We start from the raw sequence: 57,671 nt of genomic DNA on the forward strand, positions 1-57,671 counted from the left end.
CAGATTCCGCTTCCCATCCGTTCATCTCAGCGAATTCACCTTCAAGTTCAGCTGCACGCATACCGTCTTCGTCGGAGAAGTCTTCTTTCATATAAATCGCGTCTTTTTCTTTCATGACTTCATATAACTCTTTATGACCCATGATGACTAAATCCATCACGACGAAGTCTTCGTACTCGAAGTGGTTCTGCTTCAGGACAGCCAAACGCTCATCTTTTCCAAGAATCACATTCCCTGTTTGGGGTTCAAGTTCACCTGACACAATTTTGACAAACGTTGATTTACCAGCGCCATTCGCTCCAATTAATCCATAGCAATTGCCTGGATTGAATTGTATATTGACGTCTTCGAATAGCTTACGGTCGCCAAAGCGAAGACTTAAATTACTAACTGCTAACATAAATAATATCCTCCTAATTTCACAATGTTCCTAGTATACATTAAAATTACGTGAAATGGAATGTTTGAACTAGTACTGTATATAATTTCGTTTTACAATATAATGACGATAGATATTAGATAAGTATTACATACAAAAGGAGTCTTTGTATTGCGCTCTAAAACTACCCAAGGTCTATTACTATTTGCGATTTTCATAGTCGCGCTCAACTTACGTCCGGCGATTACATCAATCGGACCGATGCTAGACATCATTCGTGATGATTTGCTGTTGTCGAACACTCAAGTAAGTCTCCTGACTGTTATTCCGGTTATTTGTATGGGCGTCTTCGCCATGCTGGCACCCATACTAAATAAGACAATCGGCTTGAATAAGACGATGTACTTGATGTTGTTGTTACTTGCTGTGGCAACCGGCATGCGTTTTTCTGTCACTTCGTTCAGTGTTTTATTACTAACTGCTTTCATTGCGGGTGTCGCGATTGCTGTTATTGGACCGTTATTATCGGCATTGATCAAACAATACTTCCCAAGGCACGTTGCTGTCGTCGTCGGCATTTATTCATTTGGTATGGGAATGGGGGCGACGCTGAGTACAGGATTGACAGGGGTCTTTTATGAAAAAGCTCATTCCTACTCATTCGCACTTGCTGTTTGGGCGGCCGTTGCGATTGTCGGTATCATGGCGTGGGCTATCACCGCCGCACACCCGATCCAAGTGAAGCAAGTGTCTAAGCCCCCCATGCATAAAGGGGAAAATCCTTGGCGCAGTAAACAGGCATGGAGCTTCCTGATTTTCTTTGGTTTACAGACCGCGTTATTCTTTTCTATTTTGACTTATCTTGTTCCCATTGCAGTATCGAACGGCATGACACTTCTCCAAGCGGGGACATTACTAAGTGCTATGACGATTGTGCAAATTTTTATGAATATCGGTTTTCCTATTGTTTTACAGAAGTTTACTAGCAGAACGCCAGCACTTGTCAGCATTCTTGCGCTCGGTATGATCTCCATCGGATTCATGTGGACAGCAGATCCGCTGTGGTTTGCCATTGGCGTTCTCCTCATGGGAATTCCGCTTGGTGGGTTATTCCCGATCTGTTTACTGATGCCGATGGACGCGACGAATTCTGCCGAAGAAACGAATTCATGGACCGCCATGATGCAGACAGGTGGCTTAATCATCGGTGGGATCTTACCATTACTAATCGCTTCGTTATATGACTACACCGAAAATCATTACGTTACATTGTTCGTATTTCTTGTTTTATTTGTGGCAATGCTAATGCTAGCGTTGCAAATAGGTCGATCCGCCAAGCAAAGCTCGTGACTGGACGCAACCCGTTGTGAACAGAAACGTCCTCATAACAGGATACACACGGATAATGGAGGAATGAATGCCACATGGACGAACACTTCGACGAACAACAGCCACAACGTAGAAAAAAGAAGCGTAAATTACGCGTGGGCAGAGTTTTTATGACTCTACTATTGCTTTTCACGATCACCATATCAGCGTATAGTTACTTTCAATATAAACAAGGCAAGGCCATGACGGCTGGGAGTAAGATTGACCCTGGAGAATTTCAGGGCGACTTACTGAGTCCACAAGATCCGACGACGGAAAATTATTTATTGCTCGGCGTCGACAATGACGGTTCCGGAAAATATCGTACCGATACGATGATGGTGCTGTCTTGGGACCAAACCGCTGGAACTGCGCACTTAATTTCATTCATGCGTGATATTTACGCACAAATTCCAGGGTATCAGTCGTACAAGCTCAATACCGCGTACTATTTAGGGGGAGTGCAAACAGCGAAAGAAACGATTTCAGGGATGTTCAATATTCCGATTCATCACTACGCAGTCGTCGATTTCGATAATTTCGAATCGATTATGGATATTACGTTTCCAAAAGGCCTCGAAATGAATGTACAGAATGAAATGTCCGAGAAAATCGGTGTCACGCTAAAACCAGGCGTACAGCGGTTGAACGGTAAGGAGTTACTCGGTTATGCCCGATTCCGCGCAGATGATGAAGGCGACTTTGGACGAGTCAATCGCCAACAGGAAGTCATTCAAGCGATGAAAGACGAGCTGTTTAGTGTGTCGACTGTTTTGCAAGCACCTAAATTAGCCGGCGCACTCGATAACTTCATTGAAACGGATCTAACGACGAAAGACGAGCTAACAAAAGTGCTAACCGTCATCGCAAAACGGAAACTAGATCTGCAGACATTACGTATTCCAGTGGAGGACAGTTATTCCTTCACTTCATATAGCCATGCAGGATCTGTAATTGATATTGATTTAGATAAAAACAGAGAAGCGATCCGTTCGTTTTTGAGTACACCTTAACGGATCGAATAAAAGGGGAGTGAATCGGTGAGGCAACCACCAAAAAAGTCTTCTTTACGAGACTTCTGGTCTATTCGTTCGACATCACCAATCGTCGGATTTCTCGGTGGTCAATCTACATTGTTTGTATTGCTTTGTTTATTGTTCATTGGATTGATCATCTTGGTCTTCACTCAAGTTTCATTTATTTTCTATCCGATTCAAGTATTTTTCTCTACTGTCGTCTTGCCGGTAGTGCTCGCGACGATTTTATACTACTTAATGCGTCCCATTCTTCGCTTTTTGGAAGAACGTTTGCGCATACCACGCGTCTATGGCATTTTAATCATCTTACTAGCCGCTGCTGGTTTACTGACATTAGTGATTTTCTTAGTGTTACCGTTCCTGCGTTTGCAGACGATCAATTTATTCGATGAATTTCCAACGTATTTCAAACAGTTGATCTTAGATATGGATAATTTTTTACGGAATTCTATTTTCGGTTCTGTCTATCAAGGGTTCAACTTTAACGTCAATACGTTCCTCGATTCTGGCTTTGCGAGCATCGGAAAGTTCTTCACGGAGACGATAGGTGGTATCGCATCAGGCGTGACGTCATTCGTTTCCGCGCTTACTGGAATTATCTTGAGCATCGTCACCGTGCCGCTCATTCTATTTTATCTATTGAAGGATGGCGAGAAGTTACCTCAGATGATTTTGCGCATGTTGCCACCACGTTTGCGTGATGATGCATCGATCATTTTCCGCGATGCGGACAGACAAATTAGCGCGTATATTCAAGGGCAGATTTTGGTGGCGATTGCGATCGGGATCATGGTATCGATCGGCTTCTTAATTATTAAAATGAAATATGCATTATTGCTTGGGGTACTTGCGATGTTCACGAGTATCGTGCCGTATCTCGGGCCAGTGATTGCGATCACGCCTGCCGCTATTATTGCGATGGTCACGTCGCCATTCATGCTCGTGAAGCTCGCGATTGTTTGGACGATTGTGCAAGTGGTCGAAGGGAAATTTATTTCGCCTCAGATCATGGGGAAGTCGCTACATATTCATCCGATCACCATTATCTTCGTTTTACTGACGGCCGGCTCGCTGTTCGGCGTCGCTGGAGTGATTCTCGGGATTCCAGCATATGCATTGCTGAAAGTAGTCGCCACGCATGTGTTTTATTTGTTCACGTTGCGATACAATCGCTTTGAGACGCAAGAAGAAATGTATTATGAGACAGATTCGATTGAAGAGTATTATGAAGACGACAGAGAGTAACCCGCCTAAGGTGGGTTACTTTTTTTATGGAATTGTTTAGAAGAGTGGACAGGTGAATAGTATGGGATTTCATTGAAATGAATACCGGATGTAGTGATACGTGAGATGTTTAAGTTCACACTGTCGAAACTTGGAGGCTCTTGAGCGGATATAGGGCTTAATAGAGCGCTTGCTGGAAAGTATGAGCGGTTACGGACCGTGATAGAGCGTTTGGCGATGACCATAGAGCGGATACGCATGAACTATGAGCGCTTATACGAATTAATGAGCGAAACGCGCACTGTCCCACTGTCTCTATACGGTTTCATACAAAATAGTTCCTGTTCTCGTTAAGTCGTAGCCACCCATCACAGCTAGTTTTTCTTTGAATGAGGTTGAGTTCAGTGTCTTGACTATGAGCTCGCGCAGTTTTTCGTTTTCAGCCGTTTTAATCAGTACTAAATCATACTGCTCCTGTATCAATGGAATAAAGTCTACATCTAGTAATCGAGCCGTTTTTTCGATTCCGACGCCTACATCTGCATGACCCGAAGCGATTCGTGTCGCTACAGCCATGTGATTCAGCTCCTCGTCGTCATAGCCGTTAATAAAAGGGCCCGTAATTCCTGCGAGAAGTAGTTGCTCATCCAGCAAAACTCGAGCTCCTGAGCCTTTCTCACGGTTCACAAGGCAGATTCCCGGTTGCGCGAGATCCGACCAGTTCTGTAGTTGCTTCGGATTATCCTTTTGCACATATAAGCCTGCTTTTCTGCCAAGCAAATGGATGACCATATAAGAGTGTCCAGTAAGCAGCCGTTTAATATACGGTAGATTGTATTCACCAGTTTCTCCATCAAATAAATGCGTACTGACGATGTCGGCTTGGCCTTGATACATCTTGATCAAGCTGTTTAAACTACCAGAGAATGATCGCAATGGCTGATAAAGTCCGGATTCTTCTATGTGACTGGCCATAATGTCCAGGCTTAAATCCTGTCCGCTGATGATGATTTGTTTGTCCGTTGTAGATGCTGACGCAGTGACTTGTTGGATCGGCGAATTCGAAGGCACTGGAGCAGATTCACCACCGCTTTTCAGTCGTTCTTTATACGCTGTTAAATCCACAGCATCGACACGCATTTGACGTCCCACGCGATAGGCACGGATTTCTCCCTTTTTAATGATGTCGTACACCGTTAATTTCGATACTTTCAATAATTGAGCGATTTCATCGGTCGTATAGGAAATATCATGTTCTAGATTTGTCATGTCTCAACCCTCCAAGAATAGTACATCTATCTTCCGACAAATCATCAATAATTGCAAAATTGACAAGTGTCATAAAGCATAATATGATGATTCCATATATAACTAGATATATTTAGTTATATCTAGTTATAAGTAATTGAGAAGTAGGGGATACATAATGAAACGATTGTCACTTTCTGCTTTTTTCGTTCTGTTAGCTGTTTTTCTAGTCGGATGTTCAGATATGAATGAAACTGGAAACACAGAAGCATTAGATCAGGAAACACCGAAAGTGGAACTGATCATTTCTGCGGCTGCAAGTTTGACGGATGCATTGGAAGAGTTAAAACGATCTTTTGAAGAAGCCCATGAAGGGATCTCTGTAATATACAACTTCGGAAGCTCAGGAAAATTGGCAACGTCTATTGAAAATGGCGCCCCGTCTGACGTATTCTTGTCTGCCAGTTCAAAAGATATGAACGACATGGAAGATAAAGAGTTACTTGTCAATGAATCAAGAAAAAATTTCGCGGAAAACGCACTTGTTTTGATTGCACATAATGATTCCGATAGTGCGATTTCTTCATTCGAAGACTTGGATCCAGCAATTATCGATCATTTGGCAGTAGGTGAGCCTGAATCAGTTCCGGTTGGTCGTTATACGAAAGAAACATTCGAAAGCTTGGATCTCTGGGAACCTTTGCAAGATAAGTTAGTTCTAGGGTCAGACGTACGGCAAGTACTGACACACGTAGAAATGGGTAACGTAGAGTATGGCATCGTATATTCCAGTGATGCATTCATTTCGGATGATGTAAAAACATTGGCAGAAGCTGAAGCCGACTGGCACGAGCCGATTGTATACCCGGGCGCTGTCGTGGCTGAATCCAAACATCAAGAAGCCGCACAGCAATTTCTTGATTATTTGACTGGTGATGAAGGAAAAAAAACGTTGCAGAAGTTCGGATTTAAGTAAAGGAAAGAGGGAGAAGGCGTGCTGGATATGGATTATTCCCCTTTAGTATTATCTTTGAAAGTAGCTGCTATCTCCACTATCTTTGTGTTTGCAGTAGGTGTGTTCATTGCGTATTTGCTTGCGAAACGTGATTTTTTCGGAAAAAGCCTATTGGAAGCATTATTTTTATTGCCTCTCGTGTTACCACCGACAGTCGTTGGCTTCGGTTTACTCATTTTATTTGGCAAACAGGGCTGGATCGGCAGTTGGTTGCTTGAATGGTTCGATTTTCAAATTGTCTTTACGTGGATTGGTGCTGTGATCGCGTCTATTGTCGTATCATTTCCACTGATGTATCAAAGTGCAGCAGCCGCTTTTGAAAGTCTCGATGAACGATTATCGAATGCAGCGCGTACGATGGGCGCTTCGGAATGGCGTGTATTCTGGTCCGTTGTATTCCCACTCGCTTGGCCAGGGTTACTCGCCGGATTGGTGTTGTCTTTCGCAAGAGGCCTTGGTGAATTCGGTGCTACGTTAATGCTTGCGGGATACATACCGGGTAGAACTGACACGATTCCGATGGCGATTTATTTCGCGGTAGAATCAGGACAAATGGAAAAAGCTACGTTTTGGGTCATCATGATCAGTACATTCGGCTTCAGTTTGATTTTATGGGTGAATTGGTGGAGCAAGCGCAATATTAGACGGTTTACGAAATCTTGAATCGAAAGGGGATTGGACATGCTACATGTAGACATTCATCAACAACTCGCACATTTTGAGATGAACATTCATTTTGAAATGTGCAACGAAATCATGGTGTTAGTCGGTCCATCCGGCTCAGGTAAAACAACGATTTTAAACTATATTGCAGGGCTCACACACCCGGATCACGGATTGATTGTTTCGAATGAACGCATTTTTTTCAAAACTGGTGAAAAGCCGTTGCCCGCTCGCGATCGGCAAATCGGTTATTTATTCCAAGACTATGCGTTGTTTCCACATATGACGGTGGAGAAAAATATTTGGTTCGGCGTGAAAAAGAATGAGCGAAAAAATCGGAATGAAATGATTCTCCAGTTGCTACAAGTACTGGGGATTAAGCATTTATTGCAGAAGTATCCCCATCAGATTTCAGGCGGGGAAAAACAACGTGTAGCGTTGGCTCGTGCACTTGCCACACAACCTTCTGTGTTATTACTGGATGAACCGTTGTCAGCTCTCGATAAAGAAACGCGGAAACAGTGTCAAACTGAGCTTTTACGTTTACATGACATGTGGAAAATCCCGTTCATTATTGTGACGCATGATCTCGATGAAGCAGAACATCTCGGCGATCGCATTATGTACCTTGAACGAGGACAAATAATGGATGAGAAATGGAAAAGATATGTAGTGTCAACATATTAAAGAACACAAAGCTCCGATTTCCTATCAGAGCTTTTATTTTTTGTGTAATCGAAATAGAACCGCTATAATTCATAGTAGCCGGCAAAGACAGAAATGGATGTATAAGTAGATAGGAGCTAAAATCATGGGCAAGCAATTGAATGACCGGAAAGCACAGCATATTCAAATCGTGTTGGATGAACATGTCACTGGAAATGCGATCACGACAGGTTTGGAGCAGTATGAATTTCTACATAATGCCTTACCTGAATTATCATTTGACGATATCAATACAGAGCAACACTTTCTAAATAAATCATGTAAAACACCTTTTTTAGTAAGTTCGATGACTGGTGGTGCGGACTTTGCAGAAACGATTAACCGAAATCTCGCACTTGCTGCAGAACAAAGAGGCTGGGCACTGGCGTTAGGTTCGACGCGTGCTTTAATAGAGAGTAAGGCATTCCGTCCTTCATTTGCTTTACGAAAATACGCTCCAACAGCCCCCATTATCGCGAATTTAGGTGCAGTGCAGTTAAATTATGGATTTTCCGCTGATGAATGTCGGCAAATTATCGAGTATACCGATGCAGATGCGTTAGTTCTGCACATAAATGTTTTACAGGAAGTTATTCAGCCAGAAGGTAATACGAATTTCAGTAATTTATTATGTAAAATTGAGAAATTATGCAGTGAATTATCGGTTCCCGTCGGCATTAAAGAAGTCGGATGGGGAATAGATGGTCAAACGGCTAAAAAACTTCTAGATATCGGTGTGTCATTCATTGACGTAGCCGGGGCAGGTGGGACATCTTGGAGTCAAGTAGAGAAATACCGTACAACTGCAATCAAACAGCAAGCGGCCGCAGCGTTTAGCGAATGGGGAATTCGAACGACAGATTCACTACGACTAGTCGAACCTTATATGAATGATAAATTACTGATCGCAAGCGGTGGACTTCATACAGGTGTCGATGCTGCAAAATGTATTGCGTTAGGTGCAGATTTTGTCGGTTTTGGTCGCGCAATTTTAGAAGAAGCTACTCAATCAGCTGAGAGTGTTTTCCAGACAATGGAAGTCCGCGAACTAGAATTACGTATGGCCATGTTTGCAACAGGTTCTGCAAATATCCAGGCGTTACGACAAACAGATCGATTACAAAAGATAAACTCGTGAATATACTATTTGCGAGTTTTTGTTAAATTTAGGAGGAATAGATAATGTGGAAATTAGTGGGTGGAAGAATGATTCAAACTACAGATGAAACACGGATTAAATTCCGTACGAATATCAGTCAGGAAATTTTAGAGCAATTAAAAGGTTTATCTGAAGAACTTGATACATATAGCAATTATTTATTAGAAAATGGTTTACGGAACGTATTAGCTGCAGGAGTTATTGAGTACGATAAGAATTTACGACCAATAGATCGAATCCAATATAAAACCACATATGATCAAGAGTTATTAGAATCCGTTAAAAAGTTCGCAAAAGATCACAAGCTATTTATTAATGATGTCATTGAGTACAGTGTAGGATATATCGATTTTGATGACATTAAGACGAAAGATTATAAGCATCGCGTAGAAAGCTAGGGCGAGAAGGATACTTAGGAGAATAGAATATGTATAGATCGTAGAACGCCCCGAACATAATATAAATTATAGGAAGTTACGTATCACTAATAAGTATACTTGTGATAGTGAGATATTAGCGCTTTTTTCGCTGAATTATGCGCTCGGCTAATTATAATTGCTCAACAAGTTAACTTCAAGCTTTACGACATTTATGCACTGTTTATGTGTTTGTCGTTTATTTTCTTCGGCAAACAATATTTATTGTTTTTTCATTCTACATTTTAGATGCTGTTTTACTGTCGTGATGATCCATCTTACTAGCTTAACCCGACCAGACAATTTTAACGTACTGCTTAATCCGTCAACCTATCACTTTTATAAGCTTTTGATATGAAAAATCATTGACAAATACTTTTCATTTTGGTTATCCTATCATCAAACATCTGATGGCCCTCTTCTCTTCCGAATAATCTGCTTAATCTTTTTTTATGTATTCGAAGATGGTGTACTTGATTACTTTACGTGTTGTAGTCAATGTTTGTTAGATGATATGGTGCGAGGAATATTGTATAGACAAGGATTATTTGGAACCGTGTTCAACAAGATCATATATCCATATAAACTTACCGATATTCATAAACCTTGCCTAGTATACCATTTTTTTGACGCTCGTATGTTCGTGCTTCTTTTTTGTTGATATAATTACTGAAGTTTTATCTTTACATAACGTTTTTTGCATTTCTCGCCTTTTCTCCTTGTGCATTGCTTACTTTAGATGCCGACATTTAAGTACAATCTTTTACCTATCAACTAAGCTCCATGCATGATATTACCATTGCACTCCCCGATCTCCCTTCCTTGATTGCTGCACGTGCGATATGTTTGGTGTGTTAGTTTACATGATGCGAATAATAGTATATGAAGAAGGATTATTTGGAACCAGGTTTCATAAGAATTTACTGTTCTCTACTTATTGCTTTTGTCGATAAAAGAAAGCAAAGCTCGACAAAAAATGAGCTTTGCTTAGTATACCACTATTATAGCGTCGGTATGTTCGGTTTTTGAAAATTATTTTAAATTCGATCATTGTTTCCAGACGGTACACCGTACATTTTATTGGTTTAATTTAACCAATCTTTCATCTTTTTATAGACCGTTTGTGAAGGTAACGCTCCACCTCGTTCGATATTGCTTATATAGGACGTCGAAATATTCAATTCTTCGGCTACTTGTTTTAGTGTCAAACCACGGTTGATGCGACATTCTTTAAAATCGCTACCAATATTCTTACAGACTTCTTCTTTTGTTTGTACTAAGGAAAAAGTGGTTGGTGCTTTGATTGATTTTTTTCTCTCGATCGGTTGATAATAGCTAACAATCTCGTCAGGCGGCGCGATGATGATCGTCGCATCCAACCAGAGTCGTAACCAGCCTTTCTTTGACATGCAATCTTCATTCCATTGATTGTATTGCCAAAATGTTATCACGCCTTCTTCCTCTAATAGGTCGAGGGCTTTCTCCAGTCGGTCCCGAATACGTGAAGGTGCTTGTGAGTCTATTTGCATACCGATTTTTTCAAGCAATGTACTGATTTTATGCGGCTGCAAATAGCTTGCTTTTCGTGCTTGAGTACGCCAGCGCCAGCTTATATAACGGATAAGTTTTTTCTCCCATTTCCGTTGATACGGATTGAATTCAATCGCTTGATTCGGTAATAACTTTACTTGTCTGACAGTGCCTTGCAAGAAAGGATCAAATACTTCCCCCATCGTTACATATAGACGTTCGGGTAATGACTCTTCGTTTAATTCGCACAAACTGCCGTCTTCATTCGTAAAAATGAACGCACGCCCTTGCAGCTTCTTATTGACGGGTTTCCCTTGCTCATATACTAAGACTGTTTCGAATTCCATCCATAGTGATTGTATTGTCGAAAGCGCTTTCATCACGTGGATGCGTTGTTCTTTTTCATAGCCGCCGCGTCTACCTGTTCCTCCGAGTTTTGTTTTTAGTCCACGAATTGTCAGTAGATCATCGAAGCGAATTTCTACGCGGTCACCTACTTGCGCCACATACATATGGCATAGAGAATCTAATACGTCCACATCGATTTCTGATAATGATTGGGCATCCTTTTGCAGTTGAATCATACGACTTGCTGTGCGTTCTTCTTTATGCGGAAGTAACTGCAAAGTACCTGCCAATGTGGCAGTATCAATCGTCGCTTTTGGCCATTGATCTGACTGGAAAGTGAATTTTTGATTGGAAATAGCTTCAGTGATGAATTGATAGATGGCATTGCTCATGACAACCAGATTATTCGTTTTTGCTGTTGATTCGATTGGCTGATGTACGGAAATCTGCTCGCTGACTCCCAGCAATTCATTAATCTGCTCCATTGAATTTTTTTCAGATTCAAATACCGCAAGTATTTCGGAAACCATTTTTTCGATGTAAACGTTGACGTCAGCAGTGAATGTATTCAGAAAGCTATCGTTGGAAACGAAACTTATCCTCATTTCTTCTAGAAATAATTCATTCAACACTTCTCGATCAAGAGCGTTTAGAGTATGATAGCCATGCTTTTTGAGCATTTCATTGACAGTATGATTCATTAAATACGTCCTGTACCATGTGCTGAATATATTCCAAGAATCCTCGTCATTTAAATGGGTGTGATCGCGTACTAATTTATCATACTTATCATATAATTTATTTATAATTTCCCATTTGAGTGTTGGCTTATTCACAAGCAACGGTGCAAGATGGCTTTCATAGGTACTGAAAAATTTAGCGATCATGAACTCTGTTGCTTTCGCGTGTACTTCGCGTCTCGCGTCAACACGAATCTTGAAAAACAACTCAATATTGTCTTCGTAGTCTTGCTGACGGACAATAAATGTTTCGTTTTTCACCCTCGGAAAAATACGGTTGGTATCCACTTTTTTCCGCACGTTTTCAGACGGGAAATTAAGTAAGTAATTATAGTCAAAAAAGTTGGGCTGACGATCATGTATAATAATCACTTGAAATGGGTCGATTTTATTTGCGATGGTTTGATGATGTGTCAGTTCACAGTTCGTGTTATTTAACAGTAAATCGTAATTAATCACATATAGTCCCTCCGATAAACCGTAAGTTCAGAATAGTATAACATGGATTTCCAAGTTTCACTATGTACTTTTACTTTAGTCGAAGGGACATGCAGTAAAGACTAGAACGCAAAAACAGCTTGGAAAGTCCGGTAATCGAACTTTCCAAGCTGTTTTATGAATGCTCAAGAGTTAGGATACTAACGCGCCTTGCAATTTGAGTTCTTCAATGAATAACGGAAGAACTTCGAACAGGTCACCGACGATGCCGTAATCTGCCATCTTGAAAATATTTGCTTCTTCGTCACTGTTGATCGCGACAATCACTTTGGAGTTCGACATGCCTGCCATATGCTGAATCGCTCCGGAAATACCTACTGCGATATAGAGATCGGGCGTAACCACTTTTCCGGTTTGACCGATTTGTAGCGAGTAATCGCAGTAATTCGCGTCACAGGCGCCTCGAGAAGCCCCTACAGCGCCGCCTAGCAAGTTCGCTAGCTCATACAATGCATTAAACCCTTCGGCGCTCTTGACGCCGCGTCCGCCGGCAATAACGATTTTCGCTTCCGATAAATCTACGCCTTCTGTTTTCTTGCGGATCACTTCTTGAACGATCGTACGCAAGTCCTTGACATCCACTTCTTTTGCTATGATTTCGCCTGTACGGCTCGCGTCGTGCTCCAAAGCAGAAATATTATTCGGGCGGATCGTCGCAAATAGCAATCCATCATCTTTCATCACTTTCTTTTCAAACGCTTTACCGGAGTAGATAGGTCTAGTGAAAATGACTTGATCATCTTCTTTTTCAATTGCCACCGCATCCGAGATCAGTCCAAGTTCTAGACGGCTTGCGATTTTTGGTGTTACATCTTTACCGACTGACGTGTGGCCCATGATAATGCCGGATGGATTTTCCTCCTGCATCACTTCCATGATGACTTGTCCATAGCCTTCTGATGTATAGTTGCTCAAGTTGGCATGTGAGACGGTAATAACACGGTTTGCACCATAGTGGATCATTTCTTCAGCCGGTTGCTGCAAGTCTCCATCACCTAGTACCAATGCCAGAATTTCTGCGTCGGCATTTACTTGTTTTGCCGCTGCGATTGTCTCATAACTTACTTTACGAAGAACCCCTTGCTGCAATTCCCCGATTACTAGTATCTTTTCACTCATAGTAAAACTCCTTTCATTTCGTAGATTGTTTAGATTACTTTCGCTTCATTGGACAATAAGCTGACCAGTTCTTTAACTTGCTCTCCTGTTTCTCCTGCTAAAATACGTCCAGCTTGCTTTTTAGGGGGTAAGAAAATAGAAATCGTTGCCGTCTTCGCTTCCACGTCGTCTTCATCGAGATCCAAATCATCGAGTTCAAGTTGTTCAAGCGGCTTTTTCTTCGCCTTCATGATACCTGGAAGTGACGTGTATCTCGGCTCATTCAGTCCTTGCTGGCACGTTACGAGCACAGGCAAAGATACTTCTATTTTCTCAAGATCTCCTTCTACGTCTTTTTCAATTTTCGCCACTTCGCCTTCAATATCTAGCTTGACGATCGTCGTAATGAACGGCATATTTAGACGCTCTGCTAGACGAGGGCCTACTTGTCCGCTTGCCTCATCGATTGCCACATTGCCTGCGAGGATCAAATCCACTTCTTTATCTTCAAAGAATTTTTCCAAGATTTTCGCCGTTGTGAATTGATCACCTTCATCCAGATCGTCACTCGTATCGATGAGTACCGCGTCATCCGCACCCATCGCAAGTGCCGTACGCAATTGCTTCTCTGAGTCTTCATCACCAATCGTCACAACCGTTACCGTTCCGCCGTGCTTGTCGCGTTGCTGAATCGCTTCTTCGACCGCATATTCGTCGTACGGATTAATAATGAACTCCGCACCACTTTCGTCAATACGACCGCCTGACACGGAAATCGATTCCTCCGTGTCGAATGTTTTTTTCAGTAAGACATAAATATTCATATAAAAGACTCCTCTCTATACTTTGTCGCACAATTTATTTGATTTCTTCAGTTTGTAACACTTTCGGCACTACATTGGTATCGACCAAGTCGGCTTCACTCGTGTGAATTCCAGGAATCGTTCGAGGAATCAACGGTAGGAATAACAATGCAATGACGATGAAGCCCATAATCACCCAAGATGTATTCACGACTGCCCCAACATTATTACCGCTTGCAGAGAAGATAGAGAAAGCAACAAGTGCTAATGATGCGCCCATTCTCTGTGCCAAGTTTTCAATTACCGTATTCGTAAATGTCACGACATTCATTCGTTCAGTTGAAGCTTTAGACACGACAAGCCCTTTGACTACAGGTGTTTGGAAACCAACACCGAGACCGACCAGACTCATAGCAATGAACAAATACACAAACGATGTTGTAAGTGTAACGAAATTCAACATGATGATTCCGGAAGCAAAGATGAGAATTCCCGATCCCATAATCAATCGCGCTGACAGTTTCTTCATAATTCTTCCGCTTAAATAAGCTGCGACCGATGTTCCTAGGAATACAGCCATCTGCAGGAAGCCTACTGTTGTAGCGGCTTTTCCTTGTACGTTCTGTACAAAGAATGTTAATAAGTACATCACACCCGAGTAACCAAGGAAGATGAATACCGCAATCGTCGTAGGTACCCAGAAGTTCCGATTCGCCACGTACTCCAAATCGAGCAACGGAGCTTTTTGTTTTTTCTCTACAAAGATCAAGATGATCAACGCCGTAATGAATACTAGCAATGATGGAATCCACATGCCGGATTCGATTCCGAAGCTGTTGATGAATGTTGGTATCGTCAACAAACCGAGCAATAGAGCGATGACGAAAATCAAACCAAGAACATCCAACTTCTTACGTGCTTGTACTTTGACGTGTGGAACAAAAGCAAAGAGTGCAATGCCTAAACCACCAAGAATAGCAGTGAAGATAAAGCTTGCTTGCCAGTTCGCCGTATCGACGATCATACCGCTGATGACCGGACCGAATACCGCACCGATTGTGATGAACGCAGCAAACGTTCCAATCGCTTTCGCACGTTGCGTACCGACCATGAATTTACCGGCGTAGGCAATTCCTGACGGTGCAATCGCCGCACCCGAGATTCCTTTAAAGAATAAACCGAGAACGAGCACCCAGAAAGAAAACGAGAAAGCTACAAGCAATGATCCGACGACCATAAAAATACCGCCAATTAAGATGACGATCTTCAATCCGAACGAATCACCAATCCATCCAAGTAGTGGCTGGAATCCCGTCAACCCAACAGCCAGACCCAGTTGCATCCAAACCGCATATCCCGGCGTCAGATTAAATTCCGCAAGCATATGCGGGTATGCAGGAAGATGGGTTGCTAAACTTAACATAATAAAGAATGCTCCAAAACTGATGAATAAAAAACCTCTATTAATCGATTTATCTTTTAGTGCCGCTTCATTCATTTAGTGGCCTCCCTTTATCGATAGTGTAATAGCTTCTACAAACTTTATTCATTATGTCAAATCTAGAAGTGGTCTAAAGTGAAGATCTGCAGAAGGAGGTTCCGGTATGCTTGAACCGAAGCCCTCCCGCCACAGATCAGACGTTACTGGCTGTTTACCGGATATTGATGACACAAGCTTTTTCCAATGTATAATCCAGAACCGAATCCGTACCGTAACCGCTCTCTTTGATGCCGCTAAACGGAAGATCTGCACCTACTCTAGCGTACGTATTGACCCAGACATTACCTGCTTGAAGCTTATCAATCATACGGTGTGCAACACTGAGATTTTGCGTCCATACGCCTGCTGCCAGACCGAAGTTGGTATCATTCGCAATTTGAATGGCTTCTTCTTCGGTATCGAATGGAATAGCGACCGCCACAGGACCGAAAATTTCTTCACGAGCCAGTTTTGAACTGTTATCAGCTACTTTAACGAGCGTAGGTTGCACCCAATATCCGTTCGCAAATTCTGGTCGCCCCGGTAGAACCGCGTCTCCGCCATATTTTCCTCCGAATACCACTTCGTACTCCTCTTTTGATGCCTCATCGATAAACCCGCATACCGACTGATATTGCGCTTCGTTTGCGATAGGCCCCATAGTGTTGTTCGTATCCAGCGTATCACCGTGTTTGACGAATTCATCATTCGTCATCAACTCTTTTAAACGTCCAATCACTTCGTCGTAAATGGAGCGCTGGATCAGCATGCGTGAACCTGCCACACAAATCTGACCGGAGTTCGGTGTGAAAATGCCGTTGATCAATCCGTGTACCGCTTGATCGATGTCCGCATCTTCAAAGACGATATTCGGAGATTTTCCGCCAAGTTCAAAGATCAATGACTTTGGTGAATGCGCAGTCGCTTTTGTAATACGCTCCGCTGTTGCTTTGGATCCTGTCAAACTCACTTTATTCACTTCTTTGTGAGAGACGAGGTAATCCCCGATTTCACGACCCGCACCCGAAATGACATTCAATACGCCAGGTGGTAAGATTTGTGAAATCAACTCGCCATATCGCAATGATCCGACCGCTGCACTCTCAGATGGTTTAATGATGACAGTATTCCCTGCCGCTAGCGCATAGGCAGCCTTAATCGTAAAGGTGAATAAAGGAGCGTTCCAAGGTAAGATTCCGACTACTACTCCGTATGGCTTACGTGAAGTGAAACCAAAATCTCCTGTGCCCATCTGTACCGTACGACCTTGTGCACCTACAAGAGATGCCGCTCCCGCTGCGTCGTACCAGACCTGCTTTAACACTTCCGCCAAATACTGATACTCATCTAGTACCCAGCCGTTATTACGCGTTTCAAGCTCAAGCAACTCCGCAGCATACTCGGGAATCATGTCCCCGATCTTACGCATATAGTCGCCGCGTGTACGGGCAGGCAGATTCGCCCAGTCATCGAATGCTGCACGTGCTGCCTGGATGATCAGTTCTGCGTCTTCTTTTTTACTGGAAGGAATAGTTGCCCATACTTCCGCTGTAGATGGATCGATACTGTTTGATACAGCCCCGTCTTGTGCCTGTACCGACTTGCCGTTCATAATATTGCCGTAAGTCGTCAATTTGGATTTCTCGGATACGTTCGTCATATGTTTTCCTCCTTCAAATTACCAGCCTAGAGAAGCGACTACTTTTTCTTGATAGAAAGGGGTGGAACCTAAATACTGATCATAATAGCGAGCGCGCTTTACAAATAAATGGCAATCGATTTCTTCGGTAAATCCGATTCCACCGTGGATTTGAATATTATGTGCCGAAACTTCGATGAATTTCTCCGTCGCATATGTACGGGCGCTGTAAATGGCCGCTTCTCGATCGAATTCGTCCGTATCCACTACCCAGTTGGCATAATGGCTCAGTGAGCGCGCAATTTCCAAATTCACTTTCATGTTGACGATACTATGTTTAATCGCCTGGAAACGTCCGATCGCTTGGCCGAACTGCTCCCGAATCTTCGCATATTCCGTCGCCATGTTGACGACACTTTCCATTGCGCCGACGATGTATGAACTCAGTGCGGCATTGAAGTACAACAGACCTTCTTGAAGTTGCGTCCATCCCTTGTCTACTTCACCTATAATTTGATCTTCTTTGATGACAAGCTGATTGAATTCGATTTTCGCTACATGTGTTGATTCGTCAAAAGAAGATTGTTTCTCGATGTTCAATCCTTCTGTTTTGTCGATCAGCACAAGCGATAGTCCGTCTTCTTGATCTTCTTGGTTTGTGCGTACCAATACGAGGAATGCATCCGCAAGTTCTGCTTCCGGTACAAGCGTCTTCGTACCGTTTAGTACGTACTGTCCATCCTGCTGCACCAATGTACATTGGATACCTGCTGGGGAGAAGTCATTGAACGGCTCAAGTGCAGCAAATGAAATCCATGTTTCTCCCGAAGCGATGGCGGACAGATACTGTTGTTTCTGTTGCTCTGTTCCATATTTCTTCAGGATCGGTACTACCAACGCGGATGTTTCCATGAACAAGCCAGGTACTAATGAACGTCCCATTTCTTCGAACGTCGGAACGAGATCGAGTGCATCCAGATCCATACCATCGTATTCTTCAGGAATGTTGATGCCGCTGCATCCAAGTTCAGCTAATGTCGTGTACACTTTCTTCAAGTTTTCCGGATTATTGTCAATCATTTCTCGAGCTAGCTGTGTACCGCCGAATTTATCCAACATTTTACGGATATGTCCACGGAACATTTCTTGCTCTTCTGTTAGTGAAAAGTCCATATTTCATCCCTCCAAATCTATTAACGTCCCATGTCTTTTGGCAATCCCAGTACGCGCTCGCCAATCGTATTGCGTTGGACTTCACTCGTACCGCCACCGATTGTCTGTCCGAATGAGGCGAGGAATAAATGCTGCCACTTCGGATCCGCTACGGCATCCTTATCAAATAGCACACCTTGGTGTCCTTGAATTTCTACGGCAAATGCAGAGAGTGCCTGGTTCAATTCGGTTACCACCAATTTATCAATCGAAGTTTCCGCTCCCGGTTGACCATTCTTGATCGTAGTCGTCAAGTTTTTATAGTAATTCAATAGCGATCCACGCACGCGGGCATAGAAATTCGCCAATTTTTGTCTGACTAGAGGATTTTCAATCAATGGCTTGCCATTTACTTTATACTGCTGTGCCAGTTCCACTGTATCGTTGAATTGCTTTTCGAGTGTGAAGAGTTCTGCACCGATTCCCGTACGCTCATGGAGCATCAAAGCAATCAATACATGCCAACCCGAGTCTACTTTTCCGACGATATCTGCATCTGTTGCGACAGCGTCTGTCATATACACTTCGTTAAAGTCTTTATGTCCATCCATCTGCACGATCGGAAGCGTTTCGACTCCCGGTTGATGCATATCCATCATGAACACCGTAATCCCTCGGTGCTTCTTTTCCGGGTGCGTACTCGTTCTCGTCAGCAAGAAGCATTTATCCGCCACGTGACCAAAACTTGTCCAGACTTTCTGACCATTGATGAGCCAGCGATCGCCGTCTTTTACCGCACGTGTTTTTAGGCCGGTTAAATCCGACCCTGCGCCTGGCTCTGAATAGCCTTGGCACCATATTTCTTCACCTGTCAGGATTTTTTTCAAGTATTTCTCTTTTTGTTCATCCGTTCCGATGTCGATCAACGTAGGACCTACCATATGGATCCCGATATAGTTGATGAGTGGCGGTGCTTTGACGCGCACCATTTCTTGATGGTAGATAATTTCCTCCATCAAGCTGGCGTTGCGACCGCCATATTCTTTCGGCCAGGCGATGGCTGCCCATCCACCTTCATACAATTTTCTTTGCCAAGCACGTAATACACGGGAGTATTCATCCAAGTCTTCCGGCAAATCGCGCTTGCCTTCTAGCCATCCTTCGGGAAGATTGGCTTCAAGCCATGTTCGTAATTCGGTTCTAAATTTTTCTTCTTTTTTCGTGAAAGAGAAATCCATACTCACTCATCCTTTCTATATCGCCTATCGATCAATTCGTAACGGGAATCCACTGTGGCAATGCACGGTCTTCCGTAATATCCACCCAAGTCATTTGGATCGGCATCCCGATTTCCAAATCTTTTTCCTGGCAATTCAAGATATTGCCCATAATTTTCACTTCCGGCACGTTGTCGAGCTGTGCGAGAGCGATAATTGTCGGTAACTCATCCTGGAAACCTGGTAAAAATGGACGGTAGGAAACTACATACGAATAGACGGTAGCTTTAATATCGTCGCCTAACTGTTCCCAGCTGACATTTCCACTTCCGCATTTTGCGCATGTAGGGCCTGGCGGTTGTGAGTACGCATGACAATCATCACATTTTTGCAGGGCCAGTTGATGTTGGTCCGCTGCATCCCAGTACGGGGCATTATCTATATCTTTCAATGGAATAGGTTTTTGGTAAGCAGTCGTTGCTTGTGTCATAGTGATTCCTCCTAGTTTCGTAAGATCATAGCGCCAGCGATATCCGGTCCAGCCCAGCCTGTACAAATACCGATCTTGCAATCTTCTACTTGGCGGTCGGTTCCTTCGTAGTCATGGCGCAGCTGTCTAACGATTTCAATGGCGTTGTTCATTCCGTGTGTATACCCTTCGGATAGCATGCCACCCGCTGTATTAGTTGGTAGTTTACCGCCGATCTTCAAGTTGCCTTCCGCAACAAAATCTCCCACTTCTCCGCGTTTCGCAAAGCCGTATGCTTCCAGCTGGCGCATAACAACCCAACTGAAACAGTCATAGATGGAGGCCACATCGATATCGTCCGGTGTCACTCCCGCGTTTTCATAGAGTTCTTCCGCCACGTAATCAGATGCGACTTGGTCGATATCATTCCAGTAGTGAGCGTGCGGATGACATTGTCTTGCCGCCATCCCCATGATATAGACCGGTTTTGACGTACAGTCTTTCGCTTTTTCAGCAGACGTGACAATGATCGCATTTCCTTCATCGAGTTCGAGGCAAGAATCATGGATATTGAATGGAGAACTGATATCCGGTGTAGCGAGATAGTTTTCCATCGTTAACGGCTTCCCGTGTAGGAATGCTTTTGGATTTCGTTGTGCATGTTCATAGAAGCTCAAGCACACATGCCCAAGATGTTCTTTCGTAATGCCTGTTTCGTGCATATGACGTGTCGCATACATGCCGAACCATTGAGATGGGCTTGCCGATCCGTACGGAATCACGAAGCTTCCGCCCGAGAGCGCCCCTTGTAACATATCGGGATCATATCCGCGGCCTACGCGCGTTCCCGAACTACCGTTCATGGAACGATAGATCAATACGGTGTTTAGCTGGCCTGCTTCAATGAGCGCCACGGCATCCGCAATCAGCATTTCTGTACTCGCTCCGCCGCCTTGAATATCTTTGACGTATTTCGGTCGTACACCAAGATACGTTGCCAGTTGGTGAGACGTACAGGAATCCCCTTCGTTATAGTTCATGAATCCGTCGATGTCTGTCGGTTTCAAGCCTGCATCTTTGATTGCTGCATGGGCCGCGTCGAGTGCCAAATGCAAAGGCGTTGTTCCCGATTTTCTTGAGCGTTCACTCTCTCCTACGCCTACAATGGCATAGCGGTCTTTAATAGTTCCCATAGATAGATTTCCTCCTATTTCACGTCTGTTTATGTCAGTTGTAAGATGGCGCTACCTGATCCGACCACTTCTCCTGATACTTTCTCTGCCGTCAGATCCAGTGCGATCCATCGCTTGCCATCTTCTTCATATGTTCGTTCTACTACACCCGAGCAACGTATTTCATCGCCCGGTACCGTCATTTTGCCGAAACGCATCTTAAAGTTTGCGACGCGTGCTTCCTTGCCAGCAATTTTCATCACATACTCCCCAAGGAAACCCATTACCAGCATGCCGTGTGCTACGACACCATCCATGCCGATTTTCTGCGCGAAGTCATCGTCGAGGTGCAATGGATTAAAATCCCCAGAAGCACCTGCATACTGAGCCAACTGCACTTTCGTGATGGGTGGTTTCACCATAGGCTCTAGTTTCTGGTCTACCTTTAGTTCTTTTAACTCCCATTCCTTGATCATGTGACGACCTCCCATTATTTTGCTGAACGATAGACAATGTTCATGCGGCTAATACAAACTAATTCGCCCGCTTCGTCTTTCATTTCTGTATCTAGTTTCAAAAATTGCATTTTTCCGCTCTTTCCTTCTTTGTCATACAGATCGCTAACTTTCATCTGGCAACGTAGTTGATCTCCTACGCGGATCGGTTTGTAGTATAAGAATTCCTGCTCGCCGTGCAACATCCGGCGGTGGTCAAGTTGTAAAGGCATTTCTACTTTGCCATCGTTCATCGCAATCGGAAATGTCGGCGGGACAATCAGTCCTTCGTATGCCGACTCTTTCGCATAGCTGTCGTCTGTATAGAGTGGATTGTCGTCTCCGATGGCAGTGGCGAATTGGCCGACATGCCTTCTTTCGATTTCAAACACGTATTCGGCGCTCGTTAAGCCTATAACACTTTTATCCAAATCCATTTTCATCCTCCTCTTATTTTGTGATGATCAATGCATCTGCCGCTACAATGCCGTCTTCGTAAACGATCAACGGGTTAATGTCTATTTCTTGGATGACATCCGAGTAGTCTTCAATTAATCTTGAAACTTTCAGTAACACATCGATAATGGCTTCTTGATCGACGGGCTTTTTATTGCGTACGCCTTGTAGGATTTGATAGCCTTTCAAGCTTTCCATCTTATCGATAGCATCTTGTCTTGTGATCGGTGCGACACGGAAAGATACATCTTTGAAGACTTCTACAAAGACACCGCCAAGACCAAACATGATGACAGGGCCAAATGTCGGATCACTCGTTACACCGACGATGACTTCCACGCCTTCAGGCAACATTTCCTGAATAGATATGCCGTGAAGATCCGCTGTTGGGCAATGTTCTTTCGCACTGTCGTAGATTTCCTTGAACGCCTGGCGTACTTCCTGGCCGTTCTGGACATTCAGCCGGATCCCGTTGACTTCCGTCTTATGTGGAATATCAGGCGAATCGATTTTCATGACGACTGGATAGCCCATGTGATTCGCAGCTTGTACTGCATCATCCGCCGTCTTGGCAGTGATTCGCTTCGCTGTGCGGATACCGTATGCAGAGAGGATTTCACTCGACTGCGATTCGCTCAATGTTTGGTTTGCAGGTAATAGGTGCTGGATGTTCGATACGTCCAGTTCTTTTCTTGCAGGCTCATCGCTGATCTTGTGCGCTTTTCTATATGCTTCTGCATAATCCACTAATTTGGCAAGCGAGCGGATCGGATTCATATTACCGAGAATGAATGGAATGCCGTTGTCTTCGAGATACTGCACGCCTTTTGGAATCGACATGCCTTCAAGCGGGAAGTTCGATATCAACACGAACTTATCCGAGTTCTTGCAAATTTCGACGAATTCCTGAAGAAGTGGTGTGTTTTCATCCCAGTGAATAGGGAACTCCGGAAATAGGATAATGTCTGTATCGGGATCATTGACGAGTACTTTTAATGGTGCGAGATACAATTCCGGATTGGTGATCGATGCGGCCGCGGTTAAATCAACCGGGTTGGAAGCGCTTGCAAAATCGGGAATGTTTTTCTCGATTTCTTTTCGCACTTTATCGCTTAGCGCATGGATGTTTAATCCGTACGATTCACAACGATCCGCTTCGTTGATTCCTCTGCCACCTGAACTCGTGACGATCACTGTATTTTTACCTGTCGGAAGTTTATTGGTTAAGAATAATTTAGAGAATGAAATAATATCATCGTAATCGTCTGCACGCACAATGCCGGCTTGCTTGAAGAATCCGTCATACACTTTATCAGCACCTGCCAATGAGCCGGTATGTGATGCTGCTGCACGACTGCCTGCACTGCTTCGTCCAGACTTCATGATAACAATCGGTTTATTGATTTGAAGGGCGAATTTCGCTAGTTTCCGTAACTTCTCTGCGTTTTTCTCGCCTTCCAAATAACCGCTTGCCACTTTTGTTTTGGGGTCATGCAACATGTATTCAATGACGTCAGAGAAACTTACATCGACTTCATTGCCGACACTGACGAAGTAATTAAACGTCAATCCATGCTGAGCTGCCGCAATATACGTCAACACACCAAAAGCGCCACTTTGCGTAACGAATCCTACTTCACGTTTCTTGCCAAGCGGTACATTCGTAAGTCCTGGAGAGAATGTACCCATCAAGCCGTTTGTTGTATTGAGAAGACCTACACAGTTTGGGCCGATCAATCGCATCTGGTATTGTTCAGCGATTTCTTTCAGGCGGTTTTGTGCAATAATTCCTTCTTCGCCAATCTCTGAGTAGCCGGATGCAAAGACGATCGCCGCCTTGACACCGCTTTCACCGCAATCGATCAGACATTTCTCTACTTGGTGCATGCCGACACAGAGAATGGCCAAATCGACTTGTTCGGGTGTATCGCCTACGCTTGTGTAACAAGGCAATTCTCCAATTTCTTTCGCTGTGGGATGGATAGGGTAGATCTCCCCTTCAAAGCCTGCGTCTAGTAGTGCTTTTAATTGCAAGTAACCAATTTTGTTCGTGTTTTCCGAAGCACCTAGTACAGCCACTCTTTTTGGGTTGAATAAGGGTTCCAGCTCAATATTCGATGGTAGTACTTCATTCATCATTTTCATCATCTCTTCACCTCTACGCTTTCTACTCTACTTTTTTATATACTTGCTTGAGTAGAATCATAACAAAGAGACTTTTCCATTATATTTTCTTTTTTGTGTTAAATATTTAATGTAATTAGGAGTGGAATTATAAATTGAGCGGACGCTCAGCGCTTGTTGTGTATGTGTTTTAACTAGTTACTATTTTCTGACTAGTCATGATGAACCCGACTTTCGTGCTGAGTGACCGCGACTTCGGAGAGCGATAGTCGCGTTTTTGTGGAATTCTAAAGTGATTGTGCATGGTTTGTGCACTGACCATGGTGAGATTAATGGAACGGTAAGGCTGAATGTCTGTTGGGGTGGGGATTAGCGTGCGTCTTGAAACCCCGCAGGGAGCGAACGAGTAGGCTCTTAGGAAAGCGTCGCCAACTGGAGCTTCCATCCTATGACAGATCCTTCTGATTCACTCAGTCTGTAGTACTTACACTATAAAATAAAGAAAAAAGCGTCCTATGAAGTTGTATCACTTCATAAGACGCTTCCATTATGCTTACTCCCTATCCTTCTTCACCGTCACCACTTGCACAATCTGCCCGTCTTTCGCTTCGTCCACTACAGAACTTCCTGTAGACTGACGATTAGAATTTTTTATCGACATGGGTTCGATTTCTATCTTTAGTCCCTTAGATGTGTGAATCACGAATTCTTCATCGTCTTTCACCAGCTTCATATCTACTACTCGATACGGATTGGACTTTAACTCTTTAATGATCGTCACGCCTCTAAGCGCTCTAGAGCTTGTCTCGAACTCTGAAATATTCATTCTTTTAATAGTTCCACGCTGTGTAGCTACAAATACGTTGCGTACTTGCTCTGTAATCACTTCAAATGCTACTAACTCATCTTCGGCTTTTAAATTGATTCCCTTGACGCCGCCTGTACGAATACCGGTAGTGGCAAGCTCTGACAATGCGAATCGTAGCGAGTAAGCTTGTTTACTTACCAATAATACGTCTTCTTTCCCCGTTATAACCTGTGCACCAACTAGTCGATCGTCTTTCTTAACGTTCATCGCTTTGAACGAACGGTTAAAACGTTGCACTTGGAAGTCCGTCAATTTCGAAATCTTTACATTACCATTGGATGAAGCGGTCAAAATACAGCGAGTTTCATCAAATTTCTCAAGGGCGATCACGTCCACTAGCTCTTCACCTGGCTCGAGTCCGCAAATGCTGGATAAATGCTGCCCTAAATCACGCCAGCGTATCTCTGGCAGCTCGTGGACGGGTTGGTAGATGTAATTACCGAAAGATGTGAACAACAGCAAGTGATGCTGTGTATTCATGGCAGATTCGATTAGATTATAATCGTGTTCTTTCATTTCCTGCCCTTTTCCACCCGAAGCGGAGTACGAACGCATGCTGGTACGTTTGACATAGCCACCTTTTGTGACGGATACCATGACTTCTTCGCTAGGAACCAAGATATCTAGATCCACTTTCAGTTCCTCAATTTTTTCTTCAATTACGGAACGACGTGGTTCGGAAAATTGCTTACGGATTGCTTTGATTTCTTTCACCAAAACAGACACCAATTTAGACTCGCTTGCAAGAACCGCTTCTAGCTCTTGGATCAAGTCACGTAGTTCCTGTTCCTCGCGTTTTAATTCCGTAATATCCGTATTCGTCAATCGGTATAGTTGCAATGAAACAATGGCTTCTGCTTGTACTTCAGTAAATTCATACGCTTTAACCAAGTTTAATTTCGCATCTTTCTTATCTTTTGACGCGCGAATCGTCTTAATGACTTCATCGAGGATCGATAAAGCTTTTATCAAACCGTCTACGATATGTAATCGTTCTTTCGCTTTACGGATATCAAAGGTAGATCGTCGTGTAATCACGTCTTTTTGGTGATCAATATACGCATCCAGAAGCATTGGAAGAGACATCAACATCGGGCGTCTACCTGCAATCGCAATCATATTGAAATTGTACGTGATCTGTAAATCCGTATGTTTCAACAAATACTGCATAATGGCTGTACCGTCTATTTCTTTCTTCAGCTCGACGACGATACGCATTCCTGTACGGTCGGATTCATCACGAATTTCTGCAATACCATCTAAACGACGGTCGTGGCGCAGTTCATCCATTTTCTTTACTAAATTGGCTTTATTGACATCATACGGGATTTCCGTAATGACGATTTGGGATTTACCTGCTTTTAACTGCTCAATTTCCCACAATGCGCGGATAATGAAACGCCCTTTGCCTGTCTGATAGGCAGTACGAATTCCGTCCGTTCCTTGGATAATCGCACCTGTCGGGAAATCCGGTCCAGGAATCACCGTCATCAGCTCATCTACGCTGACGTTCGGTTTCTTTAAGCGCATCAAGACCGCATCAATAACCTCATGCAGTGCGTGAGGCGGAATATCGGTCGCATAACCGGCAGAGATACCCGTAGAACCGTTCACCAGCAAATTCGGAAAACGTCCTGGTAAAACGGTGGGTTCCAGTTCTGTATCGTCAAAGTTAAATGCAAAATCGACAGTTTCTTTACGAATATCGCGTAACATTTCACTTGCGATAGCAGAAAGTCGCGCTTCGGTATAACGCATTGCGGCTGCGGAGTCACCGTCAATCGAACCGTTATTTCCTTGCATGTCGACCATTTCATGACGCAGCTTCCATGATTGACTCATCCGTACCATGGCATCGTAGACGGACGTATCACCATGTGGGTGATAGTTACCGATAACGTTACCGACCGTTTTTGCGGATTTACGGAACGCTTTTTCATGTGTGTTGCCTTCATGGAACATCGCATACAAAATACGACGTTGTACCGGCTTTAATCCGTCCCGCGCATCTGGAATCGCGCGGTCTTGGATAATATACTTACTATAACGCCCAAAACGGTCACCAATTACTTCTTCCAAGGGCAGATCTTGAAACGTTTCTGACTGTGTCATTCCGTATCCCCCTCAACATGTATATATGCATTATCTAAAATATTATGTTCTTCAATCAAGCCAAAATCGACGTTCTCTTCAATCCATTTACGACGTGGTTCGACTTTATCACCCATCAAGGTGGTGACGCGACGCTCGGATTTCGCTCCATCTTCAATCGTCACTCGAATCAACGTTCGTGTGGATGGATCCATCGTCGTTTCCCATAATTGATCCGCGTTCATCTCACCAAGACCTTTATAGCGTTGAAGCATATAGCCTTTCCCAACCTTTTCGATCGCTTCTTCTAAATCATCATCGGTCCACGCATACGCAAGCTTTTCGCTTTTACCGGCGCCTTTAAATACTTTGAATAAAGGCGGTAGCGCGATATACACTTTGCCTGCTTCAATTAATGGCTTCATATAGCGATAGAAGAACGTCAATAGCAACACTTGGATGTGTGCACCATCGGTATCAGCATCGGTCATAATAATGACTTTGTCGTACGCAGCATCTTCAATTTGGAAATCAGCACCCACTCCACCACCAACTGCATGGATAATCGTGTTGATTTCTTCATTTTTCATGATGTCTTCAAGTTTCGCTTTTTCCGTATTGATGACTTTACCCCGAAGCGGCAATATCGCTTGGAACGTACGATCACGACCTTGCTTTGCTGAACCGCCGGCAGAATCACCCTCCACGAGATATAATTCATTCTTGGCGGCGTTACGTGATTGGGCCGGGGATAATTTACCGGACAACAATGTATCGGATTTCTTGCGTTTCTTGCCTGAACGCGCGTCTTCACGCGCTTTTCGTGCTGCTTCACGTGCTTGATGTGCTCGGATGGCTTTACGGACAAGATTTGCGCTAAGTTCCGCATTTTCTTCAAGGAAATACAGCATTTTTTGCGAAATGACGGCATCTGTCACCGTTCGCGCTTCACTCGTGCCGAGTTTACCTTTCGTTTGGCCTTCAAATTGCAGAATTTCTTCCGGAATACGAACAGAAACGATCGCCGCAATCCCTTCACGGATATCTGAGCCATCGAGATTCTTATCTTTTTCCTTCAGTAAGCCCGCTTTACGTGCGTATTCATTCACCACACGTGTCATCGCAGCTTTCGCACCGGTTTCGTGCGTTCCGCCGTCTTTCGTACGGACGTTGTTAACGAATGAAAGAATCGTTTCGGCATAGCCGTCGCTGAACTGGAACGCAAATTCGACTTCAATGCCGTCGACTTCACCTTCTAGGTATGCTACGTCATGCAACACTTCTTTTTCTTCATTCAAATAGGTAACAAACGCTTCAATTCCGGATTCGTAGTGGAAAATGTCTTGCTTATCTGTACTTTCTTCTTTTAGCGTAATCTTTAAACCTTTCAATAGAAAAGCGGACTCACGCAATCTTTCTGCCAGTGTGTCATATTGATATTTAATCGTAGAGAAGATCGTCGTATCCGGTTTGAAATGAATCGTCGTGCCTGTTTCTTTCGTTTTACCGATTTCTTCAAGTGTCGTGGCCGGTTTACCGCCATGCTCAAAGCGCTGGAGAAATTTCTTGCCGTCTCGGTAGATCGTCACTTCCAACCACTCGGACAATGCATTGACAACGGATGCCCCTACACCGTGTAAGCCGCCACTCGTTTTATAGCCGCCTTGCCCGAACTTTCCGCCCGCGTGCAACACGGTCATAATGACTTCAGCAGTTGGTTTTCCTGACTCATGCTTCCCTGTCGGCATCCCACGTCCGTAGTCTCGCACACTGACACTGCCGTCTTTATGGATCGTGACGTCAATTTCATTACCGAAGCCAGCTAGTGCTTCATCCACCGAGTTATCTACTATTTCGTAGACTAAGTGGTGCAGACCTCTCGTGTCGGTCGAACCGATGTACATTCCCGGTCTTTTTCGTACCGCTTCCAAGCCTTCTAAAATTTGAATGGAACTATCATCATACGTATTTTGTATTTTCTGTTTCGTCAAAATGAAACCCCCGTCAAACAAATGTTCTGTTATTTTAATCATACATCTTCTGATAAACCTTGTCAAATCAACGTTTTGTTTCAGCTCAACCTATTGTATAGAAGAAATGTACGGAATGCAACGAGCAAACGATGACAACACACCGAACGTTTTATGCGGAAATTCCTTTTTTCGGCTGTTCTTCATCTTCCTCTAGAATTCTATTATTGTCCAGAACTTATGCATCTGCTACACTAATAATAAATTAGTTTATCATGCATAAAGGGGTTCACTATGGAAAATTACGTTATCATTCTGGCAGCTTATTTGCTCGGCTCGATCCCTTCTGCACTCTGGATCGGCAAGCTTTTTTATGGAACCGATGTCAGACAGCATGGCAGTGGAAACATGGGCGCGACAAATACATTTCGGGTCCTCGGAAAAAAAGCTGGCATCGTCGTCACACTGCTAGACATCTTCAAAGGAACAGCAGCTGTTCTCTTGCCGTTATTGCCGTACTTTCACGATACGGCGATTCATCCGTTGATTCTTGGAGTCGTTGCAGTACTTGGACACATCTTCCCTATTTTCGCCAATCTAAGAGGCGGAAAAGCCGTTGCGACTTCTGGTGGAGTATTACTTGGTTATAATTGGCCCATTTTCTTATTGGTCGTCATTACGTTTTTAATTGCATTAAAACTAACGAAGATGGTATCGTTAACATCGATCATCGTGTCCGTTATGGGACCACTATACTGTCTCATTTATTACTTTATGGGTGGCGATCTGTATTTATTTTTAGTCGTCGCACTGATGGGCTTCTTCATTTTTTATCGCCATCGTGACAATATTACTCGAATTAAGAATGGAACCGAACCAAAAGTAAAATGGCTATAGGTTTCTCCACTGGAAAGGATGTATAGAGCATGAATATTCACCTATCCGAACAAGCCATTCATTGGTTTGAAGAAGAAATGGAAGTCACTACAGGCGATTATGTAAAATTTTTCGCGCGTTATGGCGGATCGAGTCCGCTACATGAAGGCTTTTCCATAGGTATTACGAAAGAAGTACCAGACGAACTAGCAGTCGAACATGTCGTGAACGGCGTGCATTATTACATTGAAGAACGAGATCTTTGGTTCTTCGATGGCCATGACTTGCATATTGATGCAGATTCGTCAACGGAAGAATTATCCTTTGACTATGAAGTAGCGTAAATCACAAATAAAATGGTAAGCATGACTCCTATAAAGAGTCATGCTTACCATTTTTTAATCGGGTTAATTGATGGATTTGCCCTTCTTGCTTCAAAATGTCTACTTGACGTTCCCCAAGCAAATCGAAATGTGGGTATTCTTCGCGTGCGTGGATCCATTCTGATTGCAAACCGTACTTCCTTCCCCACTGTATGAGCTTTTCGAGATCACTGCATCCCGCTTTTGTGACCGTATTTACTGTCGGAAACCGGTCATCTAGCCAATAATGTGTCAAAAATGCAATTTCTTCACGCTGCACCGCGTTTTTCCATTCTTTTAATTGCTGTCGATCAATTCCGAATGCCATCAGCCTTCGCCTCGCTGAATTTTCGTGTACGTCGCATCCCATTCTGGATGAATTTTGCGCATGGACACGGGTCGGAAGTTCTCTTTTTTCACTACTACGTGCTCAGAAACAGCGGTTGCGGCAATCGAGCCGTCTGCATGCAGAATCTCATAGCCATAGACCGTACGTAGCTTGCCGTGCGACTCGACCCATGTTTTGACTGTAACGGTCTCACCGTATGTAATCGACGTCTTATACTTCACTGACAGCTCGGTTACAGGCGATAGATACCCATCGCGCTCGAGTTGTGCATATTCGTATCCGAGGTCTTTGATCAACGCGGTACGGCCGATTTCCATCCAAATTAAGTAGTTGGCATGGTACACGACACCCATCTGATCGGTTTCTGCGTAGCGTACTTCAATTTCTTTTTCACTCGTAAACATGTGATCACCTCATGTCTAGTATAACGAACGAGAAAGTGGATTGCTTGTGATTGACATTATGATGGGGTGGAAAATGTAGGTGGAGACGCGCGGCTATGAGCGGTTATGGCTTGCGTATGAGCGGATACAGACTGTGATAGAGCGGTCGCCTCGTCTCATAGAGCGCTTCGCAGCGACCATAGAGCGGATATGCATGAACTATGAGCGCTTCTTCGAATTAATGAGCGTCCGTGCGATGGTTTTCACTATATACTCGCTATTCAAACTGTAAAACGCAAAAAAAGATGCTCGGCTAAGCCGAGCACCTTTACTTATTCCCTATTACTTTGCTGCTAATTTATTACGTAGAACCATTTGAAGGATTCCGCCGTGACGGTAGTAGTCCACTTCAACTTCGGAGTCGAAACGAGCTAGTACTTCAAATTCAGTTTCCTTGCCGTCTGGAGCTTTCGCTGTAACTTTAAGGATTGAACGTGGTTTTACGCCTTCAGCGATATTCACACAGATTTCTTCTTCACCAGTTAAGCCTAGAGATTCAACGTTTTCCCCATTGATGAATTGAAGTGGAAGTACACCCATCATCACTAGGTTAGAACGGTGAATACGCTCGAAGCTTTCTACGATAACTGTTTTGATGCCAAGCAAGTTTGTACCTTTTGCTGCCCAGTCACGTGAAGAACCCATTCCGTAGTCTTTACCACCAAGGATAGCTAGACCTGTACCATCTTCTTGATACTTCATCGCTGCATCATAGATCGGCATAACTTCTTTGTTTGGCCAGTACGTAGTGAATCCACCTTCAGTGCCCGCTGCGATTTGGTTACGAATACGAATGTTCGCAAACGTTCCGCGCATCATGACTTCGTGGTTACCACGACGTGAACCGTACGAGTTAAAGTTACGTGGCTCTACGCCATTTTCACGTAAGTAGAGTCCAGCAGGTGTGTTCAAACCGATAGCTCCAGCAGGTGAAATATGGTCAGTCGTGATTGAATCACCGAACTTACCGATTACACGCAAGCCTTTAAGCTGCTCGATATCCGCTGGTTCTTTCGAAAGATTTTCGAAGAACGGTGGGTTTTGGATATATGTTGAAGACTCATCGAAATCGTATAGTGAATCGTCAGTCGTTTCAATTGCATTCCATGCTTCGTTTTCAGTGAATACGCGCGCATATTCTTTACGGAACAATTCAGGTGTAACCGTCGCATTCAATACATCGTTCACTTCTTGTGTAGAAGGCCAGATGTCTTTGAAGAATACGTCGTTACCATCTTTGTCAGTTCCGATTGGATCTTTCGCAAAGTCAATGTTCACTGTTCCAGCTAGTGCGTATGCCACAACTAGTGGAGGTGAAGCCAAGTAGTTCGCTTTAACGAATGGGTGTACGCGGCCTTCAAAGTTACGGTTACCTGAAAGGACAGATGTAACTAGAAGATCTTCATCACCGATTGTTTTTTCGATTTCTGGAAGCAATGGACCCGAGTTACCGATACAAGTCGTACATCCGTAACCTACTGTGTTGAATCCAATTTGATCCATGTAAGCAGATAGACCTGATTCGTTCAAGTAGCCAGTAACAACTTTTGAACCTGGTGCCAATGAAGTTTTAACGTATGCAGGTGGTGTAAGTCCTTTTTCAACAGCTTTCTTCGCAACCAATCCAGCCGCTAACATAACGTAAGGGTTAGATGTGTTTGTACAAGAAGTGATAGCTGCGATTGCAACGTCACCTGTTTTAAGATCCACTTTGCGTCCGTCTTCGAACTTAATTGTGCCTTTTTTCTCAAGCTCTTTTGGTGTTAAGCCAAAGCCTTGTGTTCCTTCTGGAGCTACAACTGCGTCTTTGAACGACTGTTGCATTTCAGTCAATGGAATCAAGTCTTGTGGGCGTTTAGGACCTGATAGGTTTGCAGCGATATCGCTAAGGTTGATTTCTACAACTTTAGTGAATGTCGGCTCTTCCTTTTCAGGAGTGAAGAACATATCGTTTTCGATCAAGTATTGCTTAACTACTGCAATGTGCTCTTCGTCGCGGCCTGTTAAGCGCATATAGTTAAGTGACTCTTCGTCAACCGGGAAGAATCCACAAGTAGCACCATATTCAGGCGCCATGTTTGCGATTGTCGCACGGTCAGCTAGTGGCAATTTTGAAACGCCAGGGCCGAAGAACTCAACAAATTTACCTACAACACCTTGTGCGCGAAGGATTTGAGTTACTTTAAGCGCTAAGTCAGTTGCAGTTGTTCCGTCTGGAAGATCTCCAACTAATTTCACACCGATAACTTCTGGAATTGGGAAGTATGACGGTTGTCCAAGCATTCCTGCTTCCGCTTCAATACCACCAACGCCCCATCCAAGTACGCCGATACCGTTGATCATAGTTGTATGGGAGTCCGTTCCAACCAATGTATCTGGGTATGTTTCGAATGATCCATCTTCGTTTTCAACCGCGTGAACAACGTTAGCTAGATATTCAAGGTTTACTTGGTGAACGATACCAGTTGCAGGTGGTACTGCACGGTAGTTATCATATGCTTTTTGTGCCCAGCTCAAGAACTGGTAACGCTCAGCATTACGTTCGAATTCAAGTTCCATATTTTTTTGTAGCGCTTGTGGCGTACCATAGCTATCTACTTGTACCGAGTGGTCAATGACTAGATCCACTGGAATTTCAGGGTTGATCTCGTTTGGATCTCCACCTAGTTCGTTCATTGCAGAACGCAATGAAGCCAAGTCCACTACAACAGGAACTCCTGTGAAGTCTTGTAGGATGACACGTGAAGGTTTGAATGGAACTTCAGCGTCTGCGTTTTGTACAGTGCCCCATTTAGCTAAATCTTCTACATGGTCGTCCTTGATCACGTATCCGTCATGTTGACGAAGTACTGATTCTAGTAATACTCTTACGGAATAAGGAAGTTTCGATACTTTTGTTAGTCCTGCTTCTTCTAAAGCTTTCAAACGGTAGTAGTTATACGTCTTGTCGTTTACTTTGAAAGACTGACGGCTATTATGCAAGTTGCTTTTTGCCATTTTGTGTTTCCTCCCTTTATGTACTGAAAGACGAAAAGAATCCATCTTTCCTCTACTCCATCTTAGTATAGCAAAGAACAATAGTAAAATACATATACATTATAGGTATACATAAGAAAAGCTTATGACTAATCGAAATATCGTTAAGAATTCTCAATTAGTCGTTTGCATTCTCAAATAGCGTCACTTTCTCTCGTGAAAACGCCGTTTATGACATTTACTGTATATCTTTTGAAAATGAAATTCATAATTATTTAAAATATTTGATAGTGAAATTATGGTGGGAATGAATTCGGGTATGTCTTTACATATGTTTAGACACTAAGCCGCCACTATGAGAAAATAAAGAAAAGGAGAGGTTCTTTATGAAGAAAGCATTACTCGTTGTAGATTATACAGTAGATTTTGTAGCTAGGGACGGTGCCTTAACTTGCGGCGAACCGGGTATCGCGCTTGAGGAGTATATTGTGGATCAGACAGCAGATTTTGTAAAACAGCAATTGCCGGTGTTTGTCATCAACGACCTGCATGAAAAAAATGATCCGTATCATCCGGAAAGCAAGCTATTCCCTGCTCACAATATTCGCGGTACAGAAGGCAGAAATCTTTATGGGAAACTGCACGATTTCTATACCGAACATAAACAGCAAATTATTTGGATGGATAAAACACGCTACAGTGCATTCGCCGGAACAGATCTCGATATCCAATTGCGTGCACGCGGAATTACAGAAATCCATCTTATGGGTGTATGTACGGATATTTGCATTTTACATACTGCAGTCGACGCGTACAACCTCGGCTACTCCATTATCGTTCACGAAAGTGGCGTCGCAAGTTTCAACGCTGCAGGCCATGACTGGGCTCTTTCCCACTTCCAAAACACATTGGGCGCAACCGTTATAGCCAACTAAAACGAATCGAAAGTTCAGCAGTTTTATTACTGTCTGAACTTTTTTTATCGAAAAATGTTTGAGGTATTAAAAAGATGGTAATACCAATACTAAGCGAGAGCTACATAACATAATGAAAAGGAGATGAGCAACATGAGCTTTTTATGGTTCTTAATTATCGGAGGTATCATTGGTTGGCTAGCTGGACTTATTTTAGGTAAAGATATTCCCGGCGGTATTATTGGTAACATCATTGCAGGTATTGTAGGTGCATGGATCGGTGGTGCACTATTAGGAGAATGGGGTCCACAAATCTCTAGTTTCTATTTCCTACCTGCGTTAATCGGTGCGGTTGTACTTGTATTTATTGTTAGCTTGATTATGAAGAGTATGCGTAAAGCTGCGTAATACTAAACATCCAAACGTGAAGTTGCCCATTTGAGGCGCTTCACGTTTTTTATTTTGTAAATGAAGTAAATTCGCTCATTGATTTGTCTAAGCGCTCATAGTTCATCGGTATCCGCTCTATGGCCGTCGCGAAGCGCTCTTTACTTGTTGATAACCGCTCTATCATGGTTCGTAACCGCTCATACTTTACGTAAAGCGCTCTAACGCGACTTGCAACCGCTCTATCGCCCTACTTTTTGAACTACCTACCAACTTATAGAAACTAAAAAAACGCAGAGCAACCAAACTCGGTGGACTCTACGTTTTATTTCTTCACTTGCTTCTCTGATGCTATGCGTTGCTCTTCGAACTCATTGTAGTACCACAATACATCTTCTACATACTGATCGCTATGATTATAAGTGAAAACGGCCTTTTGTATATCCCCGTCCGCTGCACCACTATCCGACAGATAATGAGCGGCACTGAAGATGGCGTCTTCCATATCAAATGGATCCGCTATTCCGTCACCGTTCGCATCGACACCGTAACCACCGTATTGCTTGATCACTGCAGGGTCAATCTTGTCGCGCTCAGGAATGTCTCCTTTGCCTAACTCCTTACAACCGGGATAATCCCAGCCAACGAAGGTGCACGGCATGAACTGCATCGGCCCTTCCGCTCCAACAGGCGAAACATCGGTTTTCATTGTAGAGAACCTGGTCTCAATGCGGTGATGCGCTGCAAGCAATGTCCAAGGAATATTGTATTCTTTTGCTGCTTCAATATAGATTGGAATAAATTCCTGTGGGATGGCTTCTCCCGTTTTACGGTCTTGAATATGAAATAACGACGTAGCCGTTTCTGTGATTGTGTCGTGTTTTCCGAAATTCACCCAAAGAATGGCGGAAATCGTAAAGAGTGTGACAGCAACAGGTACTAATAAAACCAAAAAAGCGACCATAACTCGTCCCGATCGACTGAGCCTCTTTTTCTTTAATTTCTTCATTGCCTCACCCCTTCTGTTGATTAGTTGCCTTCTTTGATGAGTGCTTTCATGTCTTTGACGATTGTATCATATTGCACATCTTCGTTCCCACCGTATAATTTTACCACTTCATTGTTCTGGTTCACCAAGCCAAATGAAACACCATGGAGCACTTGATCATCGTTAGGGATTTGCTTCACTAATTGTTTAAATGATGAAGCGGCTAATTTTTCAATAGTCTCCATATCGTAACCTGTCAGCATCTGCCATTTGCTTTCATCCGGCGCGCTGAACAGGTCGAGATACTTCCCGAGTTCTTCCGGTGTATCCACGTCGGGGTCTACACTGAATGACACGATATTGTAATCCTCGATGTTATTGTCAATCAATTTTTCCTGCAACGTGACCATATTGTGCATCATTGGCGGACAAACGGTTGTACAATTCGTGAACACAAACTGTGCCAGCCATACAGAGCCTTTCAAGTCTTCATCGGTTACGGTCTCATTGTTCTGATTGGTAAATTCAAATGAATCCACTTTATATTTATGATCTGGCTTAAACTCCCCACCACACGCACTCAACATCAGCACGAATAGAAGTGTCAATGGTATCAAAAGCTTTTTATACATATTCGATTCCTCCACCTTTTACTAGTCACTTTATCATAACGAAAGTTCACAAGGCATACAAGGTGAAGGCGTCCTCCATTTTGGCTAAATCTTGTCGGAATCATGAAGTTCCTATGAAGTCATCTGTTTTTGATGTCCGAGAGAACGCCATGAATCGCTTCAAGCTTCACTTCCAAACGATGCAGTAGATAAAACGATACGAAAATCGGAAATCCGACATCTTGTATGAGCTGTAGCCAGTGTTCCATTGTTCACTCCTCCTCTCCCTCTAGCATTCGATGAAAAAGCCGGCTTCCAGTACGTGACTGAAAACCGGCTGCAACTTATCGACTGACGATGTTTCGTGTATCCCGCGCAACGATTCGTGCACTTTTGATCGTGGCGAGTGGAGATTCTTCGATGCGGAAAATATTACTTGCGATCACTTGCTGCATAACCGCTTCCACTTGACCTTGCGTAATGTCTTCATCCGGTTCGTCTACCGTTAATGTAACCGGCTTATTCGCCGCCGTTAAAAATGTTAATTCCAATACTTTTGCCATATGCGCTCTCCTCCTGTACGATTTTAGTTATGAAGATCTTCTGTTACGACTTTCTCGATCTGAATTAATGGGTAGCTCGATAATGAAGCAAGTTGTGTCAAAGCCGTGTACATATTTGCGGGTGTTGCGTCGTCATTGATGAATTTGTACGTTTTAATCTTGCGAATCAAGTGACCTTTCTCGTTAACACCTGCATTAAAGTGGATCTTCGCCGTAGCTTGACTGAATTCTAGTGTTGCTGCCATGTGTATCACCTCCTTTCATCCGCTATATAGACGAAAAAAGCGAAAAGGATACTTTGTTAGTGAAATATTTTTCAATTGCTTTTATAATGAAGGGTAGAATGGAAGAGGTGAAAAAACCGTGCCAGACCTATTTATGTGGTTTATTATATTTTGGGGTATTGTGATGATCGGCTTATTCGCTATCGGTGGATTCTTCATGTTCCGGAAGTTCCTAAAAGTATTGCCGAAAGAAGACGGAAAATCGACGCTGGATTGGGAAGAGCATTATGTCAACGAGTCGTTGCATTTATGGAATGACGAAGCGAAAAGCATGCTCAACGAACTAGTTACGCCCGTGCCGGAATTGTTCCGCGACGTGGCGAAGCAGAAGATCGGTGCCAAGATCGGTGAGATTGCGTTAGAAGACCGTGCCAAAACTATTGAATTTGATCATATTATCAAGGGATATATTCTTGCTACGCCAAAGCGCGACCATAACTTCTTGCGTAAGAAGCTCAAGCAAATGGAAATTGATATTCAGCCATATGAGCATTTGTTTACGTAACTAAGAAACAGGATGTCCCTATTGATGGGGCATCCTGTTTTTGTGTGGTTTTAAGTATTTCGTTCAAGTTCATAAGTTCAGTGAGTTAAGGGGATACGTCATGGGATGGAAGCTCCAGCTGGCGGACGCTTTCCTATGGGCTCGCGGTGAGCCAACCAGGTCGCGTTGCTCGCTTTTGGTTGTCTCACCTGATCGAGCTGATCCATCAGGAAGAGCCGTAACGAAGAACGGCTTTTGCGAGTAAAAGCGAAGCGTTAGGAGCACATCTTTGCACTCGCCGCCAGCTTCCGCTTCCATCCTTACTTAAAAGTAGGTTGAAATTAGATCACACACTGGCTAGAGTAAGTGATCCATTGTGTTCATTGAACTTTGTTAAGTTCAAGTTCATTAGTTCAGTGAATCACGGTCTAGGGCTTGAGATTTCCACTCCAGGTGGGAGACGCTTTCTGGAGGGCGCGGCCCGAGCCAAGTGAACAGCGAAGGGTTCGCTTTGCCGTATTTCTGTGTACTTTGCAGAAATTAAGGCATCTGTCCGGGTTCTCGAACTCGCGCTGATCCTCCCAGAGTCGCCCCCAGCTTTCGTGGAAATCCTACGTAGAAAGTGAAATGAGGTGGATCATTCACTAGCGATAGTATGTGAATGATTGTGATCTTTGAACGTAGTGAAGTTCAAGTTCAATTCTAGTTGTAACTACTAGATTGATTACAATAATAGCTTCAATGCACAACAAGAATGTCTCTCACTCGCATTGCAAAGGATTGGAGCGAGAGCCGTTGCGAAGTACGGCTTTTGCGAGCATAAGCGAAGCGTTGGGAGCACATCTTTGCACTAGGAGCGGCGACTCTGGGAGGATCAGGTCGACAGGTGAGACCACTAAAGGAACGCAGTGACTAGGGGGCTCACCGCGACCCCTCCAGAACGCGTCCGCCTAGAGCGCAAATCCCCTCACGTAGTCCCTTGCCTTTCATTTCTAATCATAAAAAAAGAAGCCGTCACAAGGACGACTTCTTCCCTACTATACTCTTCTCAAGCATCTTATACTTCACCAGCATCCCAATCCGCCACGGCAAGATCATCGAAAATGCAAGGATGAAGAACATGCCGCCGAGCTCACCAATGTCAATTGTGTTACTCAGCACGATCTTGCCGACCATGCGAATCACCAGCAACCCGAGCAAGATAAGTAAAAACGCCTTCGACTTCTTCAAATAAATTCCGTCATCCTTGATCTCGAATTTCGTTGTATAAATCAAAAACACGGAAAATATCAAGCCGACCAAACTGGCTTCTACCACTTGCATCCAAGGCACTTGGAACTCGTCGAACAAGAACATCAACATCCCTGTCGACATGAACAATGGCGGTAAGATAATCTTCTTCGCCTGAATCGGCTTATTCGACGCCTTCGCTCGCATCGTGTAGACAAATGTTGTCATCACGACGAAGATCACCGTCGAACCGATGATCAAGTAAATGGAAGGAATACTTGTGAAGACATAATCGATCAGTTGTTGTATCTTATGCATCTACGTTCCCCCACTGCACTAGCTCATCGAGGCGTTTCTTTAGATCATTCATTGGAACAATCCGTGCAAAACGCGTCCATTCTTTCTGTTCGTTAAATAATAAGACGACCGGTGCAGTAAAGAGTGACAATTGTCCAGCTAGTTCCGGAACTTCCGCTGCGTTCACACGGTAGAAGTCAAACGGATAATCGCTTTCGAGTACCGCCACTTGCGGATACAGTCCTTCGCAGACGGAGCAATTATTCGTCTTTACAAACAACAGAAACTGCGGTGTCTCATTCAATACATGCTGCCACTCGTCAAAAGAAGTAATTTCTTTCATCCTACACCTCTTTTCTGCTTACCAGCTTACATTAAAAGCCTTGGAAGTCGCCAAAGATCGGGCTAAGCCAACTTGTGAAATAGACCATTCCGTTAAAGAATAGAATAATACCGAACACGATCATCAAGTAGCCGCCTACTTTCGTAATCTTCATACTGTGTTTGCGGATCCAGCCAATTCTTGTGATGAAGAATGACAAGAAGAAGAATGGAATCGCGAAACCAAGTACATAAAGCATCATATACAACATACTCGATGCCGGATTCGTCGCAGCTAGATAAATAATGGCACCGATAATTGGGCCCATACATGGCTGCCATCCAGCGGAAAACGCTAGACCGATCAATGCCGTGCCGAAGTAACCCGCGGGACGATTTTTAAATTGCAGCTTTTTCTCTTGCATTAAAAATTCTGGTTTAAATAATCCGATTGTCATCAGTCCGAAGATGATGATGAATATTGCACCTAGCTGACGTATCAAATCTTGATATTGCAAGAAGATAGATCCGATAAACGATGTACTGAATCCTAAAATAATAAATACAATCGAGAATCCAAGTAAGAAGAACAGCGTGTGCAACATGCCTGAGCGGTTCATTCCTTTTTTCTTATCTCCGAGTTCATCTAATGACATCCCGGTGATATACGATATAAAGGCCGGGTAGAGCGGTAATACGCATGGAGAAATAAAACTCAGGAAACCTGCTCCAAACGCAAAGAAAATATTAACATCCGTCCCCAACAAAATTCCTCCTTTAACAATAGGACAAGTAGAATGTCGGCAAGCGCCAACATTCCCACTCTATCGTAACAAACAAGAGGCTAGATTACGCTTCATTTGATTGTGAAATCTTTTTGACAATCATATAAACTTACCCTTGCGTACCGTTCTGCAATTCATACATTGTATAGTACAAGCCCTTTTGCGCAAGCAACTCTGCATGTGTCCCACGTTCGACGATTTCGCCATGGTGGAGTACGAGAATTAATTCGGCATCGGCGATCGTGCTCAGACGGTGAGCGATCGCAATCGTCGTACGGCCTTCGCGCATCTTCTCCAAACTTTTCTGAATTGCAACTTCCGTTTCGGTATCAATATTCGCCGTTGCTTCGTCGAGCACAAGAACTTTCGGGTTCATGGCAATGGTCCGTGCGAAAGCGATCAACTGACGCTGTCCACTGGATAATGTCGACCCGCGTTCTGTCACTTTCTGCTCGTAGCCGTTCGGCAACTCTTCAATAAATTGATCGGCTTGGACGAACTTTGCCGCTTCCCGCACATCTTCATCGGTCAACTCTTCGTTATGCAGACGGATGTTGCTTGCGATATCCCCGTAAAACATGAACGGATCTTGCAAGACGAGTCCTACTTTCTTCCGCAATTCTTCTATTGGATACTCTTTTAGCGATACCCCATCAATGAAGATGTCGCCACGCTCGTATTCATAGAAACGCATGAATAGATTGATGATCGAACTCTTTCCGCTTCCCGTATGACCGACAAGTGCGACCGTTTCGCCTGCATTCGCCGTAAAGGAAATATTTTTGAGTACGTCATTTTTTCCATCGTAACTAAACGTCACATCACGGAATTCAATCGTACCTTCTTTAATTTGCTGAGTAGAAACTGCTTTTTGTTTCGGTTCAATTTCTGGATTATCGATTAACGCGAATACTCGCGACGCAGAGACGATCGCTTGCTGGAACATCGACAAACGTTGCATCACTTGATTGATCGGTTGGAATAGACGTCTCAGCAGCGTAGTGAACGCATAAATAATCCCGACATCCACGACCGACGTAAACGATGCTGTTCCGAAATAGCTAAGTACCGCGACGATGGATCCGGCATACAATAAATCGATAAATGGCCCAAGCATCAAGCTGTCGAAACGAATATTTCGTAGCCCAACACGGTAATGTCCTTCATTGACTTCAATGAACTCGTCAGACAAGCGTTTCTCTTGGCGGAAAGCCTGAATCATGACCATACCAGATAATGACTCGGAGATTTTCGCGTTCAGCTGACTGAGCCGTTCCCGGATATCTTGATAGAAGTCTGCACTGTAATAGCGATAGACCGATACAAGAATGAGGAATAACGGCAACAAGATCAGTGTATAGAGCGCGAGTTTTCCGTCCAGCGTAAAGAGCGCAATGTAGACGCCGACAATTCCGAAGATCGCCTGCATGAACGTAACCGCCACACTGACGAACATTTCTTTAATCGATTCCGTATCATTCGTTACACGTGAAACGATTCCGCCAGCAGGTGTCTGATCGAAATACCGTAGTCCAAGTTTTTGGACTTTCGAGAACGCATCGATCCGAATTTGCTGGATGATTGCGAGTGCAAGTTCTTGAAACCGCAATGTTTGGAAATACGACCCGACAATGTTGACGAGTTGTAGTCCGATGTAAATTAGTGCAATGGTCCATACTTCTTTCGCCGGGAAGTTTAGTGGTACGACATAGTCATCGAGGAATCGCTGGATCACTAGTGGTCCAAGAATCGTCGATGTTACCGTCAACAGCAATAATAGAATCGCAATCAGTGCGCTTTTCTTCATCGGCAAGACGTATTTCGCTAGCCGCATGAACGTTTTGAACTGATCTCTGGCGGACATCTTCTGTTTGTTATTCATCTGCGCCGCCTCCTTGCTCTACGATCGACTCTAGCTGTTGCAGATCGTACATTTCTTTATACATTCCGTTTTGTGCGAGTAAACTGTCATGATCGCCAATTTCAACGACTTCCCCTTCATCGAGAACGATAATCTGATGAGCGTGCTGAATGGCACTTAAGCGGTGCGACGTAATAATGGTCGTCTTACCCGTTCTTTCTTCTTTCAATGAACGCAGAATCGCTTCTTCCGTCCGGGCATCTACTGCGGATAATGAATCATCCAGCAACAATAGCTCCGGATCCATGAGCAACGCACGTGCAATGGACACACGCTGACGCTGTCCACCGGATAACGATACGCCACGTTCTCCAACCAGCGTTTCATAGCCTTTTTCAAACGTCAGAATATCTTCGTGAATATGCGCGGATTTCGCAGCCGCCACAATCTTCTCCGGATCGATCTTCGGGTTCGTAAAGGCAATATTTTCACCGAGTGTCGTCGAGAACAAGAAATGGTCTTGCGGCACGTAACCGATTGCCTGGCGCAAACATTCCTTCTTATAGCGCGTAATTGGAATGCCGCCATACGTAATCGTTCCCGTATACCCTTCGAATTCTCGCATTAACAGCTTGAGAATCGCTGTTTTCCCTGCACCGGTCTTTCCGATCACGCCAAGTGTTTCACCTTGCTTGATCGTAAAGTGTAAATTACGCAGTGATGCCCGCTTGTCGTCTGGGAACTTGAACGTATCGATATCAAAGACGATATCTCCGTGCGGCAATTGACTCACCGCATTCGGACGATCTTGAATTCCCGGCTCAACCGAAAGTAAATCTTGGATTCGGCTGTAGGATGCATTCCCTCGTTCGACAATATTGAATAGGAAACCAATGGCCAGCATCGGCCAGGTTAACAGTCCTAAATAGGAAGTGAACGCGACCAAATCCCCGATCGACAACTCACCTGATAAAATAAAGCGTGTACCGAAATAAAAGGATAAAACATAAGAGATCGCAAAAATTCCCGCAATCGTCGGATCAAACAACGCATCCACTTTCGCAACGCGCATATTCTCCTTGACGACTTGCTCTGAACGCTTCGTGAACGACTCGACATCTTCTTTTTGCTGACCAAATGTCTTCAGCACTTTGATCCCCGAAATACTCTCTTGTGCTTTGTCGTTCAAATCAGAGAATGCTTCCTGTGCCACACGGAATCGATTACGTAATAACCGTCCATAATAACTTGTCAAGATAATCATCACCGGAATCGGTACGAGGGCGATCAGCGTTAACTTCCAACTAATCGAAAACGCCATCATCAAGATGACGAAACCACCTGTCGAAATCGAATCGAAGAGTGTCAGAATGCCTGATCCCGCCGTTTGTTGCACCGCATTGATATCATTTGTCGCGTGTGCCATTAAATCTCCGACACGGCGTCGCTGATAAAATGAAGGTGACATGCGCGTGAAGTGCTTAAACAGACGCTCTCTCATGACCCGTGCAAGGTACACCGATGAGCCGAAAATCATTACGCGCCAAATATAACGCAAGACATACATCAATACACCCGTCACTGCCAGAATAATCATCCAGCGCGTCAGCATCTCCGCGGTTAATTCATCTTTTGCGACCGCATCGACAATATAGCCGATAATTTTCGGCGGTGCCAGTTGCAGTAACGCGACAATCATCAGAGCCGTGATCCCTATGCTGTATTGTTTTTTTCTCTCAGAAAAAAACCAGCGCAAATCCAGTAATACTTTCACTGGCTTTCCTCCTTTGTTCTGCACCACTTCTCTTGCAGTCTTTTTTATAGTGCTTGCTATTTGATTTTAGCAAAACTTTTAGGTTATCGAAAGTTACGGAACTGGGATGTTTCAGTATTTGAAATAAATCCTCTCTATAATAGCGAGATGGTACGACTTGATTCGACTTGTTTTCATTTATAATGTCCGCCAATCAATTGATTCCTTCTATACGCCGTACCCCCTGGCGTAACGGAAACCGCGCGAAGAATAGCAGCTGATCCATACTTCATGCGAATTTCATCCATCACCTGACCGATTTTCTGTTGCTTCCCATTCATCGGTTCGAATAAGCTGAGCTGGAAGCTGTCCTGTTCTTCAAGATTCGACAAGTTGACAGACATATGGCGTACCGGACGCCCGTCATGGAACGTTTCAAACAGCCCCAGGCAAACACGATAAATCGCCATCGTTTCATTCGTCGCTTCCGACAGCGTTTTTTGACGATTGAACCCGCCACCGAGTACGTGCTTTGAATAACCGAACGACAAGGTGATCGTACGCCCTTTCTTTTTCGCAAGCCGCGCGCGCATTGCCGTATCTTCACACATCTCAAGCATTACAGCCAATATTTCGTCAGTCGTCGTATAATCGCGCAACAATGTCTGCCCTTTGCCATAACTCACTTGGCCTTCGATCAACACGGAGCCGAGGTCGGAATAATCGATGCCATGTGCATGATAATACAGTTGATTGCCCATCACACCGAACTTCTTCTCCAAATTTTCAAGCGGCGTATGCGCGAGATCACCGACTGAATACACGCCCATGTCTTCAAGCGTTCGCTCCACTTGCTTGCCGATTCCCCACATTTTACGAAGCGGAGCAACAGGCCATAGCTTCTTCGGCACATCTTCATACGTCCAATGCGCGATCCCCGTTTTCTTCGCTTCGAGATCTAGCGCGAGTTTTGACAACAACATATTCGGTCCGACTCCGCACGCCGAACGCAACTCGAATTGCCGGTACAACTCATCCTGAATGCGGAAAATCAACGCCTCAAGAGGTCCCCATAGTTTTTCCGTGCCCGTAAAGTCGATAAAACTTTCATCGATACTATATACATGGATCGCTTCTTTCGGCACATAGCGGTTCAACAACTTCGTCAATTCCATCGACACATCGATATAAAATTGCATTTTCGGTTCAATTAAACGAATACGTGGGTCGTCCGGAATCTCATACAGACGCATACCTGTCGTAACTCCAAACTGTTTTTTCAGTGGCGGTGAGGCAGCCAATACGACACCGCCTTTTCTCTCCATATCGCCGACAATCGCAATCGGCACTTCCATTACGTCAAGTCCTTCCATGGCCGCGGCACAGCTCGCGTAGAAGCTGCGTATATCCAGACAGGCAATTTTTCTATTCGGTAATGGTTTCATCTGGCATTCACCTCCCAAAAGAACAAGTGTTCTTATGAGTAGTATACCCCCATTTATTGCGCTCAAGCAATGGGAATTCACGGGTTTTGCGCATATTTGTGGATGACTTGCCAACTAGACAAAAATATCCCGAAAATCAGAGTGTGACCTCTCACTTTCGGGATATAGTATTCAGGTATACTTTTATAGTATAGTAATTATTTACAGGGAAATATCTTCGGGTGGTTGGCCTGATTTATTCATCAAACGAATCGCTTCAGGCTCAATTTTTAAAATAACTAGATTTGGATCTTCGGGACCAGTAAACCATGATTTCATATGATCATTCCAAACCTTTTCTTTCAAGCTTTCGTCATCGGAAATCGTCACACGGCCAGAATACTCGACGTATGCGTCACCGAAACCTTCACCTTCATACCCAAGAAGAATATGGGTATACGGATTGTCATCGAGCTCATCTACCTTTTCCGTTTTTCTATTCGTAGGTGTATACAAAGTCAACCCATCACTCATGAACGTCATATACCGGCTATACGGTTTATTGTTGTCCACCGTTGCCATCGTTCCTACCATGCTCTCATTCAAGATTTTCTGTACTGTGTCTTTTGCAGTCATTTACTTCCGCTCCTTTCGCGATTACTCTTAGTCTTCCCACCATCGTCATTTCTAAACCTGAAACGATGCATGTAGGCAACTCACTTCAGCCAATATTGACTACCATTGCGCGTCTGACCGAAATAGCCGTATTCAGTTAAATAATTTCGAAGTGTAATGAAATCTTCATGGACTTCCGAAAGCCGATCATTCATCTCATGCTTACTGTACGAAATATCTCCGTCAAAGCGCTTACTAATTTCCTGGACAATAATTCGCCGCTGTTTTTCCGTCGCGGGTATCTCTTTTAGCTGGCCATCGGTTCCGTCAGGGAAAAACGTGCGCAGGATCGCTTGTTGTTCTTCCTCCGCCATTGAATACTCATCGTGGAATAATTGAGACGCTTTATGTGGCGGAATAAACGCCTGCGCGTACGACTCACGTTCCTTCAATAACTCCATCATCGCAAGAAACACTTTCGCCTGACGTTCTTTTTCTTTTAACGCAAAGCGATGGTGCCGCACCGTCGTCGCACTGCCAATCTCCAATTCTTCCTGTACATCCTTGTCGCTTTTCCCTTGATAAAATAAGCGCAGCAAATCACCTTGATGATCGGTAATGCCTGACCACTTCTTATCTAGTTCAAGCAAATACGCGAACACCGACTGATGCGAATGTTCGATATGTACATGCATAAATCGCTCCGCTTCATACAATGCATTCTCGTACGGATAAATGACACCTTTTTCGATTTGTTTACCGCACAGCAAACAATCATATGATGTGGATCGTTCTATATATCCTTGCTTTAATTCCGTTAACGAAGCATCCCAGAACGTTTCAGTAAACTCCATATATTCCACACTCCTAATACATTTTTAATCACAACAAACAAATCTTCCATTCGTTTGTTCAATATGTTCTATGATACCCTGTATGCCGTCCGTGTTCAATAGTAAGGCAAACAATATAGCGCTTTGTTTGCACGTTCATTAAAGTCCTTTAAACCAGTCGCCAAATAAAATCGCACATGATACACTATTTTCATACCTATACAAACGGGGTGACATGATGTGTTTACTGGCATTTCAATTGCAAAGCCATCCGAAGTATCAACTGGTTATGATGGCGAACCGAGATGAAGCATATGGACGTCCTACAGCACCAGCAAACTTCTGGAGCGATTATCCAGACATTTTAGCAGGACGTGATCTTGAACAAATGGGCACATGGCTCGGCATCAATACACAAGGAAAAGTCGCTGCATTAACAAATTATCGCGACTTCGCGCTACCGCAAACAGGCAAATTCTCACGCGGTCATATTGTATCTTCCTATCTACAATCCAGTCTATCCGCACATGATTTTATGGAACAACTGCATACACATCGAGAAGATTATGCGGGTTGCAATGTCCTGGTAGGATCCGCTGAAGATATGTTTTACTACTCGAACATCGAGCAATCCATCCAACAACTACCTAACGGCACACATGGACTTAGTAACGCCTTACTTAATACTCCATGGCCGAAAGTGGATAAAACAAAAGCTTTGTTGGCAGAGTACTTGCAACAAACAGAGACGATAGATCGGGATATATTATTTGGCATGATGCAACGAGCGGAACGATTTCCGACTGAACTGCTACCTAATACCGGCGTAGGTGAAGATCTCGAGAGCTTGCTGTCTTCGATATTTATCGCATCAAAAGACTATGGCACACGTTGCACGACTGTACTGACAATAGATCAAGAAAATCATGTGGAATTTGAAGAGCGCACATATGAAAAAGGCGCTTTTATAACGGCTCAAAAATTCTCTTTCCACATCGAAAAACCGGCTCACTCCTAAAAAGAGTACAGCCGGTTTTTTCTGTTTTTCATGCATTATTTTCATATAAAGATTACAACATGTCCATATATTTTTTGAATTCAGCCAAAGCTTTTTCGCGGTCTCCCGTACTAAATAAACGCTTTTGATCAGCTCCTATAATACGATAATGTCCACCCGCCGTATGCTGTTGCAATTTATATTGCTGCCATTGTCCGACCTCCGTCCACCAATTAATAGACGCACTCGCTGCTGTTTCTCTTGAATGAATTTCTTCATGTACAGCCATCTCAGCTAACTCAATCGGATCGTCTCCCATGACCGAGCGCAACAGAGCACTTTCGCGAAATAACGCGCAAACTACTACTGCTGTAGCCCAACCAATTTCTTGACGACCTTTCTCTAACTGTACTAACGTCTTCTTTGAAATGCCTATAATCTCCGCCATTTGATCTTGCGTATAATCCATTTCTGTTCGAATTAACTTCAAGCGGGGCGACACTAAGTCCATGACTGTCTGCTTATTCAACGCTTTATTCCTCCTTTGCACTTAAAGTGTATATTTACACATTTAGTTACTAAAGTTATTTAATTTGTAATAAAACTATCTTTCGTGTATTTTATCTTCATTTGTGTAAAATAACTTTTATCTCTATAAGCAGTGTATCACAACTAGAATAACTAGTTACATCTCCATAGAAAAAACCTGTTGAACCGAAGCTCAACAGGTGGTGTATAGCGTATTAAATCGTGCGAGTAGACTCCCAGTTTGTAATATCTTCTTCTAGCGGGATTTGTGCGGTTCGAGCTTTCACTGCAGCGTTGAAGAACAAGGCTACTAGGAAGATCGAGATGACAGTCGCTCCGATTAAGGAGACATTCATCGGTAAGCCGAATCCAATGGCTGCATTCAGTATATACGTCGTCGTAGCCATCAGCATGAACGTGCCAGGTATGAGTGCAACCCAGTAGTTCTTACCGGCAATGAAGAGATACATGGCACCTACGAATAACGCAATGACGGCAGTGGACTGATTCGCCCAAGAGAAGTAGCGCCATAAGATGTTGAAATCTACTTGAGTTAGTGCAATCGAGATAGCGAACATCGGAAGCGCGATCCATAGACGGCTCATGATTTTTGCTTGCGGGTACTTGATATAGTCCGCGACAATCATGCGTGCACTACGGAATGCTGTGTCGCCTGATGTGATGGGTAAAATGATGACACCGATCACGGCAAGTGTTCCACCGATAGCACCTAGCATCGTGATGGATACTTCACTAACAATAACTGCTGGTCCACCAGCTGCAAGCAATTCATTTAGTGTCACACCGTTGAACAACGCCATACCAGCCGCTGCCCAAATCATCGCGATAATTGCTTCAGCAATCATCATACCGTAGAAAATTTTGCGACCTTGGCTTTCATTCTTCGTTGTCCGGGAAATAATCGGAGACTGTGTCGCATGGAAACCAGAAAGCGCTCCACATGAGATCGTCAAGAATAATAACGGGAAGATCGGAATATTATCTGGATGCAAATTCGCAAATGTCAATTCAGGAATCGGAACACCTTTGATAATCATCATGCCGCCGATACCGACTGCACTGATCACAAGTAGTGCGCCGAAAAGTGGATAGAAACGACCGATGATCTTATCGATCGGTAATAATGTCGCCAAAATATAATAAAGGAAAATAAGTGCAACGATGATTCCCATCGCCATCCAACCATTCATCAGGTTGTACAGCAATCCTGCGGGTGCCGAAACGAATACCGTACCGACTAGGATGAGTAATAATAACGCAAACGCATTGACGATATGTTTCATCGCTTTGCCAAGGAATTTTCCTGCCAGTTCAGGCAAGTGTGCTCCGCGGTTTCGGATCGAGATCATGCCTGTCAAATAATCGTGTACAGCGCCTGCGAAAATCGCACCGACGACAATCCAGATAAATGCGACCGGGCCGTATAACGCGCCCATAATCGGGCCGAAAATCGGGCCAACTCCTGCGATATTTAGTAATTGAATCAATGAGTTCTTGTTCGTGCTCATCGGCACGTAATCGACTCCGTCCGCGCTCGTATACGCTGGCGTAGCTCGCTCTTCCTTGACGCCGAACATGTTGACGATGTACTTACCATACGTAAAGTATCCGACTATTAATAATACGATAGAAAATAGAAATGTAATCATTACTTCTTTCCCTCCTTCATGTTGATAACGCTTACATTAACTATAATAGAAAGATGTCCGATCTATGACAAAATCTCGTAACATGTCAGAATCGCGAAGTAAGATGCACTCCGGGAGATTAACATGTTACGAGATTTTTTATCCTTCGAGACGTTGCCGTAATTCTTTGACATAATTTCGGCTAACTGATAATTTTTCTGGACGCTGATCCACTTCTAACTGATACGCTCCGTTGAACCAAGGTGTCAAACTACTGACGTGCACGAGGTTCACGAGAATACTTTTATGGATGCGGAAAAATGATGAATACATCAATTTGTTTTCGAGTTCTTTTAATGTCATGCGCGTTTCGTAATCACGCGTAGACGTAACGATTTTCGTCCACTTCTCTTCTCGATGCACATAAAGAATATCGCGAATCGGGATGTAGTGGATTTCGCCTTCCGTTTCGACAGGCAATCGATCCAGCGGTTTCGGTGATGTTTCATGTTGTGTTCGATGCAGCAACTCTTTTACACGCGCAATCGTCTGTCGCAGTTGTTCTTCATCATACGGCTTCAGTAAATAATCCATCGCATGGACACGAAATGCTTCTGCCGCGAATTGCGGATAAGCGGTCGCGAAGACAATCAATGGCACTTTTTTCAATGCACCTAACGTCTTTGCCACTTCCATTCCATCGACTTTCGGCATCTCAATGTCGAGGAACACGACATCCGGCTGTAGCTGCATCGCCTTGATAATCGCCGACTCTCCAGAATCCGCTTCTCCGACAACCTTCACCCATTCAAATCGTCCAAGCAAATAAATCATTTCTTCGCGCGCGTACCTTTCATCATCTACGACCAATACGCGAATCGTTTCCGTCATATTCGTTCACCTCCGACTTCGGAATCTGGAATGAAATCTTTGTTCCTTCATTCGGTGTACTTTTTATTGTGAGGCCTGAATTTTTATCGAACGTCATCTTCAGGCGTCGATTGACGTTATAGAGGCCGAGCCCAGTACCTTTTTCAGACCGAACTGGTTCCTGCCCAAGCATAGCGAGACGCGCTGGAACGATTCCCTCACCGTTATCCTGTACCATAATATGAATGGCATTGTCTCGTTCATGTATCGAAATATGGACCATCGCATTGGCGTCCAAATCTTTAATACCGTGCGTCATCGCATTTTCAACGATCGGTTGCAACGTCAATGGCGGAATCTTCTCCTGCATGACATGCGGATCGACGTCGATACAAATCTTCAATTTATCAATGAAACGCGCTTCTTCTATCATCAAATATGCTTCAACATGCGCCAGTTCTTGCTGTAACGTGACCATCTTCGCAGTCGTACCTTCAAGATTCTGACGCAAGAAAAACGACAGCGATGACAGCAGTTTACGCGCTTCATCCGGATTCGTCCGTATCAAAGAAAGAATAATATTCATCGAATTGAACAAGAAATGCGGACTAATTTGCGCTTGCAACGCCTGAATTTCCGCTTCTTTCGCCAGTTGATAGGCATCATCTGCTTCGGCGATTTCAAGCTGATTGCTGAGTAGTGCAGCGAGTCCAGCGATTAATTCGATCGTGACATCGGTAATCGCCGTACGTGATGGATAAAATAACTTCAACGTTCCAATCGTTTCACCGCGTGTTTTAAGTGGTGCAATGACGATGGCTTCGGATGCCGAGATACCCGGATGATCAGGAGTGGCAGAATCAGTGACAATGAGCTGACCTTCTCGTATCACTTGACGTGTGATGTCAGTCTGGATCAAACCTTGCCTAATCGTACCTTTGGATCCGACATACGCGAGAATATCCGTTTTATTCGTCATCGCGACAGCACCTGGCTTCAACTCATCTAGAAGAATCCCACATACCGCCTCGGCCGTATCTTTTCGCATACCTGTCCGTAAATAGCCAAGCGTCTGATCTGCGATACGCAATGTTTTCTGCGCCTGCAACGCGGTCACTTTTTCCTGATCACTAATGACGTTATACGCAATGAGCATAAATAACGCAGTCCCCATGCCGTTCGCCAGAATCATCGGCACGCCAATCGTCTGAACCAATGCAAACGCTTTCTCAAAGGGTTGTGCCATCACGACAATGAGCAACATTTGTAACGCTTCCGCAGCTGCTCCAATCGTGAATGCCAAAAGCGGACGAATACGCTTGCCTTTCTTATAGAAGTAACCCGCAAGAATACCTGAAATAATAGTCGATACTCCGCACGAAATAGCCGTGAATCCACCTAAAGACATTCGGTGAATCCCAGCGATGAGTCCAGCACCGATCCCAAGTCGATATCCACCAAGCAAACCTGCGACGACTACCCCGATTACACGAGAATTCGCAATCGCCTCATCTGTAGCGAGTTGCCATGACATATTTTCAAAGTGAAACGTCTGCATATCTAGCGCCACGCCGAAATACGTTCCGAAAATCCCAAACAATCCAAAAAAGAGTATCGCCGTCAGCTCTTGCCGACGATCCAATACATCTTGATGGATCATATGTTGGAAAAATCGAAAACGAGTAAGAAGGAAAGCGACCGCCACAATCATGCCGACCCGTTCAAACATAATGATCAGTAAATCGAGCATCACAATCCTCCATTCATTCGATTAATAAACGTTACTTTTGAATCGCCTTGTTGACGACCGCTACGACTTCGATTCGCGACATCTTCTCGCGTCCTTCTTTCAGCGCGTCAAGCGTACTATGCGCAAGTGCCAATGGAATATTACAGAAGTTCAAAATCGTCTTCGTATGGATGTCTTCAATATACGCATCAGCGAGCGCCAAATTCTCTTCAGCATACGCAAACATTTCCGGCAACTTCCAGTCATTCGGGAAGAAGTTCACATCACGCACCGCATCTTCTTTGTAGTTGCGAAGAATATTAACAGACTGCAACCCACGGCCAAAGCCAATAGCTAAGTCACGATCCGTCTCGGTGCCATCATACCAGCGCCAAATATCTGCAAGCATCACGCCAACTAATCCAGCGACATAGTACGTATAATCATCGAGATCTTCACGCGTCTCAATCACCCAGTCCTTACCTGCCCACTTTGCCATGCCACGACCCATAATCGCAGTCGATTCGAGTACTTTATTACGCGCCGTTTCTGGACAAAACTCTACCCAGTCAGCTAAACGCAATGTCACTTCAGGCAACTGATCGCGGTGTGGTGCGAATAACTCGTCCAGTGCAGACGCCATCGATTCGCCTGTTGCGATCGTGCGGTCTAGTATATCGCTTACTTTGTTCAGTAAGTCGATGACAATCTGTACGTCTAGTTGTTCATGGTCTTCAATTTCATCGATTGCACGCATACACAAGTACGCAGACGCAACAGCTTCTCTAACGTTTGGTTCGAGTAGTTTGATTGGTATGTAGAATGTACGGCTTGTCTCTTTTAGGACTTTCATTGCTTCTTTTTGTAATTTCGCTTCAGTTTTCATGTCAGGTTCCCTCCATCAATCTTTGCACAGGTTGTGATTATATAGAATGGGTTTATTATAGCATTGATTGGGTTTGGGGTGCGACTGGAAAGGTGTTCGAGGAGGAAAACCGGTATAGCTTCAATGAAATGGAAAGGGGTTTTAGACTGTTTTGCTGCGTTCCAAGTGACTTAGGGAAGTTCACTGGAATCATTAGTATGAATGAGTGGTCTACTAGCATGAATATATTTAGGATTTTAATTAGCTAGAGATATTTACCAAGTTCTGGTGATAGTGCTACACTAATATCTAAATGATTTAGAGATTCTACTTGGGGTAAAATCATTAGGTATTTCTTCAATATGATAGAGGAAAACCAAGAGATATGTAGGAGGTTATGAAGATGATATCATGTTTTTGCGAAGAGAACAAATCGTTTTATATAAAGGTAGAAGGCGACGTCGGTGCAGAGGCCATCTGGTGTGATGAATGCTACAGTAACTTTAATATGGAAGACGTTCCTATTTCAGAAGAATTGAAAGCGAAACTTAATAAGTGGATGCAAGAATACGGGAAATGGATTCATTGGGAGCAAGACGTGTTGTACCCTAATGGAATTCAAATGGAAGATGAACATAATGAAACGGGCGAACGGTTGACGTTAGAAGTGCGGAAAGAATTGAGTGAAGAGTATCAAGTTCGGTTTTCTCCTTCTTCTTCGGCTAGGATGTATGCGCGACTTGGGTCTTGATGGAAGAGATTTGAACGCAACTATTACTCATAAAAAGAAATCAATTTTCAAATCTACCAGGTTCTGTAGATAGATCCGTTTCATCGCCCGTTTGTTCATGGGTATCCTCACACTCCCTAGAATAGAGTATATTTTTTTTAAATTTTTTCATTTTTTGTTAGTAGCTGTATTTATATCAGCATACGGCAGGAGGTAAAAATAAATTGTACATGTTTCATAAAAGTTAGTGGACTGGTAAAAAAATGAGCAGTTCTGGGACTGTGATAAAACAGATTTTATAAAAAAGCTACCTAATGTCAACGCACTGACTTTCTAGGTAGCTTCTTCTATTTTCACTATTACTCAGTCCGCGTAGCATCTTTCGCACGACGAACCAAATACAAAATCCCTTCAATCGCAAGTACGACCAACAATGAAATCCCGAACAGTGGCATGATGACACCTAAAAATACCATCAACACAATAAACCCTATCGAAATTTTACTCGTCGTCTTAGGCGGTGCCGACATATTTCCTTTTCTCTTGCGTAACAACCACATCCTGAACCCGTAGAAAATTAGGAATAAAAATGCCAGACACACGATTAAATTAATAATTTTATTTGGTAAGCCAAACAGATGACCCTCGTGCAACGGAATTCCCCATGTGAACCATTTCGCTAAGATGCCATACTCCCCGTAGCCTACTTTGGAAATCAAATTGCCGCTGTATTGATCAAAATATGAAGTCATTTCTTCAGCAGGATTTACATCTAACCCTGTTACACCGGTGTTACTTCCTTTCGATACTGTAAACACACCATCTTCAGAAAACGGATAGACGATCGAATACGGTTTTGAAATCTTTTCACCTTGTACTTTTTCCATCAATTCTTCAACAGCAATCCCATTATGGACCATATCCATTCCTGGCATGTCCTCATTTCCACCATGATTCGCGTGTGGGTCTGGTTTTTCGGATGTAGGGGCTTCTTCTTTACGAGTTGCCCAAGGAATCTCACTCATATCGGAAGTAGGTGGCTGTTGTTGTAGCAACGGCGTTCCAATAGAAGGATGTTCTTGAGAGGCAGTATAGATGAAATTCCCCATGAATACGGACCAAGGAAGCCCCGTGAAAATAAGAATGATCATGGGAATAGTGATGATGGTTCCAATTAAAGCATGAATCCGTTTAAATTGGAGTCGACGTGTTGATTTCTTCGGTTTCTTTAGCGCACGACTTTTGAATGTCATATATAGTCCGGAAAACAATAAAAAGATTGCCCAGCATGCAGCTAATTCCACTAAGTAATTGACGACAGTTCCGCCAACAAAGAGCGAACTATGAATATTTCTCATAATATTAGCGTACGTATACTTTGGATTTTGAGAGCCAACTATTTCGTTATGCTCATCTAAAAATACGTATTTCTCTTCGCCTGAATCGGACTTTAGAGTGAGTCTCGTGTTATACGGCTCGTCCATAATCATAATCTTCGAAACTTCAAATCCCTCATTCTCATGCTTCACGAGAGAAATTCCTTCGTCAATCGTTAGTTGGGACGTTTCTTCACTGTTCCCAAAGAAAAGATCCTTGTACGCAACCTTTTCGACATCATTGTAAAACAAGTACCCAATTCCGCTCAACGTGAGTGTAATCAGAAGTGGAGCCATGAACAAAGCACCAAAAAAGTGCCATCTCCAAAAACGATTGTATGTACCTTTTTTCATTGTGTCCCCTCCTCATCTAGTTCATTATCATTTTATAGCTAACGCAAACGATCTCATTTTGGATCACTGTATCTTCAGCATGATGAGCTTTTTTAAAGAGTGAAGTGAACGAAAACGTGATCCATTGCATATAAGCTTTTGTCATTAAATCAAGAAGATATGAACTATGAATGAATTAGAGAACATTTTTTTCATTTTCTCCTATTCAGTACCAAGGATTCTTTTATTACAACTGGGTAGAAAGTAAAGAGGTTTATGTACGAGGAGTGAGGTAGGATGAAATATGTATTTGTATTGGGCGGAACTGGATTGCTTAGATTGGAAACTATAAAAGAATTATTGAAGTAAAAGCCAAGTAAGCTTCCAACAGACCGCGGAAGCTTAGCAAAGCGGGACCCGAAAGTCCATGTATACTCGAGACGCTTACCTCTTCATTCCATTCAATCATTCTTCAAAAGAGTGTCGTAATCACAACGGAAGACACGTCATCCAAGTTTTTGGTTGTCGTAACCTCTTCTAGTTGTTGCGTCGCAAAGTTGATCGTTTCATGTAGTCATTCATAAGCATTCAACGGATATCCTACCTGAAGAAAATAGGTTCATTACGTGCCATAAAGTATCGAGAAATCATTGCTCCACAATAGAATAATCAATCGTCAAAAAAGGAAGTGAAAAAATCCACATTTGATGAGTCGCTTTTAATGTACCGTTTTCCATTTCCTCAATGAAGAACGTTTCTTCCAATGGTAATCTACATAACCCTTTACTATTAAAAGAAAAATACACTCCTGCGTCTGAAGCGGTTTTCCTCCGTTTGCTGGTCAATTGTAACCCGCCATTGACAGCATGCAACTC

Annotated in this window: 54 protein-coding genes (2 of these 54 cut by a window edge); 15 read left to right on the forward strand and 39 right to left on the reverse strand. The window is 43.6% G+C overall.

Annotated features, from left to right (window positions below; all coding sequences use genetic code 11):
- Window positions 1-400: the start of an ABC-F family ATP-binding cassette domain-containing protein gene (locus CSV73_RS11000; protein ID WP_099627593.1), read on the reverse strand. The gene continues 1,199 nt to the left of window position 1, outside the view; only the first 400 of its 1,599 coding nucleotides appear in the window; the start codon lies at window positions 398-400; the stop codon falls past the left edge of the window.
- 150 nt (window positions 401-550) lie between these two features.
- On the opposite strand from CSV73_RS11000, the gene CSV73_RS11005 reads away from it, so the two are divergent.
- The 3 genes from CSV73_RS11005 (at window position 551) to CSV73_RS11015 (ending at window position 4,029) form a co-directional block, all read left to right on the forward strand.
- Window positions 551-1,729 carry an MFS transporter gene (locus CSV73_RS11005; protein WP_099627594.1) on the forward strand — a complete coding sequence of 393 codons (1,179 nt, stop codon included), beginning with the start codon at window positions 551-553 and terminating at the stop codon, window positions 1,727-1,729.
- A 74-nt stretch (window positions 1,730-1,803) separates the two neighbouring features.
- Window positions 1,804-2,760: an LCP family protein gene (locus tag CSV73_RS11010; RefSeq protein WP_099627595.1), complete on the forward strand. Its 957-nt coding sequence runs from the start codon at window positions 1,804-1,806 to the stop codon at window positions 2,758-2,760.
- 27 nt (window positions 2,761-2,787) lie between these two features.
- A complete protein-coding gene (locus CSV73_RS11015; protein ID WP_369802586.1) occupies window positions 2,788-4,029 on the forward strand; it encodes an AI-2E family transporter in 1,242 nt (413 codons plus the stop codon).
- A gap of 294 nt (window positions 4,030-4,323) precedes the next feature.
- Here CSV73_RS11015 and CSV73_RS11020 read toward each other — a convergent pair whose 3' ends face one another.
- Window positions 4,324-5,277, reverse strand: coding sequence for a substrate-binding domain-containing protein (locus CSV73_RS11020; RefSeq protein WP_099627596.1), 954 nt, complete (start codon window positions 5,275-5,277; stop codon window positions 4,324-4,326).
- 157 nt (window positions 5,278-5,434) lie between these two features.
- On the opposite strand from CSV73_RS11020, the gene modA reads away from it, so the two are divergent.
- From modA to CSV73_RS11045, 5 genes are all read left to right on the forward strand, one after another.
- A complete protein-coding gene (gene modA, locus CSV73_RS11025; RefSeq protein WP_099627597.1) occupies window positions 5,435-6,232 on the forward strand; it encodes a molybdate ABC transporter substrate-binding protein in 798 nt (265 codons plus the stop codon).
- Window positions 6,233-6,259: 27 nt separating this feature from the next.
- Window positions 6,260-6,934: a molybdate ABC transporter permease subunit gene (gene modB, locus CSV73_RS11030; RefSeq protein WP_369802587.1), complete on the forward strand. Its 675-nt coding sequence runs from the start codon at window positions 6,260-6,262 to the stop codon at window positions 6,932-6,934.
- An 18-nt stretch (window positions 6,935-6,952) separates the two neighbouring features.
- Window positions 6,953-7,621, forward strand: coding sequence for an ATP-binding cassette domain-containing protein (locus CSV73_RS11035; protein WP_099627598.1), 669 nt, complete (start codon window positions 6,953-6,955; stop codon window positions 7,619-7,621).
- Window positions 7,622-7,745: 124 nt separating this feature from the next.
- On the forward strand, window positions 7,746-8,777 hold the full coding sequence (gene fni / locus CSV73_RS11040; RefSeq protein ID WP_099627599.1) for a type 2 isopentenyl-diphosphate Delta-isomerase: 1,032 nt from the start codon (window positions 7,746-7,748) through the stop codon (window positions 8,775-8,777).
- 44 nt (window positions 8,778-8,821) lie between these two features.
- Entirely contained in the window at window positions 8,822-9,196 is a 375-nt protein-coding gene (locus CSV73_RS11045; protein WP_099627600.1) for an rRNA methyltransferase, read from the forward strand.
- Window positions 9,197-10,299: 1,103 nt separating this feature from the next.
- On the opposite strand, the gene CSV73_RS11050 is transcribed toward CSV73_RS11045, so the two are convergent.
- The 14 genes from CSV73_RS11050 to parE form a co-directional block, all read right to left on the reverse strand.
- A complete protein-coding gene (locus tag CSV73_RS11050) occupies window positions 10,300-12,291 on the reverse strand; it encodes a helix-turn-helix domain-containing protein (RefSeq protein WP_099627601.1) in 1,992 nt (663 codons plus the stop codon).
- Between the two features lie 171 nt (window positions 12,292-12,462).
- Window positions 12,463-13,449, reverse strand: coding sequence for an electron transfer flavoprotein subunit alpha/FixB family protein (locus CSV73_RS11055; protein ID WP_099627602.1), 987 nt, complete (start codon window positions 13,447-13,449; stop codon window positions 12,463-12,465).
- 29 nt (window positions 13,450-13,478) lie between these two features.
- Window positions 13,479-14,252, reverse strand: a complete 774-nt coding sequence (locus CSV73_RS11060; RefSeq protein ID WP_085130703.1) for an electron transfer flavoprotein subunit beta/FixA family protein — start codon at window positions 14,250-14,252, stop codon at window positions 13,479-13,481.
- A gap of 34 nt (window positions 14,253-14,286) precedes the next feature.
- Window positions 14,287-15,729 (reverse strand): MFS transporter, encoded by a 1,443-nt coding sequence (locus tag CSV73_RS11065; RefSeq protein WP_085130701.1) that lies wholly within the window; start codon window positions 15,727-15,729, stop codon window positions 14,287-14,289.
- 154 nt (window positions 15,730-15,883) lie between these two features.
- Window positions 15,884-17,371, reverse strand: a complete 1,488-nt coding sequence (locus CSV73_RS11070) for an aldehyde dehydrogenase family protein (protein ID WP_099627603.1) — start codon at window positions 17,369-17,371, stop codon at window positions 15,884-15,886.
- Between the two features lie 18 nt (window positions 17,372-17,389).
- The gene (locus tag CSV73_RS11075; protein WP_099627604.1) at window positions 17,390-18,523 is read right to left on the reverse strand and encodes an acyl-CoA dehydrogenase family protein; all 1,134 of its coding nucleotides are present in this window, start codon (window positions 18,521-18,523) and stop codon (window positions 17,390-17,392) included.
- A gap of 20 nt (window positions 18,524-18,543) precedes the next feature.
- Window positions 18,544-19,740 (reverse strand): acyl-CoA dehydrogenase family protein, encoded by a 1,197-nt coding sequence (locus CSV73_RS11080; RefSeq protein WP_085130695.1) that lies wholly within the window; start codon window positions 19,738-19,740, stop codon window positions 18,544-18,546.
- Between the two features lie 31 nt (window positions 19,741-19,771).
- Entirely contained in the window at window positions 19,772-20,209 is a 438-nt protein-coding gene (locus CSV73_RS11085; protein WP_099627605.1) for a Zn-ribbon domain-containing OB-fold protein, read from the reverse strand.
- Window positions 20,210-20,220: 11 nt separating this feature from the next.
- A complete protein-coding gene (locus tag CSV73_RS11090; protein ID WP_085130691.1) occupies window positions 20,221-21,381 on the reverse strand; it encodes a thiolase C-terminal domain-containing protein in 1,161 nt (386 codons plus the stop codon).
- Window positions 21,382-21,410: 29 nt separating this feature from the next.
- The gene (locus CSV73_RS11095) at window positions 21,411-21,836 is read right to left on the reverse strand and encodes a MaoC/PaaZ C-terminal domain-containing protein (RefSeq protein ID WP_085130689.1); all 426 of its coding nucleotides are present in this window, start codon (window positions 21,834-21,836) and stop codon (window positions 21,411-21,413) included.
- Between the two features lie 14 nt (window positions 21,837-21,850).
- Window positions 21,851-22,291: a MaoC family dehydratase N-terminal domain-containing protein gene (locus CSV73_RS11100; RefSeq protein ID WP_085130687.1), complete on the reverse strand. Its 441-nt coding sequence runs from the start codon at window positions 22,289-22,291 to the stop codon at window positions 21,851-21,853.
- 13 nt (window positions 22,292-22,304) lie between these two features.
- Window positions 22,305-24,458: an acetate--CoA ligase family protein gene (locus CSV73_RS11105; protein ID WP_233201042.1), complete on the reverse strand. Its 2,154-nt coding sequence runs from the start codon at window positions 24,456-24,458 to the stop codon at window positions 22,305-22,307.
- Between the two features lie 529 nt (window positions 24,459-24,987).
- Window positions 24,988-27,414 (reverse strand): DNA topoisomerase IV subunit A, encoded by a 2,427-nt coding sequence (parC, locus tag CSV73_RS11110; protein WP_099627606.1) that lies wholly within the window; start codon window positions 27,412-27,414, stop codon window positions 24,988-24,990.
- Window positions 27,411-29,426: a DNA topoisomerase IV subunit B gene (parE, locus tag CSV73_RS11115; protein ID WP_232319176.1), complete on the reverse strand. Its 2,016-nt coding sequence runs from the start codon at window positions 29,424-29,426 to the stop codon at window positions 27,411-27,413. Before parE ends, parC begins: the two co-directional genes overlap by 4 nt.
- Window positions 29,427-29,657: 231 nt before the next feature.
- On the opposite strand from parE, the gene plsY reads away from it, so the two are divergent.
- Window positions 29,658-30,260, forward strand: a complete 603-nt coding sequence (gene plsY / locus CSV73_RS11120) for a glycerol-3-phosphate 1-O-acyltransferase PlsY (RefSeq protein ID WP_085130681.1) — start codon at window positions 29,658-29,660, stop codon at window positions 30,258-30,260.
- Window positions 30,261-30,289: 29 nt separating this feature from the next.
- On the forward strand, window positions 30,290-30,583 hold the full coding sequence (locus CSV73_RS11125) for a HesB/YadR/YfhF family protein (RefSeq protein WP_085130679.1): 294 nt from the start codon (window positions 30,290-30,292) through the stop codon (window positions 30,581-30,583).
- 28 nt (window positions 30,584-30,611) lie between these two features.
- On the opposite strand, the gene CSV73_RS11130 is transcribed toward CSV73_RS11125, so the two are convergent.
- From CSV73_RS11130 to acnA, 3 genes are all read right to left on the reverse strand, one after another.
- On the reverse strand, window positions 30,612-30,929 hold the full coding sequence (locus CSV73_RS11130; RefSeq protein WP_099627607.1) for a hypothetical protein: 318 nt from the start codon (window positions 30,927-30,929) through the stop codon (window positions 30,612-30,614).
- Window positions 30,929-31,354: an acyl-CoA thioesterase gene (locus CSV73_RS11135; protein WP_085130675.1), complete on the reverse strand. Its 426-nt coding sequence runs from the start codon at window positions 31,352-31,354 to the stop codon at window positions 30,929-30,931. Before CSV73_RS11135 ends, CSV73_RS11130 begins: the two co-directional genes overlap by 1 nt.
- A gap of 321 nt (window positions 31,355-31,675) precedes the next feature.
- On the reverse strand, window positions 31,676-34,390 hold the full coding sequence (acnA, locus tag CSV73_RS11140) for an aconitate hydratase AcnA (protein WP_099627608.1): 2,715 nt from the start codon (window positions 34,388-34,390) through the stop codon (window positions 31,676-31,678).
- 365 nt (window positions 34,391-34,755) lie between these two features.
- Between acnA and CSV73_RS11145 the strand changes: the two genes are divergently transcribed.
- Window positions 34,756-35,304, forward strand: coding sequence for a cysteine hydrolase family protein (locus CSV73_RS11145; RefSeq protein WP_085130671.1), 549 nt, complete (start codon window positions 34,756-34,758; stop codon window positions 35,302-35,304).
- Window positions 35,305-35,436: 132 nt separating this feature from the next.
- Window positions 35,437-35,691 carry a GlsB/YeaQ/YmgE family stress response membrane protein gene (locus CSV73_RS11150; RefSeq protein ID WP_085130669.1) on the forward strand — a complete coding sequence of 85 codons (255 nt, stop codon included), beginning with the start codon at window positions 35,437-35,439 and terminating at the stop codon, window positions 35,689-35,691.
- Between the two features lie 304 nt (window positions 35,692-35,995).
- Here CSV73_RS11150 and CSV73_RS11155 read toward each other — a convergent pair whose 3' ends face one another.
- The 5 genes from CSV73_RS11155 to CSV73_RS11175 all read right to left on the reverse strand — a co-directional run bounded on the left by CSV73_RS11155 (window position 35,996) and on the right by CSV73_RS11175 (window position 38,077).
- Window positions 35,996-36,679, reverse strand: a complete 684-nt coding sequence (locus CSV73_RS11155; RefSeq protein WP_099627609.1) for a lytic transglycosylase domain-containing protein — start codon at window positions 36,677-36,679, stop codon at window positions 35,996-35,998.
- Window positions 36,680-36,699: 20 nt separating this feature from the next.
- Window positions 36,700-37,290 (reverse strand): SCO family protein, encoded by a 591-nt coding sequence (locus CSV73_RS11160; protein WP_099627610.1) that lies wholly within the window; start codon window positions 37,288-37,290, stop codon window positions 36,700-36,702.
- 119 nt (window positions 37,291-37,409) lie between these two features.
- Entirely contained in the window at window positions 37,410-37,538 is a 129-nt protein-coding gene (locus CSV73_RS11165; RefSeq protein WP_081241957.1) for a YvrJ family protein, read from the reverse strand.
- 75 nt (window positions 37,539-37,613) lie between these two features.
- The gene (locus tag CSV73_RS11170; RefSeq protein WP_085130663.1) at window positions 37,614-37,832 is read right to left on the reverse strand and encodes a DUF2922 domain-containing protein; all 219 of its coding nucleotides are present in this window, start codon (window positions 37,830-37,832) and stop codon (window positions 37,614-37,616) included.
- Window positions 37,833-37,855: 23 nt separating this feature from the next.
- Window positions 37,856-38,077, reverse strand: a complete 222-nt coding sequence (locus CSV73_RS11175) for a DUF1659 domain-containing protein (RefSeq protein WP_085130661.1) — start codon at window positions 38,075-38,077, stop codon at window positions 37,856-37,858.
- 133 nt (window positions 38,078-38,210) lie between these two features.
- Between CSV73_RS11175 and CSV73_RS11180 the strand changes: the two genes are divergently transcribed.
- On the forward strand, window positions 38,211-38,621 hold the full coding sequence (locus tag CSV73_RS11180) for a DUF2621 domain-containing protein (protein ID WP_085133516.1): 411 nt from the start codon (window positions 38,211-38,213) through the stop codon (window positions 38,619-38,621).
- A 993-nt stretch (window positions 38,622-39,614) separates the two neighbouring features.
- On the opposite strand, the gene CSV73_RS11185 is transcribed toward CSV73_RS11180, so the two are convergent.
- From CSV73_RS11185 to CSV73_RS11220, 8 genes are all read right to left on the reverse strand, one after another.
- On the reverse strand, window positions 39,615-40,148 hold the full coding sequence (locus CSV73_RS11185) for a CcdC family protein (protein WP_085130658.1): 534 nt from the start codon (window positions 40,146-40,148) through the stop codon (window positions 39,615-39,617).
- Complete coding sequence (locus tag CSV73_RS11190; RefSeq protein ID WP_085130656.1) at window positions 40,141-40,470, reverse strand: thioredoxin family protein; 330 nt, start codon at window positions 40,468-40,470, stop codon at window positions 40,141-40,143. Before CSV73_RS11190 ends, CSV73_RS11185 begins: the two co-directional genes overlap by 8 nt.
- A gap of 31 nt (window positions 40,471-40,501) precedes the next feature.
- On the reverse strand, window positions 40,502-41,212 hold the full coding sequence (locus tag CSV73_RS11195) for a cytochrome c biogenesis CcdA family protein (protein WP_085130654.1): 711 nt from the start codon (window positions 41,210-41,212) through the stop codon (window positions 40,502-40,504).
- Between the two features lie 130 nt (window positions 41,213-41,342).
- Window positions 41,343-43,115, reverse strand: a complete 1,773-nt coding sequence (locus tag CSV73_RS11200) for an ABC transporter ATP-binding protein (RefSeq protein WP_099627611.1) — start codon at window positions 43,113-43,115, stop codon at window positions 41,343-41,345.
- Window positions 43,108-44,868 carry an ABC transporter ATP-binding protein gene (locus CSV73_RS11205; RefSeq protein ID WP_085130650.1) on the reverse strand — a complete coding sequence of 587 codons (1,761 nt, stop codon included), beginning with the start codon at window positions 44,866-44,868 and terminating at the stop codon, window positions 43,108-43,110. The genes CSV73_RS11200 and CSV73_RS11205 overlap by 8 nt, the downstream gene beginning before the upstream one ends.
- A gap of 173 nt (window positions 44,869-45,041) precedes the next feature.
- Window positions 45,042-46,292, reverse strand: coding sequence for a Y-family DNA polymerase (locus tag CSV73_RS11210; RefSeq protein WP_099627612.1), 1,251 nt, complete (start codon window positions 46,290-46,292; stop codon window positions 45,042-45,044).
- Window positions 46,293-46,493: 201 nt separating this feature from the next.
- Window positions 46,494-46,907 carry a pyridoxamine 5'-phosphate oxidase family protein gene (locus CSV73_RS11215; protein ID WP_099627613.1) on the reverse strand — a complete coding sequence of 138 codons (414 nt, stop codon included), beginning with the start codon at window positions 46,905-46,907 and terminating at the stop codon, window positions 46,494-46,496.
- A gap of 80 nt (window positions 46,908-46,987) precedes the next feature.
- Window positions 46,988-47,740, reverse strand: coding sequence for a DUF2087 domain-containing protein (locus CSV73_RS11220; protein WP_099627614.1), 753 nt, complete (start codon window positions 47,738-47,740; stop codon window positions 46,988-46,990).
- 214 nt (window positions 47,741-47,954) lie between these two features.
- On the opposite strand from CSV73_RS11220, the gene CSV73_RS11225 reads away from it, so the two are divergent.
- Window positions 47,955-48,737 carry an NRDE family protein gene (locus CSV73_RS11225; protein WP_233191795.1) on the forward strand — a complete coding sequence of 261 codons (783 nt, stop codon included), beginning with the start codon at window positions 47,955-47,957 and terminating at the stop codon, window positions 48,735-48,737.
- 52 nt (window positions 48,738-48,789) lie between these two features.
- On the opposite strand, the gene CSV73_RS11230 is transcribed toward CSV73_RS11225, so the two are convergent.
- The 5 genes from CSV73_RS11230 to CSV73_RS11250 all read right to left on the reverse strand — a co-directional run bounded on the left by CSV73_RS11230 (window position 48,790) and on the right by CSV73_RS11250 (window position 54,378).
- Window positions 48,790-49,245: a helix-turn-helix transcriptional regulator gene (locus CSV73_RS11230; protein ID WP_099627616.1), complete on the reverse strand. Its 456-nt coding sequence runs from the start codon at window positions 49,243-49,245 to the stop codon at window positions 48,790-48,792.
- A 214-nt stretch (window positions 49,246-49,459) separates the two neighbouring features.
- Window positions 49,460-50,914 (reverse strand): carbon starvation CstA family protein, encoded by a 1,455-nt coding sequence (locus tag CSV73_RS11235; protein ID WP_085130638.1) that lies wholly within the window; start codon window positions 50,912-50,914, stop codon window positions 49,460-49,462.
- 138 nt (window positions 50,915-51,052) lie between these two features.
- Window positions 51,053-51,784, reverse strand: a complete 732-nt coding sequence (locus tag CSV73_RS11240) for a LytR/AlgR family response regulator transcription factor (RefSeq protein WP_099627617.1) — start codon at window positions 51,782-51,784, stop codon at window positions 51,053-51,055.
- The gene (locus CSV73_RS11245) at window positions 51,750-53,513 is read right to left on the reverse strand and encodes a sensor histidine kinase (protein WP_099627618.1); all 1,764 of its coding nucleotides are present in this window, start codon (window positions 53,511-53,513) and stop codon (window positions 51,750-51,752) included. The genes CSV73_RS11240 and CSV73_RS11245 overlap by 35 nt, the downstream gene beginning before the upstream one ends.
- 31 nt (window positions 53,514-53,544) lie before the next feature.
- Window positions 53,545-54,378: a squalene/phytoene synthase family protein gene (locus CSV73_RS11250; RefSeq protein ID WP_099627619.1), complete on the reverse strand. Its 834-nt coding sequence runs from the start codon at window positions 54,376-54,378 to the stop codon at window positions 53,545-53,547.
- A 382-nt stretch (window positions 54,379-54,760) separates the two neighbouring features.
- On the opposite strand from CSV73_RS11250, the gene CSV73_RS11255 reads away from it, so the two are divergent.
- Complete coding sequence (locus CSV73_RS11255; protein ID WP_233191794.1) at window positions 54,761-55,108, forward strand: hypothetical protein; 348 nt, start codon at window positions 54,761-54,763, stop codon at window positions 55,106-55,108.
- A 338-nt stretch (window positions 55,109-55,446) separates the two neighbouring features.
- Here CSV73_RS11255 and CSV73_RS11260 read toward each other — a convergent pair whose 3' ends face one another.
- The gene (locus tag CSV73_RS11260; protein ID WP_099627620.1) at window positions 55,447-56,817 is read right to left on the reverse strand and encodes a PepSY-associated TM helix domain-containing protein; all 1,371 of its coding nucleotides are present in this window, start codon (window positions 56,815-56,817) and stop codon (window positions 55,447-55,449) included.
- Between the two features lie 626 nt (window positions 56,818-57,443).
- Window positions 57,444-57,671: the 3' portion of a YndJ family protein gene (locus CSV73_RS11265; protein ID WP_099627621.1), read on the reverse strand. The gene runs 1,338 nt beyond the window's last position; only the last 228 of its 1,566 coding nucleotides appear in the window; its start codon lies off the right edge, out of view; its stop codon occupies window positions 57,444-57,446.

It is taken from the genome of Sporosarcina sp. P1 (assembly GCF_002743155.1).
GTDB lineage: Bacteria > Bacillota > Bacilli > Bacillales_A > Planococcaceae > Sporosarcina > Sporosarcina ureae_B.

What these genes read in the sequence shown, in the direction of transcription:
- CSV73_RS11010 (WP_099627595.1), top strand. Translation starts at nt 1,804, where the DNA reads ATGGACGAACACTTCGACGAACAACAGCCACAACGTAGAAAAAAGAAG.
- CSV73_RS11020 (WP_099627596.1), bottom strand. Translation starts at nt 5,277, where the DNA reads ATGACAAATCTAGAACATGATATTTCCTATACGACCGATGAAATCGCT.
- modA (WP_099627597.1), top strand. Translation starts at nt 5,435, where the DNA reads ATGAAACGATTGTCACTTTCTGCTTTTTTCGTTCTGTTAGCTGTTTTT.
- modB (WP_369802587.1), top strand. Translation starts at nt 6,260, where the DNA reads ATGGATTATTCCCCTTTAGTATTATCTTTGAAAGTAGCTGCTATCTCC.
- CSV73_RS11035 (WP_099627598.1), top strand. Translation starts at nt 6,953, where the DNA reads ATGCTACATGTAGACATTCATCAACAACTCGCACATTTTGAGATGAAC.
- fni (WP_099627599.1), top strand. Translation starts at nt 7,746, where the DNA reads ATGGGCAAGCAATTGAATGACCGGAAAGCACAGCATATTCAAATCGTG.
- CSV73_RS11045 (WP_099627600.1), top strand. Translation starts at nt 8,822, where the DNA reads ATGTGGAAATTAGTGGGTGGAAGAATGATTCAAACTACAGATGAAACA.
- CSV73_RS11055 (WP_099627602.1), bottom strand. Translation starts at nt 13,449, where the DNA reads ATGAGTGAAAAGATACTAGTAATCGGGGAATTGCAGCAAGGGGTTCTT.
- CSV73_RS11060 (WP_085130703.1), bottom strand. Translation starts at nt 14,252, where the DNA reads ATGAATATTTATGTCTTACTGAAAAAAACATTCGACACGGAGGAATCG.
- CSV73_RS11065 (WP_085130701.1), bottom strand. Translation starts at nt 15,729, where the DNA reads ATGAATGAAGCGGCACTAAAAGATAAATCGATTAATAGAGGTTTTTTA.
- CSV73_RS11070 (WP_099627603.1), bottom strand. Translation starts at nt 17,371, where the DNA reads ATGACGAACGTATCCGAGAAATCCAAATTGACGACTTACGGCAATATT.
- CSV73_RS11075 (WP_099627604.1), bottom strand. Translation starts at nt 18,523, where the DNA reads ATGGACTTTTCACTAACAGAAGAGCAAGAAATGTTCCGTGGACATATC.
- CSV73_RS11080 (WP_085130695.1), bottom strand. Translation starts at nt 19,740, where the DNA reads ATGGATTTCTCTTTCACGAAAAAAGAAGAAAAATTTAGAACCGAATTA.
- CSV73_RS11085 (WP_099627605.1), bottom strand. Translation starts at nt 20,209, where the DNA reads ATGACACAAGCAACGACTGCTTACCAAAAACCTATTCCATTGAAAGAT.
- CSV73_RS11090 (WP_085130691.1), bottom strand. Translation starts at nt 21,381, where the DNA reads ATGGGAACTATTAAAGACCGCTATGCCATTGTAGGCGTAGGAGAGAGT.
- CSV73_RS11095 (WP_085130689.1), bottom strand. Translation starts at nt 21,836, where the DNA reads ATGATCAAGGAATGGGAGTTAAAAGAACTAAAGGTAGACCAGAAACTA.
- CSV73_RS11100 (WP_085130687.1), bottom strand. Translation starts at nt 22,291, where the DNA reads ATGGATTTGGATAAAAGTGTTATAGGCTTAACGAGCGCCGAATACGTG.
- CSV73_RS11105 (WP_233201042.1), bottom strand. Translation starts at nt 24,458, where the DNA reads ATGATGAAAATGATGAATGAAGTACTACCATCGAATATTGAGCTGGAA.
- parC (WP_099627606.1), bottom strand. Translation starts at nt 27,414, where the DNA reads ATGACACAGTCAGAAACGTTTCAAGATCTGCCCTTGGAAGAAGTAATT.
- parE (WP_232319176.1), bottom strand. Translation starts at nt 29,426, where the DNA reads ATGATTAAAATAACAGAACATTTGTTTGACGGGGGTTTCATTTTGACG.
- plsY (WP_085130681.1), top strand. Translation starts at nt 29,658, where the DNA reads ATGGAAAATTACGTTATCATTCTGGCAGCTTATTTGCTCGGCTCGATC.
- CSV73_RS11125 (WP_085130679.1), top strand. Translation starts at nt 30,290, where the DNA reads ATGAATATTCACCTATCCGAACAAGCCATTCATTGGTTTGAAGAAGAA.
- CSV73_RS11130 (WP_099627607.1), bottom strand. Translation starts at nt 30,929, where the DNA reads ATGGCATTCGGAATTGATCGACAGCAATTAAAAGAATGGAAAAACGCG.
- CSV73_RS11135 (WP_085130675.1), bottom strand. Translation starts at nt 31,354, where the DNA reads ATGTTTACGAGTGAAAAAGAAATTGAAGTACGCTACGCAGAAACCGAT.
- acnA (WP_099627608.1), bottom strand. Translation starts at nt 34,390, where the DNA reads ATGGCAAAAAGCAACTTGCATAATAGCCGTCAGTCTTTCAAAGTAAAC.
- CSV73_RS11145 (WP_085130671.1), top strand. Translation starts at nt 34,756, where the DNA reads ATGAAGAAAGCATTACTCGTTGTAGATTATACAGTAGATTTTGTAGCT.
- CSV73_RS11150 (WP_085130669.1), top strand. Translation starts at nt 35,437, where the DNA reads ATGAGCTTTTTATGGTTCTTAATTATCGGAGGTATCATTGGTTGGCTA.
- CSV73_RS11155 (WP_099627609.1), bottom strand. Translation starts at nt 36,679, where the DNA reads ATGAAGAAATTAAAGAAAAAGAGGCTCAGTCGATCGGGACGAGTTATG.
- CSV73_RS11160 (WP_099627610.1), bottom strand. Translation starts at nt 37,290, where the DNA reads ATGTATAAAAAGCTTTTGATACCATTGACACTTCTATTCGTGCTGATG.
- CSV73_RS11165 (WP_081241957.1), bottom strand. Translation starts at nt 37,538, where the DNA reads ATGGAACACTGGCTACAGCTCATACAAGATGTCGGATTTCCGATTTTC.
- CSV73_RS11170 (WP_085130663.1), bottom strand. Translation starts at nt 37,832, where the DNA reads ATGGCAAAAGTATTGGAATTAACATTTTTAACGGCGGCGAATAAGCCG.
- CSV73_RS11175 (WP_085130661.1), bottom strand. Translation starts at nt 38,077, where the DNA reads ATGGCAGCAACACTAGAATTCAGTCAAGCTACGGCGAAGATCCACTTT.
- CSV73_RS11180 (WP_085133516.1), top strand. Translation starts at nt 38,211, where the DNA reads ATGTGGTTTATTATATTTTGGGGTATTGTGATGATCGGCTTATTCGCT.
- CSV73_RS11185 (WP_085130658.1), bottom strand. Translation starts at nt 40,148, where the DNA reads ATGCATAAGATACAACAACTGATCGATTATGTCTTCACAAGTATTCCT.
- CSV73_RS11190 (WP_085130656.1), bottom strand. Translation starts at nt 40,470, where the DNA reads ATGAAAGAAATTACTTCTTTTGACGAGTGGCAGCATGTATTGAATGAG.
- CSV73_RS11200 (WP_099627611.1), bottom strand. Translation starts at nt 43,115, where the DNA reads ATGAATAACAAACAGAAGATGTCCGCCAGAGATCAGTTCAAAACGTTC.
- CSV73_RS11210 (WP_099627612.1), bottom strand. Translation starts at nt 46,292, where the DNA reads ATGAAACCATTACCGAATAGAAAAATTGCCTGTCTGGATATACGCAGC.
- CSV73_RS11215 (WP_099627613.1), bottom strand. Translation starts at nt 46,907, where the DNA reads ATGACTGCAAAAGACACAGTACAGAAAATCTTGAATGAGAGCATGGTA.
- CSV73_RS11220 (WP_099627614.1), bottom strand. Translation starts at nt 47,740, where the DNA reads ATGGAGTTTACTGAAACGTTCTGGGATGCTTCGTTAACGGAATTAAAG.
- CSV73_RS11225 (WP_233191795.1), top strand. Translation starts at nt 47,955, where the DNA reads ATGATGTGTTTACTGGCATTTCAATTGCAAAGCCATCCGAAGTATCAA.
- CSV73_RS11235 (WP_085130638.1), bottom strand. Translation starts at nt 50,914, where the DNA reads ATGATTACATTTCTATTTTCTATCGTATTATTAATAGTCGGATACTTT.
- CSV73_RS11240 (WP_099627617.1), bottom strand. Translation starts at nt 51,784, where the DNA reads ATGACGGAAACGATTCGCGTATTGGTCGTAGATGATGAAAGGTACGCG.
- CSV73_RS11245 (WP_099627618.1), bottom strand. Translation starts at nt 53,513, where the DNA reads ATGCTCGATTTACTGATCATTATGTTTGAACGGGTCGGCATGATTGTG.
- CSV73_RS11250 (WP_099627619.1), bottom strand. Translation starts at nt 54,378, where the DNA reads ATGAAAACTGAAGCGAAATTACAAAAAGAAGCAATGAAAGTCCTAAAA.
- CSV73_RS11255 (WP_233191794.1), top strand. Translation starts at nt 54,761, where the DNA reads ATGATATCATGTTTTTGCGAAGAGAACAAATCGTTTTATATAAAGGTA.
- CSV73_RS11260 (WP_099627620.1), bottom strand. Translation starts at nt 56,817, where the DNA reads ATGAAAAAAGGTACATACAATCGTTTTTGGAGATGGCACTTTTTTGGT.